The organism is Mycoplasma sp. 125 (assembly GCF_051549845.1).
In the GTDB taxonomy this organism is placed as follows: Bacteria; Bacillota_I; Bacilli_A; order Mycoplasmatales; family Metamycoplasmataceae; genus Metamycoplasma.
In genome coordinates this window covers 57672-115342 of the sequence record NZ_CP196079.1, presented here as the reverse complement: position 1 = coordinate 115342, position 57671 = coordinate 57672, and the positions used below count along the sequence as shown (strand labels likewise).

General features: G+C 29.0%; 46 protein-coding genes, 1 tRNA gene and 2 rRNA genes (2 of these 49 cut by a window edge). 17 read left to right on the top strand and 32 right to left on the bottom strand.

From position 1 onward, the window contains the following. From ACSH4Z_RS00485 to ACSH4Z_RS00475, 3 genes are all read left to right on the top strand, one after another. A protein-coding gene (locus tag ACSH4Z_RS00485) for a hypothetical protein (protein ID WP_438340673.1) crosses the window boundary here: on the top strand, window positions 1-662 show its 3' portion. 178 nt of this gene lie to the left of the window's left edge; 662 of the gene's 840 nt are visible here — the last part of the coding sequence; the start codon falls outside the window, past its left edge; it ends in the stop codon at window positions 660-662. Further along, complete coding sequence (locus tag ACSH4Z_RS00480; RefSeq protein ID WP_438340672.1) at window positions 626-1507, top strand: hypothetical protein; 882 nt, start codon at window positions 626-628, stop codon at window positions 1505-1507. Before ACSH4Z_RS00485 ends, ACSH4Z_RS00480 begins: the two co-directional genes overlap by 37 nt. A gap of 151 nt (window positions 1508-1658) precedes the next feature. After that, window positions 1659-2744, top strand: coding sequence for a M42 family metallopeptidase (locus ACSH4Z_RS00475; RefSeq protein WP_438340671.1), 1086 nt, complete (start codon window positions 1659-1661; stop codon window positions 2742-2744). On the opposite strand, the gene ACSH4Z_RS00470 is transcribed toward ACSH4Z_RS00475, so the two are convergent. The 23 genes from ACSH4Z_RS00470 to rpmG all read right to left on the bottom strand — a co-directional run bounded on the left by ACSH4Z_RS00470 (window position 2712) and on the right by rpmG (window position 24790). Beyond that, window positions 2712-3455 (bottom strand): transposase, encoded by a 744-nt coding sequence (locus ACSH4Z_RS00470; RefSeq protein ID WP_438340909.1) that lies wholly within the window; start codon window positions 3453-3455, stop codon window positions 2712-2714. The genes ACSH4Z_RS00475 and ACSH4Z_RS00470 overlap by 33 nt on opposite strands. Window positions 3456-3473: 18 nt before the next feature. Then, a complete protein-coding gene (locus ACSH4Z_RS00465) occupies window positions 3474-3614 on the bottom strand; it encodes a hypothetical protein (RefSeq protein WP_438340670.1) in 141 nt (46 codons plus the stop codon). After that, a complete protein-coding gene (locus tag ACSH4Z_RS00460) occupies window positions 3608-3955 on the bottom strand; it encodes a hypothetical protein (RefSeq protein ID WP_438340669.1) in 348 nt (115 codons plus the stop codon). The genes ACSH4Z_RS00465 and ACSH4Z_RS00460 overlap by 7 nt, the downstream gene beginning before the upstream one ends. A 17-nt stretch (window positions 3956-3972) precedes the next feature. After that, the gene (locus tag ACSH4Z_RS00455) at window positions 3973-4137 is read right to left on the bottom strand and encodes a hypothetical protein (RefSeq protein WP_438340668.1); all 165 of its coding nucleotides are present in this window, start codon (window positions 4135-4137) and stop codon (window positions 3973-3975) included. A 244-nt stretch (window positions 4138-4381) separates the two neighbouring features. Then, a 23S ribosomal RNA gene (locus ACSH4Z_RS00450) occupies window positions 4382-7284 on the bottom strand. A 179-nt stretch (window positions 7285-7463) separates the two neighbouring features. Continuing rightward, window positions 7464-8984: ribosomal RNA gene (locus ACSH4Z_RS00445) — 16S ribosomal RNA — on the bottom strand. Together the 16S and 23S rRNA genes form the textbook arrangement of a ribosomal RNA operon. A 391-nt stretch (window positions 8985-9375) precedes the next feature. Next, window positions 9376-9846: a transcription elongation factor GreA gene (gene greA / locus ACSH4Z_RS00440; RefSeq protein WP_438340667.1), complete on the bottom strand. Its 471-nt coding sequence runs from the start codon at window positions 9844-9846 to the stop codon at window positions 9376-9378. A 7-nt stretch (window positions 9847-9853) separates the two neighbouring features. After that, the gene (locus ACSH4Z_RS00435; protein ID WP_438340666.1) at window positions 9854-10588 is read right to left on the bottom strand and encodes a BC85_0335 family putative methyltransferase; all 735 of its coding nucleotides are present in this window, start codon (window positions 10586-10588) and stop codon (window positions 9854-9856) included. Then, on the bottom strand, window positions 10576-10923 hold the full coding sequence (locus tag ACSH4Z_RS00430; RefSeq protein WP_438340665.1) for a hypothetical protein: 348 nt from the start codon (window positions 10921-10923) through the stop codon (window positions 10576-10578). The genes ACSH4Z_RS00435 and ACSH4Z_RS00430 overlap by 13 nt, the downstream gene beginning before the upstream one ends. 4 nt (window positions 10924-10927) lie before the next feature. Then, window positions 10928-11353: a Holliday junction resolvase RuvX gene (ruvX, locus tag ACSH4Z_RS00425; protein WP_438340664.1), complete on the bottom strand. Its 426-nt coding sequence runs from the start codon at window positions 11351-11353 to the stop codon at window positions 10928-10930. Further along, complete coding sequence (alaS, locus tag ACSH4Z_RS00420) at window positions 11346-14009, bottom strand: alanine--tRNA ligase (protein ID WP_438340663.1); 2664 nt, start codon at window positions 14007-14009, stop codon at window positions 11346-11348. Before alaS ends, ruvX begins: the two co-directional genes overlap by 8 nt. 31 nt (window positions 14010-14040) lie before the next feature. Continuing rightward, window positions 14041-15153 (bottom strand): tRNA 2-thiouridine(34) synthase MnmA, encoded by a 1113-nt coding sequence (gene mnmA, locus ACSH4Z_RS00415; RefSeq protein ID WP_438340662.1) that lies wholly within the window; start codon window positions 15151-15153, stop codon window positions 14041-14043. 107 nt (window positions 15154-15260) lie between these two features. Further along, window positions 15261-16661 carry a YitT family protein gene (locus ACSH4Z_RS00410; RefSeq protein ID WP_438340661.1) on the bottom strand — a complete coding sequence of 467 codons (1401 nt, stop codon included), beginning with the start codon at window positions 16659-16661 and terminating at the stop codon, window positions 15261-15263. A gap of 3 nt (window positions 16662-16664) precedes the next feature. Next, window positions 16665-18077: a replicative DNA helicase gene (gene dnaB / locus ACSH4Z_RS00405; protein ID WP_438340660.1), complete on the bottom strand. Its 1413-nt coding sequence runs from the start codon at window positions 18075-18077 to the stop codon at window positions 16665-16667. 45 nt (window positions 18078-18122) lie between these two features. After that, the gene (gene rplI, locus ACSH4Z_RS00400) at window positions 18123-18560 is read right to left on the bottom strand and encodes a 50S ribosomal protein L9 (RefSeq protein ID WP_438340659.1); all 438 of its coding nucleotides are present in this window, start codon (window positions 18558-18560) and stop codon (window positions 18123-18125) included. Next, entirely contained in the window at window positions 18541-20511 is a 1971-nt protein-coding gene (locus tag ACSH4Z_RS00395; RefSeq protein ID WP_438340658.1) for a DHH family phosphoesterase, read from the bottom strand. The genes rplI and ACSH4Z_RS00395 overlap by 20 nt, the downstream gene beginning before the upstream one ends. 112 nt (window positions 20512-20623) lie before the next feature. Further along, window positions 20624-21175 carry a ribosome biogenesis GTP-binding protein YihA/YsxC gene (gene yihA / locus ACSH4Z_RS00390; RefSeq protein ID WP_438340657.1) on the bottom strand — a complete coding sequence of 184 codons (552 nt, stop codon included), beginning with the start codon at window positions 21173-21175 and terminating at the stop codon, window positions 20624-20626. Between the two features lies 1 nt (window position 21176). Beyond that, window positions 21177-22121, bottom strand: a complete 945-nt coding sequence (gene tsaD / locus ACSH4Z_RS00385; protein WP_438340656.1) for a tRNA (adenosine(37)-N6)-threonylcarbamoyltransferase complex transferase subunit TsaD — start codon at window positions 22119-22121, stop codon at window positions 21177-21179. Next, window positions 22121-23077, bottom strand: coding sequence for a tRNA (adenosine(37)-N6)-threonylcarbamoyltransferase complex ATPase subunit type 1 TsaE (tsaE, locus tag ACSH4Z_RS00380; RefSeq protein WP_438340655.1), 957 nt, complete (start codon window positions 23075-23077; stop codon window positions 22121-22123). The genes tsaD and tsaE overlap by 1 nt, the downstream gene beginning before the upstream one ends. Window positions 23078-23144: 67 nt before the next feature. Further along, window positions 23145-23720, bottom strand: a complete 576-nt coding sequence (locus ACSH4Z_RS00375; RefSeq protein WP_438340654.1) for a variable surface lipoprotein — start codon at window positions 23718-23720, stop codon at window positions 23145-23147. Between the two features lie 31 nt (window positions 23721-23751). Beyond that, on the bottom strand, window positions 23752-24330 hold the full coding sequence (nusG, locus tag ACSH4Z_RS00370; protein WP_438340653.1) for a transcription termination/antitermination protein NusG: 579 nt from the start codon (window positions 24328-24330) through the stop codon (window positions 23752-23754). 19 nt (window positions 24331-24349) lie between these two features. Then, complete coding sequence (secE, locus tag ACSH4Z_RS00365) at window positions 24350-24640, bottom strand: preprotein translocase subunit SecE (protein WP_438340652.1); 291 nt, start codon at window positions 24638-24640, stop codon at window positions 24350-24352. Between the two features lie 3 nt (window positions 24641-24643). Then, a complete protein-coding gene (gene rpmG, locus ACSH4Z_RS00360) occupies window positions 24644-24790 on the bottom strand; it encodes a 50S ribosomal protein L33 (protein ID WP_438340651.1) in 147 nt (48 codons plus the stop codon). A 127-nt stretch (window positions 24791-24917) separates the two neighbouring features. Here rpmG and ACSH4Z_RS00355 point away from each other — a divergent pair, with 127 nt between their 5' ends. From ACSH4Z_RS00355 to ACSH4Z_RS00315, 9 genes are all read left to right on the top strand, one after another. Beyond that, the gene (locus ACSH4Z_RS00355) at window positions 24918-26519 is read left to right on the top strand and encodes a hypothetical protein (RefSeq protein ID WP_438340650.1); all 1602 of its coding nucleotides are present in this window, start codon (window positions 24918-24920) and stop codon (window positions 26517-26519) included. Window position 26520: 1 nt separating this feature from the next. Further along, the gene (thiI, locus tag ACSH4Z_RS00350; RefSeq protein ID WP_438340649.1) at window positions 26521-27687 is read left to right on the top strand and encodes a tRNA uracil 4-sulfurtransferase ThiI; all 1167 of its coding nucleotides are present in this window, start codon (window positions 26521-26523) and stop codon (window positions 27685-27687) included. After that, complete coding sequence (locus ACSH4Z_RS00345) at window positions 27677-28084, top strand: hypothetical protein (protein WP_438340648.1); 408 nt, start codon at window positions 27677-27679, stop codon at window positions 28082-28084. Before thiI ends, ACSH4Z_RS00345 begins: the two co-directional genes overlap by 11 nt. A 69-nt stretch (window positions 28085-28153) precedes the next feature. Continuing rightward, window positions 28154-30076 (top strand): DNA gyrase/topoisomerase IV subunit B, encoded by a 1923-nt coding sequence (locus ACSH4Z_RS00340; RefSeq protein WP_438340647.1) that lies wholly within the window; start codon window positions 28154-28156, stop codon window positions 30074-30076. 14 nt (window positions 30077-30090) lie between these two features. Then, window positions 30091-32889, top strand: coding sequence for a DNA topoisomerase (ATP-hydrolyzing) (locus ACSH4Z_RS00335; RefSeq protein ID WP_438340646.1), 2799 nt, complete (start codon window positions 30091-30093; stop codon window positions 32887-32889). Between the two features lie 59 nt (window positions 32890-32948). Then, window positions 32949-33071, top strand: a complete 123-nt coding sequence (locus ACSH4Z_RS00330) for a hypothetical protein (protein ID WP_438340645.1) — start codon at window positions 32949-32951, stop codon at window positions 33069-33071. A gap of 202 nt (window positions 33072-33273) precedes the next feature. After that, a complete protein-coding gene (locus ACSH4Z_RS00325; RefSeq protein ID WP_438340644.1) occupies window positions 33274-34563 on the top strand; it encodes an endonuclease in 1290 nt (429 codons plus the stop codon). Between the two features lie 20 nt (window positions 34564-34583). After that, window positions 34584-35891, top strand: coding sequence for a M20/M25/M40 family metallo-hydrolase (locus tag ACSH4Z_RS00320; protein ID WP_438340643.1), 1308 nt, complete (start codon window positions 34584-34586; stop codon window positions 35889-35891). Next, window positions 35891-36607 carry a pseudouridine synthase gene (locus ACSH4Z_RS00315; protein WP_438340642.1) on the top strand — a complete coding sequence of 239 codons (717 nt, stop codon included), beginning with the start codon at window positions 35891-35893 and terminating at the stop codon, window positions 36605-36607. The genes ACSH4Z_RS00320 and ACSH4Z_RS00315 overlap by 1 nt, the downstream gene beginning before the upstream one ends. Before the next feature lie 124 nt (window positions 36608-36731). Here the strand turns inward: ACSH4Z_RS00315 and ACSH4Z_RS00310 are convergent, their stop codons facing one another. From ACSH4Z_RS00310 to ACSH4Z_RS00290, 5 genes are all read right to left on the bottom strand, one after another. After that, on the bottom strand, window positions 36732-38627 hold the full coding sequence (locus ACSH4Z_RS00310) for an ABC transporter ATP-binding protein (RefSeq protein ID WP_438340641.1): 1896 nt from the start codon (window positions 38625-38627) through the stop codon (window positions 36732-36734). Further along, complete coding sequence (locus ACSH4Z_RS00305; protein ID WP_438340640.1) at window positions 38620-40488, bottom strand: ABC transporter ATP-binding protein; 1869 nt, start codon at window positions 40486-40488, stop codon at window positions 38620-38622. The genes ACSH4Z_RS00310 and ACSH4Z_RS00305 overlap by 8 nt, the downstream gene beginning before the upstream one ends. Window positions 40489-40638: 150 nt before the next feature. Next, window positions 40639-41817, bottom strand: coding sequence for an acetate/propionate family kinase (locus tag ACSH4Z_RS00300; RefSeq protein WP_438340639.1), 1179 nt, complete (start codon window positions 41815-41817; stop codon window positions 40639-40641). Window positions 41818-42010: 193 nt separating this feature from the next. Continuing rightward, window positions 42011-42847: a hypothetical protein gene (locus ACSH4Z_RS00295; RefSeq protein WP_438340638.1), complete on the bottom strand. Its 837-nt coding sequence runs from the start codon at window positions 42845-42847 to the stop codon at window positions 42011-42013. Window positions 42848-42959: 112 nt separating this feature from the next. Further along, window positions 42960-43044, bottom strand: a tRNA-Leu gene (locus tag ACSH4Z_RS00290). A gap of 125 nt (window positions 43045-43169) precedes the next feature. Between ACSH4Z_RS00290 and ACSH4Z_RS00285 the strand changes: the two genes are divergently transcribed. The 4 genes from ACSH4Z_RS00285 (at window position 43170) to ACSH4Z_RS00270 (ending at window position 51507) form a co-directional block, all read left to right on the top strand. Further along, window positions 43170-43682, top strand: coding sequence for a dUTP diphosphatase (locus tag ACSH4Z_RS00285; RefSeq protein ID WP_438340637.1), 513 nt, complete (start codon window positions 43170-43172; stop codon window positions 43680-43682). Window positions 43683-44038: 356 nt separating this feature from the next. Further along, entirely contained in the window at window positions 44039-46720 is a 2682-nt protein-coding gene (locus tag ACSH4Z_RS00280; RefSeq protein ID WP_438340636.1) for a type I restriction-modification system subunit M, read from the top strand. Next, window positions 46707-48401 (top strand): restriction endonuclease subunit S, encoded by a 1695-nt coding sequence (locus tag ACSH4Z_RS00275; RefSeq protein WP_438340635.1) that lies wholly within the window; start codon window positions 46707-46709, stop codon window positions 48399-48401. The genes ACSH4Z_RS00280 and ACSH4Z_RS00275 overlap by 14 nt, the downstream gene beginning before the upstream one ends. A gap of 7 nt (window positions 48402-48408) precedes the next feature. Then, on the top strand, window positions 48409-51507 hold the full coding sequence (locus tag ACSH4Z_RS00270; RefSeq protein WP_438340634.1) for an HsdR family type I site-specific deoxyribonuclease: 3099 nt from the start codon (window positions 48409-48411) through the stop codon (window positions 51505-51507). 42 nt (window positions 51508-51549) lie between these two features. Here the strand turns inward: ACSH4Z_RS00270 and ACSH4Z_RS00265 are convergent, their stop codons facing one another. The 4 genes from ACSH4Z_RS00265 to rpsB form a co-directional block, all read right to left on the bottom strand. Next, window positions 51550-52473 carry a site-specific integrase gene (locus ACSH4Z_RS00265; RefSeq protein WP_438340633.1) on the bottom strand — a complete coding sequence of 308 codons (924 nt, stop codon included), beginning with the start codon at window positions 52471-52473 and terminating at the stop codon, window positions 51550-51552. Then, window positions 52442-54055 carry a restriction endonuclease subunit S gene (locus ACSH4Z_RS00260; RefSeq protein ID WP_438340632.1) on the bottom strand — a complete coding sequence of 538 codons (1614 nt, stop codon included), beginning with the start codon at window positions 54053-54055 and terminating at the stop codon, window positions 52442-52444. The genes ACSH4Z_RS00265 and ACSH4Z_RS00260 overlap by 32 nt, the downstream gene beginning before the upstream one ends. 187 nt (window positions 54056-54242) lie before the next feature. Further along, window positions 54243-55121, bottom strand: a complete 879-nt coding sequence (tsf, locus tag ACSH4Z_RS00255) for a translation elongation factor Ts (protein WP_438340631.1) — start codon at window positions 55119-55121, stop codon at window positions 54243-54245. 29 nt (window positions 55122-55150) lie between these two features. Then, on the bottom strand, window positions 55151-56038 hold the full coding sequence (rpsB, locus tag ACSH4Z_RS00250; protein WP_438340630.1) for a 30S ribosomal protein S2: 888 nt from the start codon (window positions 56036-56038) through the stop codon (window positions 55151-55153). A 448-nt stretch (window positions 56039-56486) separates the two neighbouring features. On the opposite strand from rpsB, the gene ACSH4Z_RS00245 reads away from it, so the two are divergent. Next, window positions 56487-57671: the 5' portion of an MAG2960 family serine endopeptidase lipoprotein gene (locus ACSH4Z_RS00245; RefSeq protein ID WP_438340629.1), read on the top strand. The gene runs 2733 nt beyond the window's last position; the window shows 1185 of its 3918 coding nt (coding positions 1-1185); the start codon lies at window positions 56487-56489; its stop codon lies beyond the right edge, outside the window.

Below are 57671 nucleotides of genomic sequence, written 5' to 3'. Positions count from 1 at the left end.
AATCAGTTTATGAAACTATTAAAAGTATTCTACCAAAGGATACTCTAAATGATATTAGACATAAAAATAAACATATTAAAAATTTATTGATTGGAAATTTATTACCAAAAGATCTGATCCCTGATCTTCCAAAGGATCAAGACACTAGCTCAAATATTTTGAATGGTTTTAAAGGACCAAAATTTGAAATTGATTTTAGTGACCCAACTAATGAATTAATCAAAAAAACAATTGATAATTTATACTACAAACAATGATATAAATACTATGATAAATCCAAAGATGACGGAACACAACATGCTTTTGATTTTCCACTAGAAGATGACTATATCGAAAATGAGTTAGATATATTCTCTTCAAATGAACCTGAATCAAATGAACCATGAGAAAACCATGAACCAAATCATAATAGCCCTTGAGAGTGAGATGAAGGCGCTGATGAAGTCTCTCCAAACGAACCAGAGCATAATGAACCTTGAATTTCTGATGATGAAGAAGGATTGAGTAGTCCTGCTGCATTAGCAACTAAACTTATTAAATCTGTAAAAGGCGAATCAAATATAATTTATGATATGAATGATAATTTGGTTCCGCTATCTAATCTAAAATCACCTAACAAAAAAAATTGGTTGATGAAATTAAAGAAGAATTTAGAAATCTAATTAGTACTGAAACACAAAAAATAAATCCTGTATATGATAATAAAATTTTTGGAAAAAAAGTATCTGCAACAACTACTGAAATTCAAAACTATTTTGAAAAATTAATAAATGATAGCACAACCGTTGGTCAAGTGTTGAAATATATTAGTACAGTAAAAAAATATGTCGAAACCGAAATAATGCTAGAAAACATGTATAAACCTTTTGAAGATTTTGGAAATAGTTTTAATGTTAGCAAAAATAAAAAAATATCATCTAAAGACTTAGAAAAAATTAATTACAATAAAGAAGCATTAGTTAAATACTGCGATGATGCATTTAAAACTCTAAGAAAAAGAAATGAATTTAGTGAATGGTTGAAAGAACCGGACCATAATTTTTACACTAAAACTAATGGTTATGTGGAAAAAATGCAAAATTTTGTAAACCAGATAAATGAAGCATATCAGCTTAAAGTTGAAGCAACTAAACCAGTTTTTCTTTTACAAATAGATGAAACTACAAATTATAAAAAAATGTATACTGAACAAGATATTATTAATGCACTCAATAATAAAAATAAAAATGGTTTAACCAAAGAAAAAGTGAATCAAGCCCTATATGCAACGATATTTAATATCAAAATTAGAAATATTTTTCTAAAAAAGGGTGGAATAATTGATTGAAGAAGTGAAAGCGGTAATAGCACTGTTGAGTTTTTAGGCAAAATTGAGAAAAGAAATAACAAAGATAAACTAGTCGTTTATGTGGCTTATAAATTTAACAACAATGAAAAGGACAATCGTTTCAAAATTACATTTACAAACCATTCAAAACAACAAAGCTATATCCAATTCAAAAGTTAATAATTTAACACTAGCAACGCTTGCTAGTGTTTTTTTATCAAAACATAAAGATAAACTATACGAAATCGAAGAGTCACATATCGATTATTAAAACTAGTTATTTTGATAAAATTTATATATTATTTTTATATTTAAAGAGGTTTATAAATTTATGGATAAAAATGAGTTATTCAAACAAAGATTAATTAAATACATGGAAATTGAGGCTATGTCGCGTTATGAAGAGCCTGTGGTTAATGAGTTGAAAAAATCACTAGGAAATAAAAAATTTGAGATTAGTAGAGATAACCTTGGATCAGTTATATTTAGAAAGAAATCAAAAAATCCTAATGCGCCAAAAGTTATGATTGCTGCACATATGGATGAAGTAGGGTTTCTAGTTAGAAACATAGATAAAAAGGGGCAACTTTATTTATCTCCTGTTGGAGGTATTTGACCATCGACAGTAATTGGGACAAAAGCAAAATTAGTAACAGAGGAAGGCAAAACCTTTAATGGCGTTTTTGGCCACACAAGCATACACATTATGCAAGAAAATGAAATTTCAAAAGCAATTTCTAATAATGAAATTTATGCTGATTTTGGTTTTAAATCAGATGAAGATGCCAAAGAACAAGGAGTTGGCGTAGGTGACTTAGTATACATGTCAGGTGAAACTATACTATTTAATGATCCTAATTTATTGGGTGGAAAAGCAATGGATAATAGAGCTGGTATAACTGTTCTAGAATACGTTGCTAATGCCATCAACGATAAAGATCTTGATGTTGATCTCTACTTAGTTGGCACAGTGCAAGAAGAGGTAGGAACAAGAGGGGCTAGAACTAGTGTTTCATTAATTAAACCAAACATAGCAATTGCTCTTGATACATGTGCATCACATGACACTCCTAACACAATCCCAGGAAATACTTTATTATACAAGGGTGCTGCTCTAAGAATAAAGGATCGTGGTACAATGATGGACCCAAAATTAGTTAAAGAATTTCAAAACATATCAAAAAAATATAACATACCTACATATAAATTTGTTGCAATGGGAGGAGGAACAGATGCTCATGAACTTCAATTTGCTCATGGTGGTGCAGCGACTCTAACCATTTCTTTACCACAAAGATATTTACATAGCCCTATAGGTGTTTGTGCAATTTCAGACTTAATTGCTGCCGGAGATTTATTAATTAATTTTCTTCAAGACTTTAATTTAGAAAAATGAGAGGATATCAAATACAAGTAAGAAATATCAAAAGCACATAAATAAAATCGTGTTTAAACTAGTAATATAGTAAATTTTGCGCAAATTTATCTCCTGCTTACTTTTTGAGTAAGAGATTTGAGAATAGCAATCACACAAATCTAAATTTATTAGACAAAAATAACCAGAATTATCAAGCACGTCTTGATAATTTTTCTTATTTATTTCATAAGAAATTATTTTACTTTCTTCATCCACTTTAAAATCAAAATAATTTCCATATGTTCTATAAATATCTTCATTTAAGTATTCAATATTTTCAAGTTGTTTTGATAATATATTTAAAACCGTATTATATTTTTCAACTTCTAATGATGCTTTTTGTTCATTATAAAACATATAAACGAAATATTTGTTTGTTGAATTTGTAAAAGCTTGCTCGTATGTTTTTCAAGCAAAAACTTTATGTTCAAAAATTAAATTTTCAGCATTTTTATATATTTTATCTTTGTTTTTATTTAATAAACTACTTAATCTTTTGTTATAAGTTTCTGCCATAATTATAAAGTCAATGTTCTCAGAAGCAATATTTTCAATATTGTCTTTTGAAAAATAACCGCGATCCAATACTAAAGTTTCTGATTTATAACGCAAATTTAAAACTTTATCAATCATTTTTTTGTAGTAACTTACATCAAAAACTGATTTGGGATATAAATCATAAAAAATTGGTAACCCAGTCTTTGGATCTAAACAATACGATAAGTTTATTTATGGCAGTCTTTCATCAATCTTTGGCTTTCCATATTCAGCATGTTTCATGTTTTTTGAACTTATATTAAAGTTCATTGAATCAACAGATAAATATACGCCATCCAAATATTCTAAATATGTTCTTAATTGTTTTATCATCTATAATTAAATTCAAGTATTTTTTCTGTTGTTATATCTTTATGCAAAAGCATTGATATCGTTGAGTTTGAAGGAATTGAAAATAAACCAGAAAAATTTTTATATGCCCACTTTTCAAATAATTGCGAAACCATATATTCTTCATCAATATAATAAAATGCCAATGCCTTTATTAATTCGCTTTTTGTGTTAAAAATATTTTTTAATTGTTCATCTATATATAAATCTTTAAAAATTCTAGTTATTACCAAATATTGCCCGATAGAAACAACAAATGATATTTTTTTATCATCTTCTATGATTGTTATTTTTGCGTCTGGAAAAATTAAAATACTTATCATTCAGTATTAATAAATTGTTATTTTTTTGGATCTATTTTGACAATATTTACTCTCTTATCAATATTATATTTTTTATCTTTTTTATATTTTGTTCCTGCGACATAATATACATATTTATTATCATCTTTTCTTATAATTTGAACCTTTTTAGGAATCTTTACTCTTTGGTCTTTTATTATCATTTTTACCTCATTTTATTTAGTTTATTTATAACTAAATAAAAATACTTTTCGAGCTAGAAATGTAAAAAAATGCTGATTTTTTCAAATTTAATTCTTTTTTGTTTTTTGCTTGAGTTTTATAAAATAATTTACAAAATTACTTCAAGTTTAGGGTAAAAGTATAATAAAAAAAGCCAAGACTGGCTTTTTGTTCCCTGAAAACTGAATATCGACTTTTTTTATTTTAGATAACTTCTATAGAATCACTATTAAACCAATCAATTTATTAGTACTGGTCAGCTGAATATATTGCTATACTTACACCTCCAGCCTATCAACCTCATAGTCTATAAGGAATTTAATAGGGAATACTCATCTCTGAGGGGGCTTCCCGCTTAGATGCTTTCAGCGGTTATCCCTGCCGCACTTGGCTACCCAGCTATGCTTCTGGCGAAACAACTGGCACACCATCGGTGCGTCCACTCCGGTCCTCTCGTACTAAGAGTAGCTCTCATCAATATTCCAACGCCCACATCAGATAGGAACCAAACTGTCTCACGACGTTTTGAACCCAGCTCGCGTACCGCTTTAATGGGCGAACAGCCCAACCCTTGGAACCGACTCCAGCTCCAGGATGCGATGAGCCGACATCGAGGTGCCAAACCTTCCCGTCGATGTGATCTCTTGGGAAAGATAAGCCTGTTATCCCCGGGGTAGCTTTTATCCGTTGAGCGACGGCCTTTCCACGAAGAACCGCCGGATCACTAAGTCCTGCTTTCGCACCTGCTCGACTTGTAGGTCTCACAGTCAATCACACTTCTACCTTTATGCTCTTTGATACGGTTTCTGACCGTATTGAGTGTAACTTTGAACGCCTCCGTTACCCTTTAGGAGGCGACCGCCCCAGTCAAACTACCCACCACACACTGTCCTTTTACCAGATCATGGTAACAAGTTAGAAGTTCAACGTAACAAGGGTGGTATTTCAACGACGACTCCACTTGAACTAGCGTCCAAGCATCACAGTCTCCCACCTATCCTACACAAGTTAAATCAAACTCCAATATGAAGTTATAGTAAAGCTCCACGGGGTCTTTTCGTCTAGATGCGGGTCTCCGGCGTCTTCGCCGGAACCATAATTTCACCGAGTCCAATGTCGAGACAGTTAAGAGATAATTACTCCTTTCGTGCAGGTCAGTATTTAGCCGACAAGGAATTTCGCTACCTTAGGACCGTTATAGTTACGGCCGCCGTTCACCCGGGCTTCACATCAATGCTTCGCTAATGCTAACACCTTTGCTTAACCTTCGGGCACTGGGCAGGAGTCACCCCATATACATCATCTTACGATTTAGCATAGAGCTGTGTTTTTGATAAACAGTTCCCCCTTACTATTCACTGCGGCCCACTTGTTATGGTGGGCATCCCTTCTTGCGAACTTACGGGATGAATTTGCAGAGTTCCTTGACATTGGTTTTCTCGCTCGCCTTAGAATACTCATCTTGGGGACGTGTGTCCGTTCTCGGTACGGGTTTCCATAAACTATATGTTAGAAGCTTTTTTAAGAGGTATGAAATCATCCAATTCGCTACTTAGTTGCCCTTTCACTATGCATCATAGCTCCCGGTTAAAAATTTATTATGCGGATTTGCCTACATAACCCAGTTACTATTTACCCCACAATCCAATAAGTGGTAGTACTATCCTCCCCGTCACTCCATCACATTTATAGAAAGTACAGGAATATTAACCTGTTGTCCATCGGCTACGCCTTTCGGCCTCGTCTTAGGACCCGACTAACCCTGGGTGGACGAACCTTGCCCAGGAAACCTTCCCCAATAGGCGTCAGAGATTCTCACTCTGAATCGTTACTCATACCGGCATTCTCACTTGTAAGCGCTCCACCAGTCTTCACAGTCTGGCTTCAATGCCCTTACAACGCTCTCCTAACGCATTTTCATGCCCGTAGCTTCGGTATTGTGTTTTAGTCCCGTTGAATTATCGGCACAGAGTCTCTCGACTAGTGAGCTATTACGCACTCTTTAAACGATGGCTGCTTCTAAGCCAACATCCTAGCTGTTTAAGAAACTCCACAACCTTTCTCACTTAACACAATTTTGGGACCTTAGCTGACGATCTGGGTTGTTCCCCTCGCGTGCATCGACGTTATCACCGATGTACCGACTGCATAGCAATTCATGATAGTATTCGGAGTTTGATTATAGTCAGTACAGCTAGGCGCCGCCATTCCATATTCAGTGCTCTACCCCCATCACTTAACACTACACGCTAGCCCTAAAGCTATTTCGGAGAGAACCAGCTATCTCCAAGTTCGATTGGAATTTCACCCCTACCCACAAGTCATCCGGGCACTTTTTAGCGTACTACGGTTCGGTCCTCCACTTAGTGTTACCTAAGTTTCAACCTGCTCATGGGTAGATCACCTGGTTTCGGGTCTATATCAACATACTAAGCGCCCTATTAAGACTCGATTTCTCTACGGCTTCGCTTTAATCCACTTAACCTCGCATGTTGACATAACTCGCCGGTCCATTCTGCAAGATGTACGCCATCACCCATTAACGGGCTCTGACTAACTGTAAGTAATTGGTTTCAGAATCTATTTCACTCCCCTCCCGGGGTTCTTTTCACCTTTCCCTCACGGTACTAGTTCACTATCGGTGTCTGGTTAGTATTTAGCCTTACCGGGTGGTCCCGGCAGATTCAGACAGGGTTTCACGTGCCCCGCCCTACTCAGGATACTACAAAGAGATACGCACATTTCGCTTACGGGAATTTCAGCCTCTATGTTCAAGCATTCCAACTTATTCTGCTATGTGCATATTTTGTAACTCTATAATGTAGTCCTACAACCCCAACAACGAATGTTGGTTTGGGCTTTTCCCCTTTCGCTCGCCACTACTTAGGGAATCATTCTTTATTTTCTCTTCCTGCTGCTACTGAGATGTTTCAATTCACAGCGTGTCTCTTCATTTGACTATGAATTCATCAATATGATAATTAAGTATTAACTTAATTAGGTTTCCCCATTCGGAAATCCCGGATCACAGCTCATTTCCAGCTAACCGAGGCTTATCGCAGGTAATCACGTCCTTCATCGACTTCCAGACCCAAGGCATCCACCAAAAACTCTTATCTTGTTTAATAGTAGTATAAGACCTATTGTTTGTCTATTGTATGATATATTCTATAGGTTGATCTAAACTTTGAAATATTAATAAATTTAATTTTCAATGTCGATATTCAGTTTTCAAAGAACAAAATGAGAGATAGATCTCTCAAAACTGGATACAATTTTTTTTCCATAACAGTGTGTACTCCGTATGAAAGGAGGTGATCCATCCCCACGTTCTCGTAGGGATACCTTGTTACGACTTCACCCCAGTCACCAGTCCTACCTTAGGCGGTCGCCTCCGAGGTTAGCTAACCGACTTTGGGTATTACCAGCTCCCATGGTGTGACGGGCGGTGTGTACAAGACCCGAGAACGTATTCACCGCAGCATAGCTGATCTGCGATTACTAGCGATTCCGACTTCATGGAGTCGAATTGCAGACTCCAATCCGAACTGAGATCGGCTTTTTGAGATTTGCTCCATGTCGCCATATTGCTTCTCTTTGTACCGACCATTGTAGCACGTGTGTTGCCCCACTCGTAAGAGGCATGATGATTTGACGTCATCCCCACCTTCCTCCCAGTTACCCAGGCAGTATCTCTAGAGTCCTCGACATGACTCGTTAGTAACTAAAGATAGGGGTTGCGCTCGTTGCAGGACTTGACCAAACATCTCACGACACGAGCTGACGACAACCATGCACCATCTGTCACTCCGTTAACCTCCGCTATATCTCTATAGCATTGCGAAGGATGTCAAGAGTGGGTAAGGTTCTCCGTGTATCTTCAAATTAAACCACATGCTCCACCGCTTGTGCGGGTCCCCGTCAATTCCTTTAAGTTTCACTCTTGCGAGCATACTACTCAGGCGGATCATTTACTGCGTTAGCTGCGTCAGTGAACTATCCACCGACTAATGATCATCGTTTACGGCGTGGACTACCAGGGTATCTAATCCTGTTTGCTCCCCACGCTTTCGTCCCTCAGCGTCAGTGTAGACCCAGTAAGCTGCCTTCGCCTTTGGTGTTCTTCCATATATCTACGCATTTCACCGCTTCACATGGAATTCCGCTTACCTCTATCTAACTCTAGTTTATCAGTATCCAAAGCGAGCCAGGGTTGAGCCCTGGGATTTAACTCCAGACTTAATAAACAGCCTACGAACGCTTTACGCCCAATAATTCCGGATAACGCTTGCGACCTATGTATTACCGCGGCTGCTGGCACATAGTTAGCCATCGCTTTCTGACAGGGTACCGTCAGCTTGGAAGCATTTCCTCAACCAAGTATTCTTTCCCTATAACAGCACTTTACAATCCGAAGACCTTCATCGTGCACGCTGTGTCGCTCCATCAAGCTTTCGCTCATTGTGGAATATTCCCTACTGCTGCCTCCCGTAGGAGTTTGGGCCGTATCTCAGTCCCAATGTGGCCGTTCAGTCTCTCGACCCGGCTAAACATCATAGTCTTGGTAGGCCATTACCCTACCAACTAACTAATGTTCCGCACCCTCATCCTCTAGCGGGGCTTTAAGGCCCCTTTCACAACGGAATCATGCGATTCCATGCGTATCCGGCATTAGCCAATGTTTCCATTGGGTATTCCAATCTAAAGGGTAGATTAAGCACGTGTTACTCACCCATTTGCCGCTAAGGTATTGCTACCTTCGCTCGACATGCATGTATTAGGCACACAGCCAGCGTTCATCCTGAGCCAGGATCAAACTCTTAAAATTTGATTTTGGTTTTATTATATTTTTAAAAAATTAAAATTGACGTTATGGTATTCGTATCCAGTTTTCAAAGAACTACATATTAGGCACAAAAAAGTGCACTTTTATAAGTATACATTATTTTAAACTTTTTATTATGAAAATTTTTTAATTTTTTACATTAAATAAGAACGTTTTTAAAATAAGTACCATATCATTATACATGATTAAGTTAAAAAAATAAAATAAATTTAACAAAATTTTTTTATATATTTTTGCTAAAAGCAAATATTGAAAAAAGTTCAAGATTTAAAATAAAAAACCTCCTTATATTTTTAAAAAATACGGAAGTTCTATAATTTATTATTATATCCTACAATATATATTTTAAATTATCTACAATCTGGATATTTAGCTACATTATTGATTCAATTTTTACCTTATATTTAGGAGCGGCCTCAACCTCTACAATATCGCCGACCTTATGATTAAGAATTGCTTTGGCTAACGGAGAAGAATTAGATATTTTCCCACTAAATGGATCTGCATCTAGTGCGCCAACAATAATAATAGTTAAAACAGCATTATTTTTTAAATTTAAAGCCTTAACTGTTGAACCAATTTTAACAATATGAGAACCGGTTGTGTCTTCAACAATAATATGGGCATTTTCTAAAATATGTTGAATTTCTAGAATTTCGTTTTCAATGGCGGCTTGCTTATCACGGGCCGAATCATATTCAGCATTTTCTGATAAATCACCTTGATTTCTAGCTTCCTTGATTTCTTCAATGACTAACGGTCTAGCTTCTTCTTGCAAATATGCTAATCTTTTTTCATATTGTTCAAGGCTCTCCTTTGTTAAATATATTTTTTTATCTTCCATCTTCTTTTTATCCTCTTTCAACAATGTCTTTTATGTTATTTTTAGCTAAAAGTATAACACTTTTATTTTTGAATTTTAAAGTTTCATAACGCAAACCAAGATTTGCTGATATCTTCTTTAACAAATCTAAATTAATGTTTTTATTATTTTCAATAATCATTATTCCTTTTGGGTTTAAAAAGTTTATTTTAGAACTTATGATTGACTCCAATAATTGATCCTTATTATTTAAAATTATTATTAATTCATTGTCATTTGGAAGCTTAGCAACACTTTGGATATTTTCAAATTTTAGATCTGGAAATTCATATAAAATTTTTTCATTAATACCTAAATCTATTGTTCCATTAAAAAATACTTTCTTATTAGCTAAATTTGATACTGATAAAGCAAGATAATTATCATCATCTTCTATATAAATATTATGGTAATCATTTAAATAAATGGTATTAACAACAAAACATACAAAAAAATCACTTAAATCATTATTATAAAACTTCTTAATACCGCTTAGAACTACACCATAATTAGGATTAATTTTAATAAGTTTTTCTTTTTCGCGTTCTTCATTAGGGGATAAATATTTTTTAATAGCCTTCTTCTTATAATAAAGGCTAAGAACAAGAGCGATAATGGCAATTAATAAAGCTATAGCAATAGAAATAATTAATCCCGTTCTTACGTTGGGAGGTATCTTGCTTGTCCCGTTAGAAATAGATGATATATATATTAATTTGCGCATAAATTATCTACCGTCTCAGCTTCAAACAAAATGTGTTCAATAGATTCGCCATTTTCATCTACTAATTCAAATTCATTAGCAAACTCTTCTAATAAATCACTTAAGATTGAAACAATTCCTTCATCTTCTACCTCTTCTAAAATATGAGATTTTGTTTGTCTAAATAGAAAAATACCTTTTTTATTAGTTAAAAATATGTATTTTTCACCATTTTCTTCAATCGAAAACAAAACTCACATTTTAACATTGTTTTCCAAAATGATTTCTCTTTCTTGTGAGAAGATAAATAATTTTTGTCGTATGTTTTTATTGTTGTTTTTATTGATTTCTTCCATAAATCTAACCTTTTTTTAAATAATCCTCTAGTATGATTTGGGCAGCTAATGAATCTTTTTTATTTTTTCTTTTTTTGCCGTTATATCCGGCATTATATAAAATATTTTCAGCAAATATTGTACTTTCTCTCTCGTCTTGTAAAATAACATTTATTTCAACATTGTCTTGAAGTCTTTGCTTAAATTTTTCCACCATGATTGTTCTTGGACTTCTTGAAAAATCCATTCTTGTTGGATAACCTAAGATAATTGTATCAATTTCATTCTTATATTGACTTTCATATAGTCAATATTTCACTCTCCTAATAACGTCGATAAAATGTCATTCCTCAAAATAGAGTGTTTCTAATCCAGAAGCAATTATATTATTAATATCACTGATAGCAAAACCGCATGTTTTTGAGCCTAAATCCATAGCTAGTTTACGCATTTATTAATTCCTTAATTTCATCCATAATTATTTTAATCTGTTTAGTTGAATTAATTGATCCTTGCGATACTATTTGATTACCGCCACCTTTACCATTAAAGTTAGAAATTATCCTTTTAAAAATCTTTGTTGAGTCATATTGTTTTGAAGCAACAATTAAAAAATAATTATCATCTTTAATTCTAGAAAGACCAATTATCAATGCATCAGCATTTGCTTCACGAATTTGCACAGCAATTTTTCTTAGTAAGCTTGCATCATTTTCATTAATTATGAATAACTTAACATTATTGCCAATTATTTCAGGATTATAAGCATTTAAATTTACTGATTCATTATTCTTTTCTTTTAATAATTTCTTATAATCTTCTCTTAATTTACTTTCGACTTCATCATAATAATCCAACATTTTTTCTTTCTGCGATGAAAGGCTAGGAATATCTACCAAATAAGATAAATTATAATTAGATTCTAATGCTCTATTATTCTTTACCAAGGAAGACAATAATTTTTGCTTTTCTAAAATTTCATTATGTAAATGTTTATTAACATACTCTTCAGAGGTAATAACCTTCAAACGATAAATTCCAGTTCCCTTTGAATCAACAGAAACAATTTTAAAGTTCTCGATTATGCCAGAATTTTCAACGTGTGTCCCACCGCATAAATCCTTAGTAATATTTTCAAATTCAACAACTCTGACATTATTAGCATCATAATATTCAGATTCATCAATTGTCATATATGCCCCTATTTCTTGTGCTTTTTTGACTGAAGTAATAATATAATTTCTCTTAGCCTGCATTGCGATATATTCATGCATAATATGCTCAATTTTTTTAAGTTCATCCTTAGTTGGCCGATGATCTAATCCGAAGTCAAATGTAAAATATTCAGGATGAATGTTTGAACCAAGTTGTTCAATAATATCATTTGTGTAAGTTCTTCTTAAAGCATGGAACATAATATGTGTTGAACTATGATTTCTAGCATAATTAATTCTTTTTTCTTTGTCAACATAACATTCAATAGGTAAATTTTTATCAATTTTTCCTTTAACATAATGAACATGATTTTGGTATTTATCTTTAAATACATCAATTATTTCAATTTTATTATTTCCTTGCATCATATAGCCAAAGTCATGATTTTGTCCACCACTAGTTGCATAAAAAGGAGTATTGTCAAGAATAACATATGAAAAATCATCATCGCTATCTACCTTATCAATTTCCTGCTCTTCATTTAGCAAATAGATAATTTTTGATCTAGACTCAAGAAATTCATAACCAATAAATTCAGAAATTTTTCTGTCAACCAGTGAAAGCGAATTAATAACCTTTTGCATCGCAGCCTTTAAGCTGCCTTTTGAACGTTCTTGATGTTCCTTTTGGAAATCATAAAATTCTTGCAAATTAATTTCGATATTCTTTTCTTTTAATATTTCAGCCGTTAATTCAATAGGGAAGCCATAGGTATCAAACATTTTAAAGGCAATTTTAGCATCAATAAAACCTTTTTTATTTAGTTCGTGTTCAAGAAGTTTTTCGCCGTCTTTAATGGTTTTAGCAAATAAATTTTCCTCATCAGAAATTACTCTTGAAACAGTTTTAACATCGATTTCATATATCAATGAGTCCTTAACAACTTGAACTAATTTATATAAAAAAGTTTTTTGTTGTATTCCTAATGATAAACCAGCCCGGTAAGCTCTTCTTATTAAACGTCTAATAATGTATCCTCTACCAACATTTGAAGGGCTAACGCCATCATTAATAGCATTCACACTTGCTCTAATATGATCCGCAATAATCTTAAATCAGGTATTAATTTTTAACTGTTCTGGCTCTTTTGTAAAATAGTTATTTATATCGTAGTGATATTTTGTTCATTCTTCTACTTTTCTAATAATAGGCAAAAATAGGTCAGTATCAAAATTAGTAGGCGCATCCTGAATAATAGAGGTTATTCTTTCTAACCCTGCACCAGTATCAATATTTTTAGTAGCTAATTCAGAGTAGTTATTTTCGCCATCATTATTGAATTGCGAAAATACAATATTTCATATTTCAATATATCTGTCATTCTCAATATCTTCTTTTAACAATTCAATGCCGCGCTTATCATATTTTTCACCCCGGTCATAAAAAATTTCAGTATCAGGGCCACAAGGTCCTTGACCAACATCTCAAAAATTAGTATCTCTTGTTCCACTTATAAGATGGTCCTTGTTTATGCCTAATTCAATTCATATATTATATGTATCCAAATCTTCTTCATAGTATGTTATATATATTTTTTCTTTTTCGAGTTTCAATACATTAAAAATAAACTCATATCCAAATGCAATAGCTTCTTTTTTAAAATAATCACCAATAGAAAAATTTCCTAGCATTTCAAAAAAGGTGTGATGTCTTGCGGTTATACCAACATTTTCAATATCATTAGTACGAATTGATTTTTGCGAATTTGTTATTCTCTTTGCGGGCGGAACTTTTTTACCGCTAAAATAATCTTTTAATGTTGCCACACCCGAATTAATTCATAATAATGAAGGGTCATTTTGAGGTATTAAAGATTTAGATTCTACAACAAGATGTTGTTTTGAAGCAAAAAAATCAAGTCACATTTGTCTAATTTGTTTTGATGAAAGCATTTTTTCTCCTTGTTTTATATCATTATTTGATTTATAAAAAATTCTTTTGTTTTTGTTTATAAAAAATTCTATCAATGATTGCTGCCCCTACAACTTTTTGACCATCATAAATTACAACTTGTTGTCCTGGGGTTATAGCTTCTGTTTCATTGTACATGACCGCAATTTCATTATTGTCTAAAAGTTGAATCTTACATTTGATATCTTCTTGACGATATCTAAATTTGGCCGACAGGTTTTCCTGATTATATGTTTTAGCAATTAAATTTCAATCTTTGGCAATAATCTTATCGGATAACAAATATTCTTTATGGTCCTCATTGGCAACATAAATAATTCTTTTTTTAATATTATGTCCAACAACAAAATAAGGTTTCTTAAATCCACCGAGATTTAAACCCTTGCGTTGACCAATTGTATAATACATTGCGCCGATATGTTCCCCAACCTTATTGCTTGTGGCAATATCAATTATGTCACCTGGTTGAGCAGGAATATAATTTTCAAGAAATTTTGTGAATCTTCTTTCGCCAATAAAACAAATGCCTGTTGAATCTTTTTTAAAGGCAGTTTTTAAGTTTAGCTTCTTAGCAATTGTTCTTACTTCATTTTTTGTTATATTAGCTAGAGGAAAAATAACCTTTTTTAGTTGTTCATTGTTTAATTGAGCCAAGAAATACGATTGATCCTTAGTCTGATCAAAGGCCCGAAATAATTCCCCATCATTAGTGTATGCATAATGACCCATAGCAATATAATCGGCTTTTAATTCATTAAATGCATAATCCGAAAAAGCTTTAAACTTTATAAATTTATTACAAAAAATATCAGGATTTGGTGTGCGGCCAATTTCATATTCATTAATTAGGTATTTAAAAACATTGTCTCAATATTCCTTAACAAAATCCACACGGTGTAGCTTAATATTTAGCTGATTTGCAACATCCTTTGCATCTTGATAATCTTGTTCTTGTGGACAAATATTTTGTGAAATGTCTTCATTGCCTAAGAAATCATTATTTAAAAATGAATCTCAATTTCGCATAAACAAACCTTCAACTTCATATCCTTGTTTTAAAAGTAGGTATGCGCACACACTAGAATCAACTCCGCCACTCATTCCTAAAATTACTTTTTTGCTCATTTTACTCCAATAAAATATATTAAATTATAAAGTTTTTAACGAAATAAAAATTTATTTTATACGAAACTAGTATTATAAAAAATTAAAAAGAGTCTCTATATAGACTCTTAATCAACAAATGATGTATCAAACACACCGGATATATTATGAATATTTGAGGTAGTTATTCACGCAGACTTATCTACTTTCTTAACTTGTTCCATAATAATATCTTTTTCTAAAAATAAAGCGACAGTTTCAATTTTGCCAAATTCCTCATGGCTAAATCCACCAACGCCATTAAAGATATTAAATGAGTGAGCATAACCAATCTTTTTAAATTGTTCAGCAACAATTTCAGGATATCTTGTATATATCTCAATTTTAACTTTCTTATATTTAGGATAAAACTTATTAACAAGTGTCGAAAATACTAATAAATATGAAATAGTACCTAAAATTCTTACTAAGAATAAGCCCGAATTTCAAACATGCCCTGTAATATTGCCGCTAAATTCTAACGAACCAATGATAATCGTTGATGAAGATGAAAAGCAAATTGCTACCATTAAGAATACATTACCAACTGGTTTTTTATTTTTATATGCAATAAAGTTAGAAATAACTGATGTTCCTCCAATAGAACCTTTTTGTCTTCATGCAACTATAGAAGCAAATCCTTCTGAAGCACCACCCATAATGGCATAGACAAGAACCGGCCAATTTTGTCCATCATAAACACCATAAATTTTAGTATCTTTTAATAATAAAGGTATTGAACCTAAGAGTGATACTTTTCCTATTTTAAATTGTTCAACTAATGCAGAATCAGTAATATTTTTAACTATCAAATTCAAGTCTTTTGGAGCGTATTGATTTTGAAAATAAGTAATAACTTCCTTAGCGCCTTTATCAAATTCAATTGTTAAATTTTCGCCTTGAAGAACTTTTAATATTTCTTTACTTTGTTCGTTGTTATATAGTTTTGAAACTACTCTCGTATCAATTCCGAAAGGAGCTCAATAGAAATTATTCTCGCCAACCGGATTATAGAATGAAATTTTTTGATTAATAAAGTTAACAATTGGATTTGATCCACGACCGTCATATTCTATATATATTAATTGAACAATAACCTGAAATAGCATTCAATAGTATGTTAAAACCATAAACATTCTCGGGTTCATTCTTCAGAAAACAAACATTAATGGTAAATTAACTAATACATAAAATAAACCATAGAATTGTGCAGTAGCAGGAGCAGTAAAAGTAATAATTTGAGAAAGTGATGATGTGCCCGAAGCAATAGTTGCTGCCTTTCTAAGAAAAACAGTAATTGCTATATTGTATAAAAAAGCACTCAATAACATTCAAATAACTTTTTTAGGATATTTTTTCCATATATTAAAAATGGTTACTTGTTGTGGGTTTAAGATAGCCATTTTTTCATCATATAGAGCTTTTTTTTGCTCAACGGAGAGCTTCGTTTTTTGAATTTTTTTATCTAAGTTTTTTTGTTTTTTATCCATGATTTAATCCTCCTTTTCTTTGAAAATTTGATGTTTGTTGTTGCCGTGTTCCTTTAAGACATAGACAAATTTATTAAAGTCAGGATAAAACCCTAATTGAATAGTTTTAGTTGATCCGTGACGGTTTTTGGCAACAATAACGTTTGTTGTCGAAAACATTTCCTTTTGTTCGTTATTAGCATTTTGATCATTTTTTTTGTTTCGATAATAGTCATCGCGATGTAAAAAGATAACTCTATCGGCATCTTGCTCAATACCTCCAGATTCTCTTAAATCAGAAATTATAGGGGTTTTGTCTTCACGTTTTTCAACGCTACGGCTTAATTGACTTAAGGCAATAATAGGGCATGCTAATTCCCGACCAAGTTGCTTTAATGAACGTGAAATCTTGGCCACTTCAAGTTGTCTATTTTCTTGCGACCTTTTTGAATTGTCTCCAATAAGTTGTAGGTAATCTATAATAACAAGATCAACCTTAGCATTTCGGGCGTATCTTTTTGATAAGGTAATAATATCCGAAATATTTAAAGTAGCAAGATCATTTAATACAATATTTCACTCAAACATGTTTTCGACAGTATGAGATAAATTTCTTTGATCATCAATACTTAATTCTTTGGTTTTAAGTTTGTAAATAGGGACAGTTGAATCTATAGAAATCATCCGCTGGACTAATTGTGGATTGGACATTTCAAGGCTAAAAAATAAAACGTTTTTTCCTTGTTTAGCTACATTATTAGCAATATTCAAAGCAAAGGCCGTTTTACCCATAGCCGGTCTAGCGCCAATAATAGTTAAATCCCCACTATTTAAACCAAGCAAGCATTCATCTAATTCTGGAAAACCGAGTTGCAATCCTATTCCAATATCACTATCCTCCTTGCGCAAAATTTGTTGCATTATATTGTTTGCAACATCGCCAATTTTTTCAAATGAGGAATTAATTTCTGATATATCAATATTGATCAAGGATAATTGAATATGTGATAAAAGGTCCGACACATTAAAGGTTTTATTATCAATAGTATTTTTAATATCAACTATTAATTCATTAAGTTTATCGATTTTATATTGATCGATTATGTTTTTTACATATATTTCAATTTCACTCAAGAAACCAGCATTTTGAACCAAATAGCCAATATATTCAGGAGTATTCATATAAAATGAACCAACTAAATCAAACTGCTTTTTTTGCTCTAAGTAAACCAATAAATTAGAAAGGTCAAAATGCTCAGTAGAGTTATGCACTTCAACAATAGCAGAATATAATATTTGATGACTCTTAAAGTGAAACATTTCTGGCCTTATTAAAACAGCAATTTTCAAATATGTTTCAGGTTCAGATAAAATTAATCCCAATAAGGAGGCTTCGTTATTAGCAATAGCAGTTTCTCTTGGGTTTAATGTTTGCATGCTCATTTTGCTCCCTTCATTTTATTGTTTTTTTATGTTATAAAATTATTTTTCTTCGAATATTTGAATTAATAAAATTGCATTAACTTCCGGGTGAAGCTTTACATTAATATAATGTTTTCCGAAGGTGTTATAAGAATCTTTATTTAAGGCATGAGCACTAATTTTAATATTATGTTTTATTAATTCTTTTTCAATAGCCTTGTTGGTTATCGAACCGTGAACAATATTTCCGTTCGATTTTAAGAAAAAGTTTAAAGTTATTTTTTCAATTTGCTCTTTTAAAACAATCGCTTTTTCAACTTCCCTTGCATGATCTTCGGCAATGTTTTGTTTAACTCTTTCTAAATTAGCTAGAGTTTGCTTATTCACTGGTTGAGCATAACCATTCTTTATTAAGAAATTTTTTGCAAACCCATCATTGATTTCAACAATTTCATTTGCTTTATATTTATCATATTGTTTAATTATTATTACTTTCATTTTTTACACTCACTATCGCTTGTATTAAGTTATCAACAAAAAGTTCGATATTTTCATCACTTTCAGCTGCTGCCGTGCCATAATGTCCTCCACCGTTAACTGCTTCTGCAATTAATTGAACATTAGTATCAATTCCTCTGGCTGACATCTTACATTTTTTAGTCCCAGCTAATTTGCCAATAACAAAGGCTGCTTTTCTTCCATTAACTCTTAGGATTTCATCGGCAGCAATTGAAATTACATCAGGGGAAACAAGAATATTCTTATAAGCAATGAAATATCCAGGTTTAACCTCCTGCAAGTTTTCAAGAAGTTCTAAAACTTGTTTGAAGGTTTCTATATCTAATTTTAAAGTATTAACTGAAATTTGGATCTTAGCGCCTCATATCTCTAATAAGGCAGCTGCTGAAAAAGTCTTGGAACTTGTTTGTTTTTGAAAATTATTAGTGTCAAGATAAATGCCATTTAACAAATATTGTGCTGTGATCTCATCCATCTTGTCACCATTATTTGAAATAGCAATTATTTCACTAACAATTTCTGAGGCTGATGATGCTGATGAGTCAATATAAGTATTTTCTCTAAAAGCATATAATGGGTTTGCCCCGATTCGATGATGATCAATAATGATTATATTATCCTTTTCAATACCTTTAAATGCGTTGGGATTTTCAATTCTTGTTTCATCAGCAACATCACAAATTACTACAAGTGTTTTTTTATCATTTAATAATGTCGCTTCCTTTGGCGATATAAAGATTTGCTTGTCTAATGGACTCATATGATCATAAACGCGTTGCGTGGTTTCATCGAATGTCTTGTTTTGAATAAATGTTTCTTTTTCATAAGCTCTTGCTAATTTATGAATACCCCACGCAGAACCCAGCGCGTCAAGATCGGCGTTCTTATGACCATAAATTATAACTTTGTTAATATTCTTAGACTTTAATTTTGCAATCAAAACCTTAGAAATATAGCTAACATTAGTACGAGACATATTGATGTTTATTTCTGAGCTAGTTCCATAATATCTTGGATGTTCATTTTTTGTTAAAACAGTTATTTGGTCTCCACCACGGGTTTTGGATTGTAATAATGCCTCTTTGGCTAATTTATCAAGTGTTTCCAGCTTGAATAAACCATATGAAAACCCACCAGACAATGTCAAGGATATACCTTTATGCAGACTCTTATTTTTAAGTTGATTAAATGCCTCAAAGTTGGTTTTTTCTAGTTGCTCAAGAGTTTCTTGATTAGTTAAAACAAAGAAACGCCCATTCTCATATTGCCGGTAAATAATATTATAACTTTTAGAAATATCATCAAACAAGGACCCAAAACTTGAATATATAGCATAAAGATCTTCTTGTGATAAGGATACTTGGTATAAATTCATATTGTCAATATGAAATTCGCCAAAAACAACACGTTGCATCTTATAATCATTTAATAAAGCTGTTTGAATAGTTATATCTTTAATCTGAACAATATTTTTTTCAAAAATAACCTGAACATCGTACTCATAGTCATCTTTTTTAAAAACAAAGTTATTATTATTCCCATCTCATTCTTCAATATTAAAAACAGTTTTTATATTTTTTCCGACTATCGACTTACCAAATTTGTTAATAACAAAGTTTGAAGCTCATATAATCCTTCCATTATTTAAAAAAATAATAGTACCAATCCCTTGATCACTTATTTCATTTTGAATGAACTGATTTAGGGTTTGATTTGCAATTGATGATTCTTTTAAATATCTTCTTATGATGAAAAATATAAAAACTCCAAGGCCCAATACTAAAAGCGAATAAATAACAATAATAGGAACTCTTCAATTATTAGGTAAATGGAATAATCCTACAAACAAAAGAATCATTGGTACTATAAATAAAGTAAATACTTGAATTATTAAAATGAGTAATCTTTTTTTGTCTTCTTTGTTTTTCATATGTAAAATTATACAAAAATTGATATAAAAATGGACCAATGCACACTAAATTAAACATAGATTATTTAATTTTTAGTAATTTTAAATTCTTGGAAAGCAACATATTTAAATACTAAAAATCAAAATGTTTGATAATGTCTTGCAACCCTACTTTTTTTTCTGATGATACTATAAAAATATTTACTTCTTTTTTAAATGTTAGTGCCTGGGTTTTTACTCTATGCCTTTGTGATTGGTTAGCCTTATCAATTTTAGTAATAATAATATTAAATGGTATTTTTAAATTATTAATATACTCAATCATTTCCAAATCTATCGGCATAAACCCTATCTTGGCATCAATTAAGAAACAAACTATCTTATCATTTGGGCTGTTGCGAAAATAATAATCTATTATTCCGCTAACTTTCTGCTGTTCTTTTTTAGACATACTAGCATAACCATAGCCAGGCAAATCAACCACAATCTTTTTATTATTAGTTTCAAAATAATTTATTAATCTTGTACGTCCTGGACTTGAAGAAGTTTTTGCCAATTTATTATTAGCTAGAGCATTAATTAACGAAGACTTTCCTACATTTGAGCGTCCTCAAAAAACAATCTCATAACTGGTAAAATCTAATCAATTTTCCTGTGAAGTTGAACTTTTTATAAATTTTCACATATTATTTTTTTACCTTTTCATAAGCTAGTCTAGCAATCATCATTGCATTATCGGTTGTATACTCCATTAATGGTAGATAAACATTGTTGTGAAGAGTTAACACCATTTCTCTAATTCCTTTATTAGCACTTACTCCTCCTGCTAAAGTAATGCATTTTGGTCCATACTTTTTAATTGCCTTTTCTAAATTAATTTTAAGGTAGGCAATTATCGTATTTTGGAATTCACAAGCAATCTTATTAATATTAATTTCTTCGTTTCTATTTATTAGACTATTAAAATGATTTATAACGGCTGTTTTGATTCCACTAAATGAAAAATCTAATTCATTTAATGTATGTGGAATTGAAAATTTATTTTTATATTTCTCTTTATTATTAATTCAAATATTATCAATAATCGGTCCACCCGGAAAACCTAATGATAGTTTTCTAGCAATCTTATCATAAACCTCACCAACGGCATCGTCCAAAGTTTCACCGACTATCTCAAAACTATTAGAATCAGTATATAACATCAATTGCGAATGTCCACCTGAAACCAATAAGCATAAGGCAGGAAATTCTAATTCTTTCGATATAAAAGCTGAATAAAAATGGCCTTCTAAGTGATTTAACCCAATTGCTGGTATTTGATATATTCTGGACATTGTTTGTGCAACAATAAAACCTATTTGCAACGATCCTACCAATCCCGGTTCCTTAGTATAGGCAATATAATCAATATTCTTGCAAATCTCCTTGTTATTAACAACGATATTCTTAAATTCTTCAATTAATAATGCAATATTTCTAACATGCAATCTCGAAGCAATTTCTGGAATGGTTCCACCATATTTTTTATGAATTTCTGTTTGAGATATAGTTTTCATTCAAACAGGCTTATTATCTTCCAAAATAGCAAAAGAGGTATCATCATGAGAGCTCTCGATAGCAAAAATTTTCATTAAACACCTCCAATTTGAGGATCAGAAGCATAAATTAATTCCTCTTTTAAGATGTCATTTGATTCTCTAAATAAATCAACATATTTACTAAAATTTTTAAAGAAATTTTGGTAATTAAAATCTATTACTGAATTTATACTATCAACTAAATTTATAGTTATTCCTAAATTAGTTTTAATTACTTCATATGCCTTATACCTATTAGCTTTTATGTAAATAACGTCCAAATTTAGTTGTTTAAAAAACAAATCATATGTTGGCGCAATAAAAACTTTTATATCATTTTTTGCGATTACATTTTGAAGAAGTTTATTAGTAGATGCAAAAACAAAGGCTAGGCGTGTTCCGGTAAAACTTCCGGGTCCATTTGTTATGTAAAGATTATCTAGATAATTCAACTTTGTATTATTTCTTCCTAATAACTCATCTATTGATTCAAAGAATTTATCAGTTTTTTTAATTAGTTTTTCAATTAATATATGGTCAATTACATTACCATTTTCAGTTAAAGCTATGCAAAAATCTGGCAAAGAAGTTTCAATGAATAAGCCTTGATAACAAGTTTGCTTAGTTATTTTAAATAAATGAAAAATTTGACCATCCCTTTCATGAAGACTGACCTCAATATTAAAATAATATTTAAAATTATGTATAATGTTTTTTGACCATTCAATAACAACAATTTTATCTTCAAAATATTCTTCATATGGGAATAAATCACCAACTAATTTATACGCATCAATATGTACCATTTTATCATAGCATATTATAGTATTAAATGTTGGGGAAACCACAGCCTTAGATTCACCTAATTTTTTGGCTATTTGCCCAGTTAATGTTGTCTTCCCTGCGCCTAATTCCCCGTCTAATAATATAGCTTCTATTTTTTTAAATGACAGAAGATAATTAACTAATTCATCTAGCTTTTCGCCTTCTTTAAACCAAAATTCCTTCATTTTTTTAAAATAATCTCCTTATATAAAAACAAAAAAGAAGATTCAAATATTTTATGATTCTTCTTTTTTAAAATAATTTAGCACTGGCTTTTTTGTCAACTTCAGCTTTTTTAGTTTTAATGTCATCAAGAATTTTATTTAGTTCTTGTATTAATTTGGCTTTAGCATTATCATTAAATAAAACTGAATTTATTTTCTTAATTTCTTCTTCTTTTGCGCTGTATTGTTTAACTAACTCAATTTTCAATTCATCATATTTTTTATCTGACAACTGTTCATGTGCATATTGCTTTAATGTATTTAAAAAAATAAATACATCTCTTTGGTTATTACTATATTTTTCAGTTGTTGTTTTATTATCATTAAGAATTTTATTTGTATTTTCAATAAAATCACTAAGTGCCTTCTGATAATCGATATTTTTACTGCTATTATTTTTTAATATATTTTCAGCGTCAATAATTTCTTTTCTTAATTTGTCCTCATAATCATCAGCAAATTCAATATTAGATAATTGTTGCTTAGCAAGGGAAACTTCTCTTTCTAATTCTGCTTTATAGTTAGTACATGAAATGGCAATTAATGGGAGAGTCAAAGCAGAAATCGAACCAATACTAATTAACGTTTTTGTTATTTTATTCATAATTCTCCTCTAAAATAAATACCATAAATAACTAAGAGCAAATCTCAAGGTCATTATGCGAGAATTCCGTTGGCACCTTTCTTCCAAATTGTTCAATATTTACAAATGCTTTTTGTTCAATGTCATCATTTCTAATAATTTCGCCAACTTCGCCCTTGAATATACCACTCTTAATTTTAACAATAATCCCCTCTTTGAATGCTGTTTCAATATCTCCCGCTTCAAATTTCTCAATGAGAATCCTTTCTTTTTCAACCATTTTTTCAAAGGTGTTTTCACTGATTGGCGTTGGTTTTGCACCTTTTCCAGAAGATCCAATCAAACCAGTAACGTATTGTGTATTACGAACTAAATACCAGGATTCATCAGTCATTATCATATTAAGAAAAATATAACCTTTATAAATATTTACATACTTAATGTTGTATTCCTCACCCCTGCTTTTCTTTTGCAATTCTTTGCTAGACAAATGGGGCATCTTAAAAATTCTAATATCCTTAAAGAAATCTTCCATTTTTTGAGAACTAATTTTGTTTTTCAATGCTTCAACAACGTTATCTTCCTTGCCTGAAACAGTTGATATCATATATCACTTACAATCTGAATACATTTTTTCTCCTTAAAAAATATTATGTTCTAATACCCACTACATTTCATAAACCGGTAAAAATTAAAGTTATAACAAAGCAAAATATAGCCATGATTAACACAAAGGCAATAGTAATTCCAAACCATTTTCAAGACTTGAAATTACTTGGCCACGCAACTCTCTTAATTTCCCTTACTAAATTTCTAAAAGTGTAAAGTTTCGTTGCCTTAGCTTCATCCTTTTTTCTTTCCTTTAAAAGAGCTTTCTCTCTTCTTACTCTATCTTTAATCTCTTTTTTTTCTTCAGGACTCATCTTTGTTTTTTCTAGCATACCTTATTTTTCCTCTTTATGAATTGTTTGAATATTGCAATATTTACAAAATTTCTTAATCTCTAGTCTTTTTTCATTACTTTTATTAACAGAATAATTTTTATGCAAGCATTCCTGACAAGATAGTGACACTTTCTTTTGCTTTCTCATATAAGGAAAATTATATTATTTTTTTACATTTTTTTCAAATAAAACTAGAGTTAGATATATTGTGAACAATAAATAAGATATATAAAATATAATTTTACTTACTATGGTACACAATTATTTGTATTTTTTGTTAAATGTAATTTGGATAATACCTATTATTATCACCTTCATTATTCGATCTTTAAAAAAGGAATTTAAAATCAAGAAACTTCAAAAAAAGATTGAATACATAAACCAAAATTTAAAAAAAATTAAAAAAATTAATAATCAATTTCATGAATTTACAGATAAAAACAATAAATGCACATACCAAGAAAAAATAACTGCTAATGTAATAAATATTATTGAATTTTCACTATCAAAGATAACTTTTTTTCTTAATGAATTGCATATGATTAATAGCATAAGAAACATACAAGAAAAAAAATCGAAAAGTCCTGAATTTAAAAAAATTTTTAATAAAGCAATTGTCGAATGAAAAACAATAAAAGAAACAATAAAAGAAAATAAAGATTTTATTTTTCTTGAAAGTCAAAATATCTCAAAATTTCTCATCTTTTCAAATAATTTAAAATCCGTCTTCTTAAATATAAATAAATGTATTGATAACAATAAAAACAACCTTTTCTTGCAAGATTTTTCAATTGAATTTAATAAAAAATACAATGAAATAAAAAATATTGTCGAATATAGTAGTAAGCTTCAACTATATAAAGGTTGGAATAATCATTTTTTAACCAATTCAAAAAATATCAAAAAAATATTAAATGATTTTTTGTTCTTTATAAAAAATGGTTTAACACTATATTCATATATTGAAAATAATATTGAAATTCCATTTAAATTTATTGAGGACATTGTCACCAAATATTCATCTTTTCACCAATTTTTTTTAAATTGGCAAATGCTAAATTCTTTCATTAATGAAACTAGAAGTGTGATTGAAGAAATTAAAATTAAAATTCATAAAACTAATTTTTTTGATTGAATTGTAACATTCAAAACAAAACTTGAAAACCTTTCAAAAAAAATAATTTACAAATATATTGAAATCAAAAAAGAAATAGATAGTTTTGAAATATTAAAATCAAATTCTGAGCTTATAAGCAAAATAATTGATCTTTTTGATATACAACATTGAAAAAATCTTAAATCAGACCGCCAAAACGCAAAATATAAATTATTAATAAATAATTTTTATGAATTTTATTACCAAAATCTGGCGTATTTTAAATCAAAAAATAAAAAAAATTCAAGCAATATTTCATATTTTGAAAGATTAAATAATCTAAATAATATTCTAAAAAAAATGTGTAAAATCCCGTTTTTTCAAAGACAATTTAAAAATAATTGAAACAAAAAAGATAAGACCACTTTCAAGGATAAAATGACCAATATGTTAATTGAGACATTTGGACTACATGACTTTAAAATACCATTAAATGAGGAAATAATTTATTATAAAAATAAATTTGAATCATTGCTAGAAAAGCAAAATATAAATGACGAATATGAACTAAACTTAATAAATCAAGTCATTCAAAAAAAAATTATTGTGATTAACATAAAATATTTGGTTGCAAGGCATCTAATCGATAATTTTAACTTGCTAACAAAAAATAAATTTCAAGAAAAAAATATTGAATTAATTAACTTAATATATCAGAATAAATATGATGAAATAATTAATAAATCGCTAAAATTAATTAATAAGTCAAAGGAGAAATAAAATGTGTGCTAATCAAGAAATGGAAATATTAATTAGATACGGAGAATTAACACTAAAAGGTGAAAATAAAAAGGATTTCATTAATCAATTAAGAAAAAATATTGAACTATATATACCTAAAAATGAGTTAAGAATGGAATACGACAGAGCTTTTTGTAAGTATTCAGAGCAAAATTTAAAATCCCTAAAATTTATTTTTGGAATTTCATCTTATTCAATAGTTCATAAGACATCAACCAATATTGAAGATATTGAAAAAAAAGTATTTGAACTAGCCTCGAAAAAATCATTCAACTCTTTTGCTATAAATGCCAGAAGACATAATAAAAATTATCATTTAACTTCATCGGAAATCAATATGCACTTTGGCGGTTTTATATTAAATAATTTTAAAAATAAAGTTGTAAACCTTAGCAATCCTGATTTATCCATATATATTGAAATAAGAGACAAATTTACATATATTTTTAGCGATTACATTTATGCCCTTGGTGGAATGCCAGTGTGTTCATCAGGACGTGTTTTACATTTAATAAGTGGCGGAATCGATTCTCCTGTTGCTGCACATTTATTGCAAAAAAGGGGATTAAAGATTGAATTTTTAAACTTCATTACACCCCCTCATACCGATGAAAAAACGACTATGAAAATCGAACAAATTATCAAAACATTAACCAAATTTCAAGGATCTTCTACTCTTTTTCAAATTAATTACACAAAATTAATGAATTATATAGGTCTTGTATCAAATCAAAAATATAAAATAACACTAATGCGCCGCAGTTTCTATCGTATTGCACAAAAAATAGCCAAAAAATATAATATAAAAGCAATTTCGAATGGTGAAAATTTAGCACAAGTTGCTTCGCAAACATTAGAATCAATCCACGCAATATCAGAGGTTTGTGATTTGCCTATTTTTAGACCATTATTAAGCTTCGATAAAAATGAAACAATAACAATTGCCAAAGCCATTAACACAATGGAAATATCGATCCAAAAAGCTTGCGAAACATGTGAACTTTTTGCCCCAAGATTCCCGGTCACCAAACCCACAAGAGAGGAAGCAAAAAGATTAGAAGAAGAACTTGAAAATCTTGAGAAACTTGAGAATGAAATAATTAACGAAGTTGAAATAAAAACATTTAATTTAAGAAATGACAAATAAAAATAATTTTTTTTGTAAACTAAAAAAATATCCAAAACTTAAAAGAAATTACATTTTCTTTCTTGCTTTATGTGTTTATGCAATTATTATTCCTATCATTCTCATTACAGCATGAATTGTTTATCTTATTTTAAATAATGGAAAACATTTTCTAATGCAATCAAATAATTTTATAGTTTTAATTTCCATCACTAGCATACTATTTATTAGCTGACTTACCTGTTTTTTCTTAATTAGATATATTATTAAAATCACATTTGCAAAAATATATAAAATAACTAAAAATAAAACAATTAACAAAATTGCTATTTTCTTTTTGGGTGAAAAAATTATGAATGTAGATATTCATATGATTAACCAAGAACTGGAAGAAAACAATAAAAACCAACGTCTATAAAACACTCATTTGTGTCTTTATATTTTTTAATTTTTATTTAAATATTCAAAAAATATATAATTAATTATCATGAGTACAACTAATTACGAAGCAAAAGATTTAAAAGTTTTAAAGGGTTTAGAGGCAGTTATTAAAAGACCTGGAATGTATGTTGGTTCTACTGATTCAAACGGATTACATCATCTAATTTGGGAAATTTTTGATAATGCTATTGATGAAGCATTAGCCGGATATGCTAATAATATTAAGGTAATATTAAAAAGTGATGGGTCTGTTATTGTTGAAGACAACGGAAGAGGTGTTCCAATCAATAAACATGAGACAGGAAAAAGTGGTGTTGAACTAGTATTTACCGAATTACATGCTGGCGGTAAATTTGGCGATGGGGCATACAAAACTAGTGGAGGACTTCATGGCGTTGGGTCCTCAGTAGTAAATGCTCTTAGTTCTAAGGTTGAAGTTAGCGTTTATCGCGACAAAAAAGAATACTTCACATCTTTTGAACAAGAAAAAATCACAAGTAAAACAACAATTATAGGACCAACTACAAAACGTGGAACTAAGGTTCAATTTTGACCTAATTATTCAATATTTAAAAAAGCAAAATTTTCATCTGAAACAGTTAAAGAAAAATTAAGAGAGGCCAGTTTCTTAATATCAAATTTGAAAATCAATTATATCAATGAAAATACTAACGAAAATGTTGTTTTTCAAACCAATGAAGGAATTAAAGAATATATCAACTTTGTTGGCGAGGGCCGAAAATTTATCAGTAGAATTTTCTTTGCGTCAGGAAAATCAAAAAACAATATTGAGGTTGAAATATCGTTAGCGTATACTGAAAACTATAGTGAATCAATATATTCCTTTGTCAATAATGTTAAAACTAGGGATGGAGGAACTCATGAAACAGCACTTAAATCTGCATTAACCAAAACAATTAATGAATGGTATGCAAAAAATTCAAGTTCTAAAACAAAAATTAATTTTGATGGATTAGATGTTAGAGAGGGAATAATTGCTGTAGTATCACTAAAAATTCCTGAAAGTATTCTTGAATTTGTTGGGCAAACTAAGGATAAATTAGGAACGCCTGAAGCAAGGGAATCTGTCGAAGATTTCTTTAGTGAAAAATTTACATTTTTTTTAAATGAAAACAAGCAAGAAGCTGACAAAATCATCGAGAAAATTAAGCGAACATATGACGGAAGAATTGCGGCAAGAAATGCTAGAAATGAAGCTAGAAAGGTAAAAAATAAACTCGATTCAAAAAAAATTCTTTCAAACAAATTAACTCCTGCACAAACAAAGAACAAAACAATCAAAGAACTTTTTTTAGTCGAAGGTGATTCAGCCGGAGGGTCAGCTAAAATGGGCAGAAATCGAATGACTCAAGCCATTCTTCCCTTACGTGGGGTTGTAATGAATACTGATAAGGCCAAGTTAGTTGATGTCCTTGCAAATGAAGAACTTGCAACAATTATTAACACGATTGGAGCTGGAATTGGTAGCGAATTCGATGCCAAGAATTCACAATATGGAAAAATTATTATTATGACTGATGCGGATGTTGATGGAGCCCATATCCAAATGCTTTTATTAACATTTTTCTGAAGATATATGAAAAAACTAATTGAATTAGGAATGGTATATATCGCTTTGCCCCCATTATATAAAATAACAATTAAAAACTCAAATAACAAATATTTCTATGCTTGAGACGAAGAACAACTAAGAAAAATAACGTCGCAATATACAAACTACGAAATCCAAAGATATAAAGGGCTTGGAGAAATGAATGCTGACCAACTTTGAGAAACAACAATGAATCCTGCAACTCGTTCAATCATTAAAGTAGGCATCGATCAGCAAGCATTAATAGAAAGGTATATAACTACCTTTATGAGTGATGATTCGGAGGCAAGAAAAAATTGAATCAATAATAACATCGACTTTTCAAGCATTGATGAATTTGAAATTAATAAAAAATAAATGAGGCACGACTTATGGACAAGAAAAATAAAAATAATTATGACCAAGTAATTGAAAATATTATTGATAAGAATATGGTCGACATTATGAGCGATAGTTTTGCCCGTTTTTCAAAATATGTTATTCAACAGCGTGCAATACCCGATGCCAGAGATGGCTTAAAACCAGTACAACGTCGTATCCTTTATTCAATGTGAAATCTAAAACTTAGAAACAAGGAGGCATTCAAAAAATCGGCACGGATTGTTGGGGATGTTTTAGGTAAATATCACCCACACGGCGATAGTTCTGTTTATGAAGCAATGGTAAGAATGGCGCAGGAATGAAAAAGCAATTATCCGCTTGTGCAAATGCATGGAAATAAGGGTTCCATTGATGATGACCCTGCTGCTGCTATGCGTTACACAGAATCAAGATTAGAAAAAATAACAGAACTAATGCTAAAAGATTTGGAGCGCAAAGTAGTGCCAATGATTCCAAACTTTGATGATTCAGAATATGAACCTGTTGTCTTACCGACCCTTTTTCCTAATTTGCTAGTAAATGGAGCAATGGGGATTGCATCAGGCTTTGCAACACAAATTCCACCCCATAATTTAGGGGAACTAATTGATGCCTTAATTGCTATGATTAAAAACCCAAATATCACCACTAGCGAATTAATGAATTATGTTAAAGGCCCTGACTTTCCGACCGGAGGCATAATTAACGGAACCAAAGGAATTCACGATGCTTTTATGACCGGAAGAGGAAAAATTGCACTATCCTCAAAATATAATTATGTTTATGACAAAAAAGAAAACATTGTTGGCATAGAAATTACTGAAATTCCCTTTGGTGTAGTTAAGTCGAAAATGGTTTTTGAAATTGATACAATCATTTCTTCAAAAGTAATTTCTGGAATTAAAGAAATTAGAGATCAATCTGATCGCGATGGATTATCAATATACATTGAACTTGAAGAAAATGCAAATGCCGAGGCAATCATGATATATCTAATGAACAAAACTAAACTAAGAGTTAATTATGATTACAATATGCTTGCTATATATAAAAATGCACCTAGCCTATTATCGCTTTACAAAGCATTATATGCATTTCTTGAGCATTCAAAACAAATAAATACCAATGGAATAAAATACGATCTTCAAAGATATAAATTACGCCATGAAATCGTTGAAGGTTTTATTAGAGTAGCAGAAATTTCTGATGAAGTTATCAAATTAATCAAGGAAAGTGATAATTCCAAAAAAGGTGTAATTCTTTCACTAATAAAGGCATTTAATTTTAGTGAAATTCAGGCAACAGCCATAGCTGAGCTAAGACTATATAAACTTTCGAGAATGGATCAAATTGAATTTCAGCAAGAAAAAACTAACCTTGAAGCCTTAATTACACAATGTAAAACCTTACTTAGTGATAACTACGAATTTAATATTTTTTTAATAAAACAACTAACTGAAATAAAAATTGAATATGCACAGGATAGAAAAACCATAATTAAAGAAGAAGGCATAAATAAAGATATTGATCATAAACTTCTTGCTAAAAATGAAAATTTTTATTTCTTTATTTCTCAAGAAGGCTATATCAAAAAAATTAGTACAAAAATTTATAATGCTAACGACTTTGCTACATATAAACTAAAAGAAGGAGATGCAATTAAATATTATGATGAAATTAATTCTCTTTCAAAATTAATTTTCTTTACTAACAAGGGTAATTTTTTCATCATTGAAGCACATATTTTAAAAGATAATTCATGAAAAGAATTGGGTGTGCATATATCTTCATTAGTGAATCTTGATAGCAATGAAAAAATTATTCGAGTAATGGAAATAACATCATATGAATCGTATGCTAACATTATACTAATAACAAAATATGGTTTCGCTAAAAAAGTAAAGATATCTAGCTTTAATTCAAAAGTATTAAACAAGAAGAGAATTTGTATAAATTTTAAAAATAATGATGATGAATTAATCGATGCAAAAATTGGCAATGATGAAAAGGATATTTTTATACTGCTTAATAATGGTTCATATTTCTTATTAAATGAAAATGTTTTTTCAACTGACCTAGCCCTCAAAGCGCAAGGCATAAAACTATTACCTAAATTACAAACAAATGAAGAAATTTTTGTGTCTACTTTTACAACTTGTTTACCTTTAAATGTAGTAACAATGATAACTGAAGGCGGAATGTATAAACAATGAAATATGAGGGACATAAAATATACAGGGCGCGCAAACCGTGGGACCAAATTATTCAACTGTTTAAAAAATATCAATTGCATTCCAAAATGTCTAGAAGTAAATACTAAAAACCTTGAATTACTAATAACAAATGAAAATAATGAAACACAAAAACTTGATTTTAAGTGCAGTCAAAGTGATAAAATTAAGATCGAAAAATTAAATAAATTTAGCAATGAATTAAATAATTCGGGTTACTTAATTCAGCATATAAAAATAAACAAACTTATTGAAGATGATAGTAAGCAAAAAGAAATTCTAAAACTGAAATTTCAAGATAATTTAACAAAAAATAGCAGCATCGAAGAAACAACTGAAACAACACTATTTAAAAAAAATTATTACACTAATTCATTAAAGATTAATAACCAAATCTTTGATGAAGAAGATCAAATTAACCTTTTTGATGCGGCCAATGACTTCAAAGAACTTAATCATAAAATATCAAATAAGGAACATTTAAAGAAATCATTATCACTTGAAGAAAAAATAAAAGCAATGGATGATATTGATTTTGATTTGATCGAGCAAAAAGTTGAGCAAATTAAGAAAAAATAGTTATAATATTAACTATCCTTCTAAAGTAATAAAATTAGCAAATATTGAAAGGAAATGCGATGAGAAAAGACGTTAGATTAGCAAATAAGGTTAAAGCTGAAAAAAGAGCTCACAAATTAGCTAAAGAAAGAGCCCGCGACCTAAGAAGAGAAGCAAGAAAAGCTGAAGCAAAATCACAATAATAATATATTTTGTAACCTTTTAAGCACACTGTGGTGTGTTTTTTTAATGTTAAGAACATTGCTATTAATATAAAATAACACAAGTTCTATGTCGTAAGTATTAACCTTCTTTTAAGGCATATTAGAGTATTATAAAAACGCTAAAAATTAAATAGTATTATAATTAAAATGTTAACCAATTTATTCTAAGGAAATTATTAATATGAAAAAAACTTATTCAAAAAACATAATGATTTATTTAACAACACTAACGTTACCAACAACATTTTTGATTTTGTCCTCATGTTCAACGCAAACACAAACTTCTGAAAATGAAAAAAAATATCTAAATAAAAAAGAAGAACTTCTAAAAAACATCCTTAAAATAAAAGATAATGAAAAATTAAATAAACTATGAAACAAGCTAGAGATTATAGAAAGCAAGGAAAACTCTAAAAACTTTGATTCATTAATTAAGGAAATTGAAATATTAAATAATGAAACTCTAAGGGAAATAAGTCCTTCAGCAAATCCAAATGATAAAAAATCAGAAGCAGGAAGCGAGAATAATCCTATTACTCCCGATAAGAAAGAGAAAGATAATAGACAACAAGAACAAGATAATAACACCTTGGCAAGAAATGGCGCTGCTCCAACCACAAATAATGGATTTCACATCCAATATGATAACTCGAATAAATTTTATGAATCACTAAATGGATTAAGTGGACAAGAATTAAGAGACAAACTTTTTATGATTCAACTACAAAACCGAGACAAAACGGGTGTCGGTAGAGCTGCTTATGCAAAGTTGCACAATACTTATGTTGATGCATTCGTTGATAAGTATTATGAAAAAGATGGCACAGTTTTAGATCTATATACGGAAATAATTGGGGGAAAAGACAAATACAACTTTGAATTTGGCAAATATCGTGACATTGGAAATAAAGAGGGGCAAGGTATGAATCGTGAACATATCATTGCACAATCCTGATTTGCAAAACAAGGGCCAATGAGAAATGATGCCCACCATGTTTGACCGTCAGATAAAAAAGTCAATGCTATCCATGGTAATTTACCATATGGAGAAACTCAAAATGGCAAAATAGTTTCAAGCAATGGTTCAAAGTTAGGAATTGGAAAAGAAGATGGAGAGCAGGTTTTTGAAGTAATAGATGAATTTAAAGGTGATATAGCAAGAGTTTTCTTCTATTTTGTGTTAACTTATAGAGACAAAAATATTACAAACAACCACTCTGCACAAAGAGTATTTTTTGAAGAAAATGGCATAAATCAAATAAAACAAAAATATTTAGAAACTTATTTAAAATGAAATAAATTAGATGGAATTTCACAATTTGATATCGATAGAAACAATGGTGTTTATAAACATCAAAGAAATCGTAACCCATTTACTGACTATCCTGAATTAATAAAGGTCTATTTTGAACATGACGATAATTACGTCTTTCAAAACAAAGGGATTGCTATAAAATTAGTTAAAAATTAATCTTATTTTAAGGATTTAAAATGAAAAAATATATTCAATTTAAGCAAGAAAAAGAAGCGTTTGATAAAATGATCAAAAACATTGCAAACTTATGCGAAATCCCTTCCATCAGTATAGAGCAAGAAGGAAAATATCCATTTGGTATAAACGCTGATAATGCTTTAAACTATGCCCTAAAATTAGCTGATTCTTTTGGCTTTGAAACATATAAAGATCCCCACAATCGATATGGATATGCACAAATTGGTAATGGGGCAAAAATTCTAGGTATTTTAGCTCACTTAGATGTTGTTCCTGCTGGCGATGAAAAGCAATGAAAAACTAGCGCCTTTGTTCCAGTAATCACTGATAATGAAATAATTTGTAGAGGTAGTCTTGATGACAAGGGTCCTGCAATCATTAACATGTATGCAATGAAATATCTCAAAGACAATGGTCTGGTAAATGATGAATGGTCTATTCGAATTATCTTTGGGATTTCCGAAGAGACAACTATGAAATCAATGAAATTTTATCTTGCAGACTTTGGACATCCATATGTTTCATATACTCCTGACGGAGAATGGCCACTTATTTTTGCAGAAAAACTTATATATCAAGTTAGTTTTATTTTTAATAAAATTGACAATCTTGAAATAAATGCCGGAAATGTTGTAAATCAAATACCAGACAAAACTGAATATATATACAACGGAAAGCTACACAGTGTATTAGGGAAGGGTGGTCATGGTTCAACGCCAGAAAAAGGTGATAATGCTATTATCAAATCAATCCTAGAACTAAAAGAAAAAGATCCCCAATTGTTAAGATATAATCTAATAAAATTTATTAGTGAAAATTTAGAAACTCGTGATTTTAGATTAAAAAATATTTTTCCAGACTATGATGATTTCTCGGGTAGCCTTAGTGCTAATCTTGGTATTATCAAAACAACCTCTGACAAACATATCATAACTTTTGATTTGCGAGTCCCGGCAACCCATTCTGTTGAAGAGGTTACAAATTCTATAAAAAAATACCTTTCATGCAATTTTTCGGATGTACATTTTGAAGTAGTTGGAACTAAAAATTCTATGTTTATGTCACCCGAGAGCAAATTAATAAAATTACTAATGCAAACATATAATGAAGCAATAAATACCAAAGAGCTACCATTAGCAATTGGTGGAGGGACCTACGCACGTATAGTTAATAATTGCGTAGCTTTTGGTTCAACAAAATATATGCATTTAATGCATGGACCAAACGAATGCTTCACATTCAAAGAAATAAAAAAATCGCTCGAAATTTACATTAATGCTCTAAATAGAATACAAGATGAAATATAATGAAAATAAGAATAGAAAAAATCATTTCTTGATATCTTAACATTTCAAGAAATGAATGCAAAAAAATAATAAAAGCTAAAAGGGTTCTAATAAATAATAAATCAATCCTTAAGCCAATTTGTGTTGATATTAATAATGATACAATTATGATTGATGGTAAGCTAGTTGAATATAAAGAAAAACAATATTTTGTTTTCAACAAACCATCAGGATACATAACGGCAAATTTTGATAAAAAAAGTAAAACAATTTTCGAAATTATTGACCTTGATCCCAATAAATTTTTTTCATATGGTAGACTTGACAAAGACACAGAGGGATTATTAATAATAAGTAATGATGGTTTTTTAGGCCATCAAATTATGAACTCAAAATTCGAAATACCTAAAACGTATTATTTCCAGACTAATAAACCTTTTGATGACAAAATAAAAAATCACTATCCCAAACCAATTATCATTGCAAATAATTATCATGTAGAAAGATATGAGTTTATCTTTATAGACTCTAAATCTGCCTATATAACTATTTATGAAGGTAAATTTCATCAAGTTAAGGAAATGCTAAATTTTTTTGGTTATAAAATAACCTACCTAAAAAGAGTATCAATAGGCACACTAAAATTAGATAATAATTTGAATCTGGGCGAAATCAAAGAAATATGTCAAGATGAAATTAACAAAATTTTAGAGAATTGTAAAACTTTTAAAAAGTAAAATTAGGTTTTTTTAAAAGATATAACAAAGATTATTGCTTTAACAAAAAAATCTGGATTTAAACCAGTTTTTTTAATTTAGCTCCATGAAAAAATGGCTTTATTAGTTAGCAAACAAATAGGTGCTAGTCTTCCCTAAATGATGAATTATACATTTTTTCATATAAACCTTTTTTAGCTAATAATTCCTTATGGGTACCAGATTCAACAATTTTGCCATTATTAACAACCAAAATTTTATCTGCGCTCAAAATAGTCGAAAGTCTATGAGCAATAATAAACGAAGTTTTTCCCTTCATTAATTTCATCATTGCTTTTTGAATTATTTTTTCAGTTCTCGTATCAATATTAGAAGTTGCCTCATCAAGAATTAAAATATTTCGATTAGCAATGATTGCTCGCGTTATAGCAATTAATTGTCTTTCACCTTGCGATAAATTAGCACCACCTTCTTCAATAATTTCTTCATATCCATTTCCTAATCGCATTATAAACTCATCTGCGTGCGAAATTTTTGCAGCTTCCTTTATTTCATCATCAGTAGCATTTGGATTAGCATAACGAAGATTTTGCATAATTGTGGTTTTAAATAAAAATGTATCTTGCAAAACAATCGATATTTGTTGTCTTCAACTTTGTTCTTTAATATCGCGCGAATTATTTCCATCAATTTCAATGTTACCAGATAGCGGTAAATAAAACTTACTTAAAAGATTTATAATCGTAGTTTTACCAGCACCAGTAGGGCCAACAATAGCAAATACTTGGCCTTTTTTTGCCATAAATGAAGCATTTTTTAATTGAAGATTATTAACATCATTTGTATAGGAAAAATCAACATTCATAAATGAAACATTTCCCTTTGTATAATTAATTGACCTTAATTTGGTTTCATCAACAAGTGGTTTGAATGTAGCCAAATTCATTACTCTAACTGCTGAAACTAGCGCCATTTGAATAGACGAAAGATTCTCAAAAACACGAACAATACTATTAGCCATAACTCTTATGTATAAAACAAATGTAATAATAACCCCGGGCGTAAAATTAGAATTAGAGCCTGTACCAATATTTGCAACCGTAAATGCAGAAGCGATTACAACAATAATTAATTGCAATATATTAATAACGGCATTGCCAAGAGGTCACATTAAACCAATATACAGATTAGCCTTAAGAGATGAACTATATAATTTATTATTTCTAATAATAAACTCGTCTTCAATTTGTTTAGTAAAATCAAGTGATCTAATTAAATGATGTGCAGCAAGGTTTTCTTCAATGAACCCATTTAATGAAGCAACACATGATTGTTGCTTCCTAAATTGTGGATTAGCCTTCTTTAAAACAATAAAAACAAAGCAAAGCATTAAAGGCATTAAAAATAAAGTAATAAGAGTTAAATAAGCAGAATAGTAAAACATAAATCCAAAGGATGAAATGATTGTTGTAAAAGTTATAATAATAGTATTAAGGCTTCCAGTCATACCATTATTTATATTATCAATATCACTAGTTAATATAGACATTAATTCGCCAGTCTTAACTGAGTCAAAAAATGAAACAGGCATTTTCATAATTGCCTTATAAGCATCTTCTCGCATAATTAAACATGACAAAATTGAGGCTCTAACTGATAAAACATTTGAAATTAACGAAAAAATTTGCTGAAAAACAAATATTAATATAAGTAAAACAAAATGTCACACAAAGCTTGAAATATTAAAATTATCAACATATTCTGGTACTAAAGATTTTATTTCGCCAACAAGAAATGAAGCAGATAAAAAATTATCAATAAAATATCCTAAAAAGAAAGTACCGGTAGTTAAACATAAGGCCGAAAAAACTGAAAAGACAATTATCCAAAAAAGATTCCCTTTTCTATAATTCAAATACCAAATTAATCTTTTGAAGGCGCCTCTTTTTATTTTTCTTCTTTGCTTTTGAATATTCTTTTTTTGGGTTTTTGTTAAACTTTGTTGCTTATCATCCACCTTAAGAGGATCCAAATTATACATCTAAACCTCCTAACTGCGTTTTTGCTATTTCTAGGTATAGCTTCGAAGTTTTTAATAACTCTTTATGTGTCCCGATATCGCTTATCAAACCATTTTCCATTACCAGTATTCGGTCAGCATCAATAATTGATGATATTTTTTGTGTAATAATAATAGTTACAATTTTTCTTGAAGAAAAATGCATATCAATATTATCCTTAACCATTTTCTCAGTTTTAGTATCAAGAGCAGATGTTGCATCATCTAATATCAAAATCTTTGGTTGCTTTAAAAGGCCTTGAGCTATTGAAATTCTCTGTTTTTGTCCTCCTGACAAATTTGATCCATTTTTAAGAACCTCATGCTCAAATCCATCATTGTATGCATTTATAAAATCATAAGCAAATGCTAATTTTGCAAAATATTCTAAATCTTCTTGTGTAGCTTTGTTATTTGCCATTAATAAATTAGACTTAATAGTTCCAGAAAGCAAAATTGGTTTTTGATAAACAAACGAAATATTTTTTCGTAAAGAAGCTGTATCAATTTCATTAATATCATTGCCATCAATGCTAATGCTTCCGTGGATAGTTTTAAATTCATGGCTAAGTAATCTAGCAAGCGTTGTCTTGCCTGATCCGGTCGGCCCTATTATTCCAATTTTTTCACCTGGATTTATTTTTAAATTAATATCTTTTATAACAAAATTTTCGGATTCTTCATGATACTTAAATGAAACATTTTTTAATTCAATTTCACCTTTAGTAATAACTTTATTAGATTTTATAAAATCTATATCTGCTTCTTTTTTTAAGATTTCAATAACTCTTTTTGATGAAACATTTCCACGAGAAATTAAAAAGACTGCAAATGAAGACATAACTACCCCAATAGTAATAAACATTACATAATTTATAAATGTTGTAGCATTAGATATCTTTGTTTTATATAAGGATAATACATCGCTAAAATCCTTAAAAACTTTCAGATCAGTTATCACACCATAAGAACCTTGGTTAATTCTTGATCTAATAATAAAGCCAGTGGCTAATAATATACATGAAGTCACAATATTTGCAAACAAATTAATAAATGAAAAAGTAATATGATAAATAATTCAAGATTTTTTAGCTACGTTCGACCAGTTTTTATTACTATTTTGAAACTTATCTAATTGAACATTTTCAAGATTATATGATTTAATAACTCTTACACCTAAAATACTTTCTCTTGCTTCATTATTAATTTCATCATATGCTTTTTGTTCCTTTGGAAATAATCTCATAGAAGACATTCCTGCTAATGCCATAATAACAAATAATGCAGGAACAAAAGCACCTAATGTAATTGAAAGATTCAGATCAGTTAGCAAAGCAAAAACTAACCCAAAAATTAAATTGCAAGGGCCGATAATGCTTAATCTTAAACCAGAGGAAATTCCAATTTGTATCCTAGATATATCGATAGTAAATCTTGTTAAAATTTTTGAATGACTAAAAAACTCAATATCTTTTTCCGAAAGAATTGTTAAATGCTGTCATAACGACTTTCGAATATGTTTTGCAGCACCTGTCGAAATATATGAAGCAAGCATAGACCCTAATAAGGTTACTATTGTTCCAATTAATAACACAAGAGCAAAATATGAGGTAAACCACTTTATAGAATAAGAGAGTGTTCCTTCAATTGTAAACAATCTAAGAATATTGATTTTAGAATAATCTAATATACTTGTTTGATCTTTATGCAATTGTAAAAATGAATTTTGTGCGATTAAATTGGATAAATTTCCAATGAAAATCGGCACAAATAAAAAGCAGATAACTTGAAGTAATGTTAGCAAAATGGTTATAATTGATAAAATTTTATACTTATGGTCCATGTATCTAAATAATCGAAGCAACATTAACTCCTTTAATTAAAATTTAATATCTTTATTAATTATATATTAATTAATCATGATTGCTTATTGTTTCAAAATCATTGCAATACCTAGAAAAAAAGTAGCTTTATAAGGCTACTTTAAAACAAACTATAAATTTATTGCTTCATTTGCAATGAATTGTTCTTCCTCGGCACGAATTACATAAATAGGAATAGCGCTTGATGCATCAGAAATAATCTTATAATCACTAAATTCTCGGCATTGATTCTTCTTATTATCTAGTGAAAGATTAACAATATTTATTTTATTTATAACTTCACTTCTTATATAGTCGTCGTTTTCGCCAACGCCTGCAGTAAATACTATAGCATCAACTTTTTCTGTAATTCTATTTAAATAGGTAATTAAATAATCGGCAATTCTTTGGGTATATAAATCAAGAGCAAATTGCGCATCTGAATTAGTTACCTTGGCCTTTTGAATATCCCTTAGATCAGATGAAATACCAGAAACGCCCAACATACCAGACTGCTCATTGAATAATTTAAATAGTTCTTCAACACTAATATCCTTGTGCTTTAGAATGAATGGAATAATCGATGGATCAAAATCCCCTGATCTAGTCCCCATCATAATACCAGCGAGCGGTGTAAAACCCATACTCGTATCAATTGACTGACTATTTTGCACAGCACATAAACTTGCACCATTTCCGATATGTAAACTAACTATGTTAACGTCTTTTTTATTTAAAATTTCTTGGCACTTTAAAGTAATATAATTATGATTTAATCCATGAAATCCATACTTTCTAATATTTAATTCCTTTGCTAAATCCTTATTTATAGGATATGAATACGAGATCCTAGGCATGGTTTGATGAAATGTAGTATCAAAATGCATTGACATTTTTGCAGAAGGTAATAAAGCTTTGAATGCTTCAATTGCTTCAATTGCGCCAGGGTTGTGAACTGGTGCCAAATCTATTGATTGCTTTAAAATTTCGATTTTCTCTTCATCGATAAGGGTTGTTTTTTGCAATTTTGGACCACCATTCACAATACGAAATGCAACTTTTTCAATATCATTAAAATCTTTTATGATATTGAATTCTTTTCACTGTTTTACCAATTGTTTGACAGCTTCTAAAAACGTAGGAAGAGGTATTTCAAAATCTTTATTAATTTCCTTATATTTCAATGTAAGAATACCTTGTCTCAACTTAATGCGTTGAGCAATTCCCTTAGCCTCAACAACCAATTTCTCATTAAACAATGTTCATTTAATAGAACTAGATCCTGCATTTATAACTAATATTTTTTTCATAAAATATACTCCTAAATATGTTTTTTAAATTATATTATAAAGACTAGATATAAAACTATATTATTTATAATTATTTAGCTCTAATTATTTTTTTAAAGATTTTAAGTATAGATTTCAGAAGCTTAAAAAAGTTTAACTAACCGAAAAGCTAGTTAAACTTTTTTTAATAACAATTTGTAAAATATATGATTATTTAATAATTTCTAACAATCGATGAATTTAAGAATTTATACCCAAAATTATTAAACGATAGCAGATAAAAATCATTAAAGGTTTGATAATTTTTGACTTGTTTTAAAATATAAAATTCATATATAGTTGTAGAAATAGCTAGCGAAAAAACATTAGAAATAATTATAATTAGCATTCTTGATATTGCTGATAATGGGATATTTTTTTCTTCATGATGTCTATTATAAAAGATAATAACAGAAGCAATCAAAATACTCATTATAGCCAATGGAATCAAAATATCAAACATAAGTATTCTCAAAATTGCAATCTTTTTTTGCTTTATAAAGTCAGGAGTCATAAATGAATGCATAGCAAAGTCTGTTTCTATTTCTTTTTCCAAATTCTTAAAATGAGGCGATTCATGTGAATATCCCAATATCTCAGCAGTAATCAAAATAATATCATTTTTAGTCAATTCTTGTTCTTTCTTGGAATACAAGGCAAAGGGAATTCTAGGGTCCTTTAAAAAAACAAATTTTGATTTATTAGCCATTGACTTTAGATAACAGTAATATGAATAATAATCCTTTATCTTAGCTCTTTTAATTAAATCAAGAAAAATAAAAGCTAGCAATATTGATAATATTCCCGAAATTAAACCAGCAATAATGCTGACAGTAATATCGTTAAATATTTTAAAAGTGCTATCACTTGAATATTTATTTTCAAATATGGTAACCATATAAATAATTAAGGCTCATACAATGATAATGACAGCAATGGTTAATATCGAATATCAACTTGAATGTAAATCAAGCCGTTTTAACTTTCTTAATTCTTGTTTTCTGTTATTCATTAAACCACCTTTGGTATTTTATTATTTATTAAGATAAATTATAATAAAAAAATACTTATATTTGTATTATAAGTATTCTGTATCTACATTTGTGAAAGGTAAATTATTTATATGGTGCTCCAGACTGGACTTGAACCAGCACGGCTCTTAACCGGTTGATTTTGAGTCAACTGCGTCTGCCATTCCGCCACTGGAGCATAAAAGCATTAATAATTATAAATTATATTTTTAAAATAATGTTAAAAATAAAAAATCATAATTATTTCTTTTTAATTTTAAAATGCAAAATTAACTAATTGACAAATAAAAAGTTTTTATTTTTATGATTGGTAATATAATAATTATTGCTATGGATTTAAAAGAAATTTTTATGTTGCAAATTGACCTGGATAAGGCTTTTTCTGAAACCATTTCAAAAAAGGATTTTCGTTTTTTTGATACAAAAATTGTTATTGCTCTATTAGTTGAATTGGGAGAATTTGCCAACGAAGTTAAGGCCTTCAAATATTGAAAAAAAAATAAAGTTATAGATCGCGAAAAGATGCTAGAGGAGTTTGCTGATGGAATTCATTTTATAACTAGTATTGCATATCCAAAAGGTATAAGCCCAATTATCAAACCCTACATTAAGCACAAAAATTTTACACTTCAATTGGCATATACATACAAACTTTTTACCGAACTTTTAAATACCAAAGACAAAAATAAGGTCTTAAAGGCATACGAGGCTTATTTAGGTTTAGGCTTATTGGTTGATATTCAAGAAGAGGATATTGTTAATTCATATCTTGCTAAAAATAAAAAGAATTATCAAAGAATCAAAAATAGATATTAATAAAGGAAAGTGACAATTAAAAAATATAGTTAGTTTTACATAACTAGCCATATTTTTTTTACAAAAAATACTCAAATTACATTACATTGTTAACCTAAATATAAATTTATAAAATGATTCTAACTTAATTAATTCATTTATTTTTGAATCACAAAAACAATATTTAAATATTCCTAAAATTTAGGCTAAATTATATTAAGCTAACTTAGACATGCAACAAAAAAGTTCTTTAACTTCTGTATTTAATTAATTAGTTAATTAGTATTAATCTTTTTTCAACCTTAGAGGAAGGCAAATTAATAAATAAGGCTATAATTTAATGTATAAATTTTATTCTTATTTTTAAGGAGCTGTATATGTCAAAAAATATTGAAAATAATCAAGACTTTATTAAAATGAGCAAGCAAAAGCTTGCTAATAAAATTTGGTCTGCTGCTAATGAACTAAGATCTCAATTAGATGTAACAGAATATGACAAAATTATTTTAGGTCTAATATTTTATAAATTCCTATCTTCGAAACAAACTGAAACACTAATAGATAAAAACGGTGATTATCAACTAGCTCAAAAAAGTGAAAAGAAAGACAACGATAATGAATCATGTTTATATATTGAGGACCTTACCAAAGGCAATAATCCTGACGAAATAGTTGACAGTTTAAAAAACAATTTAGGATACTATATACCATATGAATACTTATTTTCTTCATGGAATAAAAAGGAATTTCGCAACAAATTTGATAGAAACTATATTATTGAGTCTATCAATCATTTTAATAGTGAAATCGAAGTTATTAATGAACCTAATTCATTATACAAAAACATCTTTGATGAGTTTTATCTTTCAATTCAAAAGGTGAAAAATGAAGATAGTATCAAAAAGATAATTAGAATTATTGATGAAATTCCAATCAAAAAACAAGATTACGATGTTTTAGGTTTTATTTATCAATATTTAATTGGCGAATTTGCATCAACAGCTGGTAAAAAAGCTGGTGAGTTTTATACTCCACTTGAAGCAGGAATTTTAATGTCCGATATTATTTCATTTCATCTAAGCAAGTTTACATATAATAAAAATGATCTCATTAGAATTTATGACCCTACCGCCGGATCTGGTTCCTTATTAATTAGAGTTGCTGAAAAATTCCAAAAACATATGAATGAATTGCATCATGATATTAGAATTAAATATATTGCCCAAGAAATTCTACCAACTTCATTCAAAACATTAAGTATGAACTTAATTATGCATAATATTCCACCACAATTAATAAATATTAGAGAAGCTGACACGTTGGAAGATGACTGGCCAACAGAAAGTAATGGTGACAAAAAAGTCAAAGCTATTGTAGCTAACCCACCTTATTCACACCTTTGAAAACCCGAAAATAAGGTGAATGATCCAAGATTTCAATCTTATGGTATAGCGCCAAAATCAAAAGCAGATTATGCTTTCTTATTGCATAGTTTATATCACTTAGACAAAGACGGAATAATGGCAATCGTTTTACCTCATGGCGTTTTATTTAGAGGGGGGTCCGAATATGAAATCAGAAAATCTTTAATCAAGAAACAAAAAATTGATACTATTATTGGTCTTCCTAATAACATGTTTATGGGTACAGGTATTGCAACCATAATTATGATTCTTAAAGAAAATAAAGCAACCGACGATTTTATGTTTGTTGACGGATCTAAACTTTTTTCAAAAGATGGAAATAAAAATAAACTAGATAGATCACATATTATTAAAATATCCGATGTTGTTAATAACCGAATTGAAAAAGAAGGATTTTCAAGAATTGTCTCACTAAAAGAAATTGAAGATAATGATTATAATTTAAACATTTCAAGATATATTGATAATTATGATAAGGAAGAAATTCACGATTTATATTCAACTATGTATGGCGGTGTATCTGACCAAGAAATTTCAACTTTAGATTCTTTTTGAAATAAATTTATCGGTCTAAAGGAGAAGCTTATTTCAAAAAGATCCGATGGGTATAATCTCTTAAATTTAAGAAATGAAGAATTAATAAATACAATAAAAAACGATAATTATGTAAAAGAATTTATTAACGAAAATAAGAATATCGCAATTTCAATTATTGAATTTATTAAAAATAATGTTCCATCATATCAAAGTATCAATGGTATTAATGTCTATAACTTTGAAAGCATTTTTGAAAAATTTATATTAAACATTAAGGATAATGCTTTTATTGAAAAATACGATATATATCAAATAGCAATAGAAAAATTTGAAATCATTAAGGAGGATATTGAAATAATTCAAAATTATCAAAATGATAATATTCCAATCTCTGAAATTATTTTTCAAGAAAAAAATGTCGAAAATAATAAAAACGGTAGTTTAGTTAATTGGGATGCTCGTTTAGTAAATAAAGAATCAATCATTAACAAGTTCTTTGCTGCTAGCTTAAATAAAAATGAAAAACTTAAATATGACATTGAATTAATAGAAAGTGAAATCAAGGAAACCTTTGATTCAATCGATGAAGAAGACAAAGATTTATTAGTATTTAAAGAAAATGGTTTTGATAATAAAGAATTATCAAAACAAGTTGCTATCTTAAAGAAAGACGAAAATGCCTTAGATAATATCGAATTATCCAAAAAGCTTCTTCATGTTCATAATTTAAATAATGAACTTAAGAATTTAAAAGACGAGCTAAAATCAAATGAATTCGAACTATTACATGATTCTCTTGAAAAATATAATTCATTAGATGAAGATACATTTTATGATCTCTTGTTTTACAAATGAACTAATAATATTTGCGAAAATATTGTTGAACTCGTTGATAAAATAATTGACTCATTTATCAATAAAATTGAAATATTATTCAATAAATACCAAAACACATTAAATGAAATAAACGATGAAATTAGTAAAAAAGAATCAGAATTAATCGAACTCCTTGCAGATTTAAAAGCAGATGATTATGATCAAAAGGCTATTAATGAATTAATCGCAATTCTAGGCGGTAATAAAAATGAGCAAAAATAATATGGTTCCATCAATAAGATTTAAGGAATTTACTAACGCTTGAGAACAGGAAAGGTTGGGAGAAATAGCGAAAATTACAAATGGAAAAAGTAATTCTAATGACTCGGTAAAAAATGGGGCATATCCTTTTTATATAAGATCAGAAGAAATACGTAGAAGTAATAAATATTTATATGATGAAGAAGCGATAATAACAATTGGAGAGGGAAATATAGGAAAAGTATTTCATTATGTAAATGGTAAGTTTGATCTACACCAAAGGTGTTATAAGATAAGTAATTTTAATTCAAATATATATGGTAAGTTTTTTTATTATTACTTTTCACAGAATTTTTATAAAAGGGCTATTACGGATAGTTCTAAAGCCACTGTCGATTCTATTAGACTAGAAACAATAACAGGAATGGCGATTAATATTCCTATCTTATTAAAAGAACAAATTAAAATATCAACTATTTTTGATTTTTTTAACACCCTCATCACCCTTCATCAGCGTAAGTTAAATGCCTTAGAAAATATCAAAAAAACCTTATTAGAAAAGATGTTTGCGGATGAAAAATCTGCATTTCCATCAATAAGATTTAAGGAATTTACTAACGCTTGAGAACAGGAAAGGCTAGAAAATATTTGTGATAGATTTGACAATTATAGGGTTCCAATTTCTGAAAAAAATAGAATAAAAGGGAATACTCCATATTATGGAGCAAATGGAATACAAGATTATGTGAAGGGTTATACTCATTCCGGAGAAAATATTTTAATTGCTGAGGATGGTGCAAATGATGTTAATAACTATTCAATTTTATACGTAAATGAAAAAATATGAGTTAATAACCATGCGCATGTTATAAAAACTAACAATAAATTAAATAATAATTTTTTTATATCTTTATCATTAAAGAGAGTTGATTGAAGTTCATTATTAGTTGGAGGTGAGCGTTTTAAACTCAATGCTAGTACATTAATGAATATATTTATTAAAATTTGTAATATAAATGAACAAAGCAAAATTTCAATCATTTTTAACAACATAAACACCCTCATCACCCTTCATCAGCGTAAGTTAAATGCCTTAGAAAAGATCAAAAAAAACCTTATTAGAAAAGATGTTTGCGGATGAAAAAAATCTGCTTTTCCATCAATAAGATTTAAGGAATTTACTAACGCTTGAGAACAGGAAAGGTTGGGAGAAATAGCGAAAATTACAAATGGAAAAAGTAATTCTAATGACTCGGTAAAAAATGGGGCATATCCTTTTTATATAAGATCAGAAGAAATACGTAGAAGTAATAAATATTTATATGATGAAGAAGCGATAATAACAATTGGAGAGGGAAATATAGGAAAAGTATTTCATTATGTAAATGGTAAGTTTGATCTACACCAAAGGTGTTATAAGATAAGTAATTTTAATTCAAATATATATGGTAAGTTTTTTTATTATTACTTTTCACAGAATTTTTATAAAAGGGCTATTACGGATAGTTCTAAAGCCACTGTCGATTCTATTAGACTAGAAACAATAACAGGAATGGCGATTAATATTCCTATCTTATTAAAAGAACAAATTAAAATATCAACTATTTTTGATTTTTTTAACACCCTCATCACCCTTCATCAGCGTAAGTTAAATGCCTTAGAAAATATCAAAAAAACCTTATTAGAAAAGATGTTTGTATAGGAGCAATATGTCAAAACTTAATTTTAATAATGAAAATTTCAAAAATGAAGCCGAATTCGAAGAAAATGTTGTAAAGCTTTTATTAGATAATGGTTGAAAAAATCAAGGTTTTGGTCAATTAAATATTGATAATGAATTAAATAATGTTAGCGAACATGATTTAAAGTTAAATTGATTGCGTATCTTAAACCATAACAATGTGGATAAACTTGACGGTAAACCAATCACTGAAAAAGAATTAGATCTATTAATAAATGAAATACAATCTCAACAAAATATTGCTCAAGTTAATAGAAACATTATAAAACCAAATCAAGGATTGCAATTAAAAAGAGAACAAAAAATAATCCCTTTAACCTTAATTCATAAGGAACAACTAAATAATGATGGTGGTAAAAATTATTTTCAAATCGCAAGACAAGTTAGAATCAATAACAGCAATAACGACCAAAAAAGAAGCGATATTTTCTTATTAATAAATGGAATACCACTTATTCATATTGAATTAAAAAATAAAGATAAAAGTATTATTAATGCAAAAAATCAATTAATAAATTATAATGAAGCAACAAAAAGCATTTATAATGGTATCTTTAAATTCATACATATAGTAGTTGCAATGAATCCACTAAAAATGGAATATTCGCCAAGAAATAGAGAATTAAAATTTATTAATTGGTATGATGAGACTAATAAAAATGAGATTAATAATTGAGTTGATGTCGTTAAAAACTTTTTATCTATTCCAATGTCATTAGAATTAATTTGTGACTACACTATTCCGGACGGCGATGAACTAAAAATTTTAAGAAGTTACCAATACTATGCTGTTAAGAAAATTCTTGATAAAATTAGAAAAACGGATCTTTTTTTAGCAGAAAATGATGAACCTATTAAAGGGGGATTCATTTGACATGCTACAGGTTCAGGAAAAACCTTCACTAGCTTTAAGACTAGTTCATTAATAATTGAGCATAATCTTGCTGATTTAGTAATATTTGTAGCTGATAGAATTGAATTAGTGGATCAAACCTATAATGAGTTTGTAAAACATGATAAAAAGGTTACTGATGTTTCTAGTACAAGAGATTTGCAAAATAAGACAAGAAAAAACGAAGATCAACCAATCATTGTAACTTCAATTCAGAAATTAGATCGTATAAATGAAGATCATAAAAATATTCTTGATAAAAAAAGAATTGTCTTAATCTTTGATGAAGCCCACCGTAGTACATTTGGCTCAATGATGAGCAAAATTAAAAATACCTTTAAGAAAAAAACCATAATTTTCGGTTTTACTGGAACCCCTATTTTTGATGAAACACCTAAAACATATGATATTTTTGGCGAAAAATTACATAGCTATACTCTAGGGGATGCTATAGTACAAGAAAAGGTTCTAAAATTTAGTTGTAAATATAATATATTTGAAGATTTATATAAGTGAGCATTTAATTGCAATATTGAACATAATAAAAAATTTTGTACTGAAAAATTAAATTCCATTAAAAATGAAACATTAAAACAAGAGCTTCTTTCTTTAAAAAATGATGCTCCATACGAAGTTACTAAAAAATTAGAAGAATTTAATGAAAAATCAGATAATTTGGATAAACTAATTGAATTAGAAGATGAAATTAACTATATTTATGAAAGCGATTTATATAAAAATCTTGTAGTTGAAAGCATTTTAGACGATTGATATAATTTGGCGAAATCTAATGGTTTTAAATATAATTTTTCTTCAATTTTGGCCACTTCAAGTATTGAAGATGCAATAAAATATTTCCGTATATTTAATAAACATATAAATGATCTTGATATAAAAGATGAAAAACGTAATTTTAAATTCACCGCTTTATTTACAAGATCATTAGATAGTGATGAGTCTCCACAAAAACTTGAAAAGCTTGAAGAAGCATTTAAAGAAATATATAAAAAATACGAACAAGACTTCGATTTTAAAATTATTAACCAAAATGATGAACACGAACTATTCAAAAAAGACATTTCGCAAAGACTAAAAAGAATCAATATGGATGAAGATGATGATTCAAAAACTATAAACTTGTTAATTGTAGTAAATCAGATGTTAACCGGCTTTGATTCAAAATATATTCAAACAGTATATTTTGATAAACAACAAGAATCACAAAATTTAGTCCAAAGTGTTTCGCGAACTAATAGAAAATATAATATTCATAAAGAATTTGGTAGAGCACATTTTTACAAATTTCCATATCACATGAAGAAAAATGTTGAGGATGCATTTAGAAAATATGCTTATGAGGATTTAACAATAATCACAGTTTCCGATACATCATCTATAGTAAAATATGCAAATGAAGAATATAAAGAAGTTGAAAAATTATTCAAAGAATTAGGTATTAACTGATTCGAAAATATTGAATCATTTGACACTAATGATATAAACAAAGTTAAAAATCTTAAAAAGGCTTATAATCATTTGTGCAAAATTAAACGCTTAATAAATTCATTAAACTTATTGAGTTTTAAATGAGAAGAAAATGAAAAATTGATGTCCTTTGATAAAGAAATATCCGAAAGAATTGATGTGAAAATATATGAAATTGATGTTATTTTAACCAATCTTAATTCATTAGCAACTTTTAATGATTCGGATGATGAGCTTAGATTTTATAATACTGAAATTCTAAAAGATATTCAAAACAATAAAAAGCAAGAACTTTATGATAAAAATTTTTTCACAAATCTTGAATTAGAATTAAGAACTTGCAAATCGATACCTCATGTTTTAAGCAAGTATTATATTAAAAATCCCGAATGAATTAAGGAATGATGTAATCTTCCCGATAATAATAAACCTAGTTTAAATGACTTTTGAAAACAAAAAAAACAAGAAGAACTACAAAAAAATCTTGATGAATTAGCGATATATGGACTCGAAAAAGAAAAAATTGAAGAATTCGTAAATAATTGCTATATAGATATTAAAGAAGACATTAATAAAAACAATAATTTTGAAGCTTATATTTGACCGCTTGTTAAATCCCCGGACGGCCCTAAATATAAGCTAAGACCCCTAATTATTGATCTTATAAAGCAATACAAGGAAAAAAAATAGAACCTATTTGGTTCTATTTTTTAGTGTGGGCATTGATATATTTTAGTTTAAACTCGATATTGAACGCATAACAACATCGATATCTTTATTCTCTAACTCGTTAATAATATGCAAATATATTCTCTCAGTTGTGTTCATACTAGAATGACCAAGCCTTTTAGCAACAGAAGCAATCGATACCCCGGCGTACAACAATAATGATGCATGAGTATGTCTTAAACCGTGAATAGTTATGATAGGAACATTTGCTGTTTTGCATCTTCTGCTAAGTGTATCATTAATAGTAGAATTATAAATTTTTTTCTTAAGGATAAATATAGGTCTATCACCTGGCAAGTCTTTAACAAGACTCGAGAACTGTGAAATAGTCATTCAATCTAATGGAATTTTTCTAACCGAAGTTTTATTTTTGGTAGGTAAAAAACCACCATTTTCTTTATAATTTCATGTCTTAGTTATATTCAATGTTTGTTTTGAAAAATCAAAGTCTTCCGGCGTGATTGCTATAGCTTCCGAAAACCGCAAGCCAGTTTTCGCTATTAAAAGCAACAATCAATCACAATTAATTTTTTCGTTTAATTTCAAGGTTTTTAGGAGCAATTGAAGCTCAAATTGACTTAAAAACTTCTGCGCTTTCTTTTTAGGTGGTTTACCCTTTATAACAACCTTTCTAGTAGGATCATTATCTATTAAACCTTCATCAAATGCATCTAATAATGCGCTTTTTAAATGGTGGTGAAAATCCATTGTTGTTTGTTTTTCATGATAAGTAGCATAATCATTCAATATTTTTTGGTATTCCATTCTATCTATATCGCACAATCTTAACTCAGGCACCAATTTAATTATTCAATCTAATGATAACTCGTATTTTTTAAAACTAACGTTTCTTATAGAACCTTTTTTATATACAAAAATTCAATTTTGAAAATATTTATAAAATAAAATTTCTGATTTTTTTCTCATCTCTCCCCCAATTATGCCCACGCTGATGAAGGGTGATGAGGGTGTTTATGTTGTTAAAAATTGATGAAATTCTTTTTTGCTCTCTTAAATTATTGCTATATTTAAATAAAATTTCTTTCATTACATTATTCATTAATTTAGGATTTCCCACCTTCGTAACATGCTTTTTAGAAACCTTGTTTATTGATAATGCATTACACAAGTTTATAAAACCATTATCATTTAATAAAACACCGCAGACATTAGTACAATAGAACTTTTCATCTCTATATTTTACATCTCCAGCATATATTCCATCTGTTGTTCAAGTTATGGCTTTATCAAATAAATATGAATTATAATACCCCATTAAACCATTATTTCCAGTTTGTGATGAGAAAACTGGGTATTTAAAATAAGCATTTTTTTCTAATGATAATTTTTCTTTTCCAAGTACATAACCTCTAGTTATTGTAAATATATTTCCTATTTTTTCCTGTTCTCAAGCGTTAGTAAATTCCTTAAATCTTATTGATGGAAATGCAGATTTTTCATCCGCAAACATCTTTTCTAATAAGGTTTTTTTGATATTTTCTAAGGCATTTAACTTACGCTGATGAAGGGTGATGAGGGAGTTTATATTGTCAAAAAGGTGACCTAATTTATTTTCTTCTTTAAAGTTAGGATGAACAATTTTTAAATCACTAAGCATATCATATACGATATATGGAATACTTCCCCTGCGAGCTTCATCATTAATTTTTTTAGGTAATAAAGTAAATAATAAATAATACAAAAATACTCTATTAATTCCTATTTTAGTTAATACATAAGTCCTTTGATATGCGTTAAAAAAATTATCGGCTAAATGTAAATAACCCATAGATGCACCATTACCTGCAACTGTTATTGCGGGTCCTTTAAATGCATATGAATTTATTTTAAATTTCTCAATTCCTGAAGTATAAAAATCATATTTACCGCACTCAACCATAGCATTAGCATTTAACTTTCCTGTACTAATTTCACATAAATTCCCCAACCTTTCCTGTTCTCAAGCGTTAGTAAATTCCTTAAATCTTATTGATGGAAATGCAGATTTTTCATCCGCAAACATCTTTTCTAATAAGGTTTTTTTGATATTTTCTAAGGCATTTAACTTACGCTGATGAAGGGTGATGAGGGTGTTAAAAAAATCAAAAATAGTTGATATTTTAATTTGTTCTTTTAATAAGATAGGAATATTAATCGCCATTCCTGTTATTGTTTCTAGTCTAATAGAATCGACAGTGGCTTTAGAACTATCCGTAATAGCCCTTTTATAAAAATTCTGTGAAAAGTAATAATAAAAAAACTTACCATATATATTTGAATTAAAATTACTTATCTTATAACACCTTTGGTGTAGATCAAACTTACCATTTACATAATGAAATACTTTTCCTATATTTCCCTCTCCAATTGTTATTATCGCTTCTTCATCATATAAATATTTATTACTTCTACGCATTTCTTCTGATCTTATATAAAAAGGATATGCCCCATTTTTTACCGAGTCATTAGAATTACTTTTTCCATTTGTAATTTTTGCTATTTCTCCCAACCTTTCCTGTTCTCAAGCGTAATGCTAAAGATAAAAAATAAGGTGTTAAAGTTCTCCAAAATGTGTTTATCTAAAGATAATAAACCTAAGTTTATAAAAGAACTCAAAGAATTGATCATAGATTGTCTTTCTAGTTTTAAATTAGCATAAAAAAACTACCACATAATTTGGTAGTTAATCTTAATTATTATTTAGCCATTTGTTCGGCAACTTCTGCGGCAAAGTCAACTGTTTTCTTTTCTATTCCTTCCCCAACCTCATATCTCTTAGCACTAACTAAAGTCAAGTGAGAATCATTTAGATACTGTCCAACAGTTTTAGTATCTTCCATTACGAAGGGTTGATATAATAAAACACCTTTTTCGTTTAATTGTTTTCTTAGTAAACCTTCCTTAATAGATTGTTGAATCTTTTCAGGCTTATTTGCTAGAGCAGGTGATGCATCCAACATATCATGAATACCCTTTAACTCAACTGGACACAAACATTGTTCTGTTAAATAAGATGGGTTAAGAGCAGCAATATGCATCGATACATTTCTTAATGCTTCAGCATTAATACCCTTACCCATAATAATCGTTGCCACTCTATTATTAGCATGAGTATAGCCGGCCACAATTTCGCCTTCCTTAGCAACATATTTTAGCGCTCTTCTTAATGTTATTTTTTCACCAATTTTTGCTGTTAATAAACTAGTTTGATCCTCGATTGAAACACCATCAATTTTAATTGCCTGTAATTCTTCATCACTGGTAAAATCATTTACCAACAATGATTCACCGATTTTATTTGCTAATTCAATAAATAATTCATTTTTAGAAACAAAATCTGTTTCAGAATTAAGTTCAAATATAACTGCAACGTTATCTTTAACAACAGCTCTAACGATACCTTCGGCTGCGATTCTTCCAGCTTTTTTAGCAGCCTTTAAAATTCCTCTTTCTTGTAATCAGTCGATTGATTTTTCAACATCATTGTCATTAGCCTCAAGCGCTTTTTTAACATCTAAAAATCCTAAATTCGTTCTTTCTCTTAATTCTTTAATTTTATTTAAATCGATTGACATATATACCCTTTCTTATACTTTGAGATAATTTATTTTTCCTCAGGTGTTTTCGAAGATTCTACTGGTTTATTAAATCTTCTTTCTCTCATTTCTCTCATTTCGCTTGTTCTAGGATCTTCTGGTAAAACAATTTCCTCATTAGTTTTATAAGCAAATAATTGAGAACCACCTCTAGCAGAAGCAATAGCATCAGCTAAAATTGTAATAATTAAAGTTAATGATTTTGCCGAGTCATCGTTTGCTGGAATAACAAAATCTACTAAATCTGGATTTGAATTTGTATCATGAATTGCAAAAACTTTTAAACCTTTTCTCTTTGCTTCTCTAATAGCAATTTCATCTTCAACAGGTGAAGCAACAATCATAACTTGTGGCATCTGCGCTTTATTAGCTAGTTTTCTAATACCACCAAGGTTCTTTTGCAACTTAGCAATCTTCTTATCGTTTAGAAGACCTTCTTTTTTAGTATATCCTTGATATCCATTTTTTTGCAAAGCTTCTAATCTGTCAAGTTCCTTAACGCTCTTAAAAATTGTTTGCGAATTTGTTAAAGTTCCGCCCAATCAACGTTCAGTAACATAAACTGAATTAGTTCTTGCTGCTGCTGCTTCAATAGCAGATTTAGCTTGTTTTTTAGTACCAACTCAAATAAATGAGATTGGTTTTTGAGCCATTTTATTTAATAGTTTGTATGCATATTCTAAAGTTTTTTGAGTTTTAGCAATATCGATAATATGTATACCTGATCTTTTTCCATAAATGTATTGTTTCATCTTTGGATTTCAACGGCTTACTCTATGACCAAAATATGTTCCTGCTTCTAATAATTTTTCTCTTGAAACAATAACGGGTTCGCTAGATACTGCAGTTTTTTGTTCAACTGGCTTTTGTTCAACTTGTTTTTGTTCTGTTGTCATTTTTTTAATCTCCTTTTTAAGATATAAATAAAAATAAGTTTGTTTTTTCTCCCTATTGTTTCTAACAATCAACACCAAAAAAGGCACATGCGATTGAATTCACAATAGTGTTTGATAAATTAATTTTGTTTTTTCATAATCTATCGATACTTTTATAAAAAGTACTTTCAAATTTTAACACAATTTTAGTAAAAAAATAATAAGTTAGAAGACTGAAATTTATATGGTGGATTAATTATATGAATGATTCAGTACATACCAAAGGATTAACAAATATAAAAAATATAGGAATTCAAATTTAAATTTGATCAACAATAAGGCGTTTTGTTATGATAATTCAAAATTTTTTTGTATAAAAATACATTTCTTTTTTAGCTTAATAGAAGTAAAAATTAGGTATAATAAAAACACTTTTACGTAAGATAAAAATTTAATATTGAGGTTTTTTATGCAAAAAAGCAAAAAGAAGAAGATTTTAATAGCAAGTATTTCCACTGTTTCAATGCTAGGTATTATAGGGACTGCTGTAGGAATAGGATATGCTACTTTTTTAAAAAGCAACAAACAGCAGCAAGAAACACAAGACTTAATCACGGCTGCTAAAAATTTAGTTGCAAACATAGTGAATGAGGATAGCAAAAGAGATTTTTTAAAACAAATTAATGATCCTAAATTTAGACAATATTCGCCTAAAAATTATGCTACTCTACAAATTATTTTAAAAAACATAAAAAAGCAGATAGAAGAGGATAGAGCATTTGTTTTATCAAAAATTAATCAATTAAAAAACAACGAAATAAAAAACAATCTTCTCAATCGTTTTCAAAATAACAATAATGCCGCAAACCTAAAAAATATTTTAGAAGAAACTAACAGACAATTAATATTGCAAGAAAAAGCAAAAAGTTTGGAATTAGGTAAAATAGAACTAAATGCCTTGATAAAAGATTTAAGTAAGGATAAAAAAGAAAAATTTATCATCCAAATAAGTGAAGCTAAAACACTAGAAGAAATAAATCTAATTAAAAAAAATATTATTGATTTCCTATCAAAAATAAGTACTGAAGATCAACTATTAAAAAATAAAATAAATGCCCTAATCGAAAAAATTAATGCATCTGATATTTCAAACAATGATAAAGAAGAACTAGCAAATAAAGCTAAATTAGCTACGAACAATAATATCGAAGAAATTTCAAAATTGCTAGATTTAGAAATAAACAAAGCAACTCTAAAACAAGAAGTGTTAATTTTGCTTAATAAACTTTCTAAAACAAAGCAAAAATACAAAGAATTAAAACAAAAATTTAGTAATAAAGACGCAAACGTCGATGATTTTAATGATATTAAAAATCAAGTTAATAGTTACTTAAATAAGCTAAAATCTGATGTAAAAATATTGCTAGATTCCTTTCAAGATGATAATTTAAAAAAGGAATTAAAAACCGAATTAAGTAGTGCTGATAATGAAGAAAAAATATTAGATATTAAAGCAAAAATTCTTGCTCATCAAATGAAACCGGATGTGCAAAAATTATTAGAATTAATTTCAAGACTTTCTAGTAAAAATCCATTAAAAAAAGAGTTGTCAGACCAACTAAACCAACAAAATATTAATGCAAAAGAAATTGAC